The following is a 44,070-nucleotide window of genomic DNA, read 5'->3' as shown; positions in this document are numbered from 1 at the left end:
CAGATATAACGCGCCCTTCGCCCGCTGATCCCGACGCACCAACGGCGCGAACACCTCCGCCGCGAACTCCTCCACCCGGCCCCGCACCGCAGCAAGCTCCCCAGCCCTCATACAGCCAGCGAACTACCACCCACCCACCACGACAAGACCACCTAACAAAGCACTACTAGTCTCGCTCCATGGACGTGCTCAGCGATGTGATCACCGTGGCGCGGACCGGCCGGCCCCGGTCGGCGTACGTGCGGTGGCATGCCCCGTGGGGCCAGCGGTTCGCCGCCGTACCGGGCTCGGCAGGGTTCCAGGTGGTCCTGGAAGGTTCCTGCTGGCTGCTGCCCCATGACGGGGCGCCCCTCCGGCTGGACGCTGGTGACGTGCTGTTCCTCCCCCACGGGAGCGGGCACACCCTGGCCGACCATTTCGAGTCTGAGGTGGACGCCCCGACGTGCGCCCCCAACGACCTCGAGCTGACCGAGTCCTACGCGTCGGACACCGTCGACCCGACCGGCCGGAACGGACCGGTCACGGTCGTGCTCTGCGGCGCCTACCGACTCGACCCGTCCCAGGCCCACCCGTTCCTGCTGACCCTGCCGGAACTGATCCACCTCCCGGCCGACCCCACCCGCTATCCCGAACTCGACGCGGCTGTACGACTCCTGGCCGCCGAGGTCGGCAACCCACGCCTGGGCACGAGCGCGACCGTCCCCGCGCTCCTGGACACGCTTTTGATGTACATCCTCCGCATCTGGCTGGCTCGACAGCCCCAGGCCGAGCGTGCCACCGGATGGGCCGCGGCACTCAACGACCCCGCGCTCACCGCCGCCCTTCACGCCATCCACCGCGCCCCCGCGGAGCCGTGGACCGTGGCGAAGCTCGCCGCGGAAGCGGGTCTCTCCCGCGCGGCGTTCGCCCGGCGCTTCTCCGCCCTGACCGGTCAACCGCCCCTCGCCTACCTGACGTGGTGGCGGATGACCACGGCGGCCCGTCTCCTGCGTGCGACGGATGCGCCCCTGCGGGCCATCGCGACGCAGGTGGGCTACACCTCCGAGTTCGCCTTCGCCAACGCCTTCAAGCGGACCCACGGACGAGCCCCCGGCACGTACCGTCGGAAGGACTGAACGGGCGACGGGAAGGCCGAGCCCCTGCGGGCCCGTGCGCGACCGGGCACACGCAGGTGCGCGGACTGGGGAGGCATGCGTGTCGGATCACGAGCCACGGGTCGTCTACGGCGAGGCCCCTGATCAGGAGGTGCGCAGCCTGCGCGTACGCCGCTGTCTGCTGCGGACCGCACGAGACGAACCGGTCGCCGAGCTGGAGGCGGTCTCCTTCCGGATGCGGTTCGGGGCCGTGGCAGTGGCCGCGGAAGGCGTCGGCGGTGTGGAGACCCAGCCGGCGTTCCGGCGTCAGGGGCACATGGGCCGCCTCCTGCGGCGGGCCCTGGGCGGCATGGCGCGGAGGGTCGACGTGGCCTTCGTGTCCGAAGGGATCGAGGGGGTGTACGAGCGGTTCGGTTTCGTCGGGGCCGTCGCCGAGGGGCATCTGGTCGTCCCGGTGCGCAACGTCGAACGCGCGGCGGGAGCGGATCCGGACGCGGCCGACCCCGGCATCCGCAGTGCCAACCCGGCCGATCTGCCCGCGATGGTCGGCCTGTACAACACCGCGCACGCCCAGCGGCCCTGGACCCACGAGCGGCACCTGGGCTGGAACCGGCTCGTCCCCCAGACCACCTGGAAGCCGGGCTCGCACACGCTGGTCCTGCGGACCGGTCGCACGATCGCCGGATACGCCGTCCTGGAGGGCCGGGCCTTCGGCGACCCCTTGGGCACGCTGACCGTGGACGAGCTGGTGGCCGAGGACGCCCCCGCGACCCGCCGGTTACTCGCGGCTGTCGCCCGGCTGTGCTGGCAGCGTCGGCTGGGCCGCTTCACGGTTCGGGAACCGGCCGACAGCCTCACCGGACGAGTCGCCCGCCACATGGGCTGCGCCTACGAGCAGCTGTTCCCGCCGAGCGGCGGAATGATGGCGGCCGTCCTGAACCGCCCGTCCCTGGTGCGTACGGTCGAACCCGAACTGCGACGCCGGACGGGTGGACAGCGGCCGGACACGGACAGGCTCCTGGCCATCGAGGCGCTGTGCGGCGGCGACCTGTTCCCCGACGACCGCACGCTCATCCGGCTGCTTCTCGGCCACTGGTCGGCCGAGGACGCGTACGTGCACGGCGCGGTGGTCCCCGACCGGTACCGGGACCTCTGTGCGGCCTGGTTCCCCGGGGGCGGCAGCCGGGCACTGCCCGCTCCCTACGCTCACCGTCTGGACCGGTACTGAGGCGTACGTCGTACCCGGTCACCGATCGCGAGACGCCGGGCCGCCACGCGGCCAGTCGGCCAGTCGGCCCCTCAGCCCCTCAGCCCCTCAGCCCCTCAGCCACGCGACGGTGTCACACGGCTGGTCCTCCCGGCCCGTCCGGCAGCGCCGGGTGCGCGCCGACCCGGGCGATGCCCATCTCGTAGGCGAAGACGACCGCTTGGGCTCGGCTGCGGAGGTTCAGCTTGGCCATCAGCCGGTGGAGGTGGGTCTTGACGGTGGAATCGCTGACGCGCAGGTGCTCGGCGATCTCCTCGTTGGCGAGGCCCTGGGCGACGAGTCCGAGCACCTCGATCTCGCGTCCGGTGAGCAGGTTCGTGGCGTCGGTGCCGGGCCTGGTCTCTTGCCGGGGTTGCTGCTGCTCGCGGGTGACGTGCTTCTGGACGAGGCGACGGATGCGGGCCGGGGCGACCAGGAGGTCGGCGGACAGGGTGGCGTTGACGGCGCTGATGAGTTGCTCGGGTGGCATGTCCTTCAGGAGGAAGCCGCTGCAGCCGGCACGCAGGGCCGCGTACACGAACTCGTCCTCGTCGAAGGTGGTGAGGACGACGATGCGCGGGGTCGGGTCGAGGCCGAGGGCGAGGATGCGTTCGGCGGCGGCGAGGCCGTTGAGGCGGGGCATGTTGATGTCCATGAGGATCAGGTCGGGGCGGTGCTCGCGGGCCGCGGCGACGGCCTCCTCGCCGTCCGCCGCCTCCACGATCGGGCCCAGTCCGTCCACCGTGCGCAGCAGTGTGACGATGCCGGAGCGGATGAGGTGCTGGTCGTCCACCACCAGGATGCGGGCCACGGCGCTCCTCGGCCTTGGGTGTTGCTCACGTCATGGTCAGCCGCTGGTCCGATCCCGACCCAGGGTGACGTCCTCCTCCGGGGAGACATCCTGCTCCAGCGGGAGGCGGAGACACACCTGGAATCCGCCCCCTGGGCGTGGTGCGGCGGTCAGCGAGCCGTGCCAAATCTTCGCTCTTTCCCGCATTCCGATCAAGCCGTGCCCGGATCCGTGGACGTCGACGCCCCTTCTCGGGGCGCCATGCGGGGCCGCCGCCGAGGCCGGATCCGGCGTCCCCTCGTCCAGGACGGTCACACGCAGCTCCCCGTCCCGGTAGTCGACGGTGACGTCGGCGGCGTGCGCCGCGGAGTGTTTGACGACGTTGGCGAGTGCTGCCTCGACGACGCGGTAGGCGCACAGTTCGACTCCCGGGTGCAGCGGGCGTCGCCTGCCGGTGAAACGGACCGCGACGCGCAGCCCTGTCGCTTCCAGGTGTTCGGCGAGCGCGGGGATGCGGTCGATGTCGGCGCGCAGGTCGTCGGGGATCGGAGCCCACGGGTCCGTAGGGACGGACAGGCCTGTAGGGACGGACAGGCCTGTAGGGACGGACGGCTCCGTAGAGACGGATAGGCCTGCGGGGGCGGACGGGTCCGTAGGGACGGGCAGGCCTGTGGGGACGGGTGGGTCCCTTGGGGTGGACTGGTCCTCGGTGGCGCTCGGGTTCCCTGAACCTGACGGCGTGTACGGGTTTCCCGAACCGGCCCCGTACGCGCTCCCCGTACTCGTCGCGTCACCCGGATCGTACGTACGCAGGACGATCAGGAGGCGCCGCAGGTCGTCCAGGGTCTCCCGTCCGGCCGTGGCGGCGACGCCGAGGGCTTGATGGGCGGCTGCGGGGTCGGAGTGGAAGGTGTACTGGGCGAGGCCCGTCTGCAGGGTGACGATGGTCATGCGCTGGGAGATCGTGTCGTGCAGCTCGCGCGCGATCCGGAAGCGTTCTTCGAGCATGGCCCGCCGGGCCTCTTGGCGCTGCTGCTCGTCGAGGAGGAGGGTGAGTCGCCGCAACTCGGTGTTGCGCCGACCGAGTCGGCGCCACGCGAGTCCGAAGGCGCAGGCCACCGCTGGAACGAGCAACGCCTGCACGACCGTCACGGGCCAGGGCAGCCGGCCGCGCACACCGCTGAGGGCGGTGACCGCGGCGACCAGCACCACACCGCACGCGGCGATGCCGCGCCATTCCCGCGCGGCGACGATTCGGACGTGGTAGAAGACGGTCCCCAACTGGTCTTCCCTCAGGGTGAGTCGAACACGGTCACCGGCCTCCCCGGTGACAGGCCCCGCGTGTGTCGCCCGGCGGCTGCGACCACCGGCGCAGATACGCGCCGTTCGCCGCCGGTCATGGCCGGCGGCAGCGCACCCCCGTCGCCCGCTGCCGCCGGCCCCGCACCGTCGACGGCCCCCGTGCACGTCGACCCGTACCGAGCCTCAGCGCGGCGTGGCCGAGTGCGCCCCTGCCCGGTGCGCCGGCCGGCGGTTCGACCCGGGCTTCGCACCCTCGCCTACCTCGTCCGGCCGGTACGCCGACAGTAGAAGAGGGCGAACGCCGCGGGCATCCGGCAGCGGTCCGACACCTCCGTCGACTTCCGGAGTCGCAGGCCAGGCCGAGGTCAACCAGAGCGGCACCGAGACCGCGTGGCGGGCCGACGGCCGTCAACCTGGGGGTTACGGCGCGAGGTGGAGGAACCACGGGGATACGACAGAAGTCGGTGGGGAAGTTCAACCCCGTGTGGGACGTCAGGCCCCGCCGAGGACCGTATCTTCTGAGGTCACGACGTCCCGGAGGGCCACCGGCACCACGTCCGGCGGCAACCGTGGCGTGTCATCGACGCTCCGCTCGCAGCGACCTGACGGAGCGTCACCGAAGCCGGCGACGCGTTCCGCATCAGGGAGCTGCCGCCATGCATTCGTACACGGGGGAACCACCATGCGCACCACACGCGAAACCCTGAAGACCTGTGCCGTGGGAGCCGCGGCCATCGCCGCGCTGCTCTCGACCTCCGCCTGTGGCCCCGACGACGGGGCCGAAGGCGCGAAGACCCCGCCGTCCGCCGGCGCGAGCGCGAGCCCGACGACCGCGCACCCGACGACGGCGAGCCCGTCCAAGACACCCACCGGCTCGACCGCCTCCGCAACTCCGGGCAGCGGCGCCGGTGGTTCGCAGGGGGCGGGCAACGGGTCCGGGAAGTCCGGCGGTTCGGATGCCTCGGGAGGTGACGGAGGAGGCGACGTGGGAGGCGACGGTGTCCCCGGCACCCCGTGCACCGACGACACCTTCACGATCACCGCGTCGACCTCCCCGCACGACTCGCTCCAGCACGTGCTCCTCACCGCCACCAACACCGGCGACGAGCCCTGCGTCCTGGGCGGCTATCCCGCCGTGGTCTTCGAGGACGCCCGTCACGAGGCCACCGTCATGAAGTCCCAGTTGGAGGAGTTCCTGGTCCAGCCCGGCAAGAAGGCGTACGCGGGCGTCCGGCTCTTTCGGGTCGGCGCACCCACGACCGCGGTGAAGCGGATGGGTGTCAGCCTCTCCCCTGAGGGCTACGAGCAGAACGTCCCGCTGCCCGGCGGCGTCGGCTTCGTCAACATCGACGACGACCCCAAGGTCACGTACTGGACCGGCAGCGAGGACCTCGCCGTGAAGCAGTCGCTCGCCGAGTGACCTTCCCCGGCCTCGGGCGCCCGTACGACCCGAGGCCGCGAGAGACCCGCCTCGGCGGTGCTGACAGGGGCCGGTCAGGCGGACCCTTCCACGGAGCCCACCGCCGAGGCGGGCACCTCTGCCCGTGGCCGCACCCGCATGTGCAGGTCGCGGAGTTCGAGGGTCACCGCCGCGGCGAGGCGGCCTCGGTGGCCCGACACATGCTCCAGGCGCCATCGCGCGGCGATGGTCGCGAGGGCCAGAGTGGCCTCGACCATGCTGAACGAGTCACCGATGCACTTGCGCGCGCCCGCTGCGAACGGCAGGAAGGCGTGACGTGGCGGCTGGGGGTGCGCGGCCGACCAGCGATCGGGGGCGAACGTCTCGGGGTCGTGGTGGAGGTCGGACCGGTGGTGGATGAGGTAGGGGCTGTAGGCGACGCTCGTGCCGGCCGGTAGCCGGTACCCGCCGAGGTCCGTGTCGGCCGTGACCACACGGGTGAAGAACCAGCCCGGCGGTCGCAGCCGCAGGGTTTCGTTGATGACGCGCTCGGTCAGCTGCAGACGCGACAGGTCGTCGTACGTGGCCGGCGCGCCGCCCAACGCGTCGACCTCCTCGTACACCTGCCGCTCGACCTCGGGGTGGCGGGCCACCAGGTCCAGCGCCGAGGACAGCGTGGCGGCGGTGCTCTCGATACCGGCGAGGACGAAAGAGACGATCGTGTCGCTGATCTCCGCGCTGGTCATGCCGGGGCGGTCGTCCTCGGGGTCGTGCGCCGCCACCAGGGCCGAGAGCAGGTCTCCGTAGTCGGCGCCGTCAGCGCGGCGCGCGGCGATGATCCGTTCGACGGTGCCGTGCAGCCGGGCGCGGGCGGCGAGGTGGGCCCGATTGCCGGGGGTGGGCAGCCGATCCAGCGGCGGGATCAGGAACATGCGCTGGTAGAGGCTCTTGACCACCGTGGTCACGTCCTCGACCAGCCGCCCGTGCGCCGTCGCGGGCAGCGCGTCGGAGAACAACGTCGCGGTGATGATCCTGGAGCTGACCCTCATCATCTCCGCGGGCACGTCGAGCACCTGCCCGGGGCTCCAGGACTCGGCCGCCTCCTGGACGCAGGTGGTCATCGCCCGCGCGTAGTCCGGCATCCGCGCCTGGTGGAACGCGGGCTGGGACAGCCGCCTGAGCCGGCGATGCGCCTGATGCCGGCACGACACGACGCCGTCGCCGATCACCTCCCGCAAACGGTCGTACAGCGGACCGCCCTTGTCGAAGACGCGGTCGTCCAGCAGCGCTCGTCGGGTCAGTTCCGGATCGCAGATCACGATCATCGCGAGCGGGCCGAGCCGGATACGCACCAGATCACCGAAGGCGGGCAGCGCGTTCAAGAACGCCAGCGGATCCCGCAGCAGCGGCACGACGTGCCCGACAAGCGGCAGCGCACGGGGAGCGGTAGGGATCGAGCGGAAATCCTTCATGACGCGGTACGGCTCCTCTTGATGGGCCCCGTTGTCAGGCGACCCCTACCGAGAGTCCGTCCTGGTGGTGCTCCGGCAGCTGGGTAGGCCGCCAGACCGCCGAGTCGGGGCCGCCTCGGCCATGTCCCCACGCGTCGTATCTAGCGCAGCCCCACGACGCCATCCGCGTCCGGTCCGGAAAGGGGCAGGTCAGCGGCTGTCAGCCGGATGGCCTTCCGGTTGACGGCCGACGACTGACCGCTGACCGCTGACCGCTGACGACTGAGGGCTGACGGCTTCGCCGAGCGCGGCAATGGTTCGGGGTAGGTCAGGGCCGCCTACGTCGGCGTTTCGGCCACGCACCTGCCGGACGACGGCCCTCGTGCCGCAAGGGTCGGTGCACCCGGCACGAACGTGCCTTCGCTCCGTCTCGGGGTCGCACGCTCCGTCTGGGCTTCGCACGGCGTCCGAAAAACGTGTGTTCGACGGGCCTGTTCGTGTCGTTGAGCCTTCTGACACCCCGAACCAGCTCCCGCTTGGAGAACGCCGTGTACCCCCTTCCCGACCGTCTCACCTCGCCCACTCCTACGCCCGCTCCCACTCCCGCCGGGGCTCTCCGGCGGCCCCGCGCGGCTCACGTCGGCCCCGCTCCGAGGCCTCGTCGGGGCCGTCGGGGCGTCGGCGCGTTCCGTTCAGCACGTCCGGATACGGGGTGGGGGGCATGAAGGCGACCACGGAAGGCAAGACGTCGCAGCCAGCCGGAGCGGGGGCCGAATCGGCCTCCGAGCGGCTGCTGTTCGGGGGGCGGCTCGACTACGACAAGGGGTGGAGCCAGTACCGCGGGACCTGGGTGAAGCTCGGCATGTGGAGCATGGCCGTGAGCTTTCCCCGGCAGGTGGCCGTGGCCGTGCGGCTGGCGAGGCAGGCCGACCGGAGGGCCCTGTACACGGTGGCGGTCAGCGAGGTCGGCCGAGGGCTGGCGCAGGCCTTCACGCTGGTGGCGGTGAACACGCTGCTGGCCGAGCTGCTGGCGACGGGGGCTTTGGCCGACCGGTTGCGGGCGTCGATGCCGGCGCTGGTGGTCGTGTCGGTGATGTCGGTGCTTTCCTCGCTGCTGAAGTCGGCGTCGACCGCGTCGACGGGCGTACTGGAACCGAAGGTGCAGCGGGTCGCCACCGAGCGGTACCTGGGGCTTGTCGCCAAGGTGGAGATGGACGCGATCGAGGACGACGCGTTCCACAAGCTCATGGACTCGGCGCAGTGGGGCGCCGACGGGGCCCGGCGGATGGTGGGCTACTGCACGGCTGTGGTCTCCTCGGCGATCTCGCTCGTCGCGGCCGCGGGCGTACTGACGGTGCTGCACTGGGCTCTGCTGCCCCTGCTCGTGGCGATGGCGCTGCCGAGCGCGTGGGGGTCGCTGACGGTGGCGCGGGCGCGGTACACGAGCTGGCACCGGTTCGTCCAGCACGCGCGCGCCGCGCAACTGATCAGCCAGCTGCTCATCGATCAGCGGGCGGCCGGGGAGGTCAGGGTCCATGACGTGGGCCCGTTCCTGCTCGAGCACTTCCGGGGGATGGCGGAGACGAGCGAGCGGGAGCAGACACGGCTCGCGTGGGTGGCGGCCCGTACGGGTCTGCTGGCGGACGGGGCTCGTGGTGTGGCCACGGTGGCCGCGTACGGAGTGCTGGGGCTGCTGCTGTGGAACGGGCAGATGGCGCTCGCGGTCGGCGGCACCGCGGTGCTCGCGATCCGGGCCGGTTCGGCGAGCATCACGGACCTGGTGTTGCGGGTGACCGACATCCAGGAGGAGTCGCTGTTCGTCGCCGACCTGGAGCGGCTGTGCGTCGAGGCTGAGCGGCGGGCCATCCCGGAGACGGGCGTGGACGTGCCGGAGGACTTCGACGCGATCCGCTTCGAGAAGGTCGGCTTCACCTATCACGGTGCCGAAGGGCCGTCCCTGCGCGAGGTGGACCTGGTCATCCCGCGTGGCAGGACCGTCGCTCTGGTGGGCAAGAACGGATCGGGCAAATCCACTGTCTCGAAGCTCCTGTGCGGCCTGCACCTGCCGGCCGAGGGGCGCGTCATGTGGGGCGACGTCAGTGCCGCCGACGCGTGCCGGGCTCGGATCTTCACCCGGGTCGCGTTGGTCGCTCAGGACTTCCAGAGATGGCCGTTCACCGCCCGGGTCAACATCGGCATCGGCCGCAGCAGCGTCGCCATGGACGACGCGACCATCACGGCCGCCGCCGCGTACGCCGGCGCCGACGAGGTCGTCGACGGGCTCCCGCGCGGTCTGAGCACTCTCCTGGCCCGCGGCTACCGGGGCGGACAGGAGCTCTCCGGCGGACAGTGGCAGCGGATCGGCCTGGCGCGTGGGAAGGCCCGCGAGGGGCAGGTGCTGATCGTCGACGAGCCGACCAGCGCCCTCGACCCGGCCGCAGAGCAACGCGTCTTCGACCAGATCCATCGGCTGGCCGGGACCGGCCAGACCACCGTCCTGATCACCCACCGCCTCCACAGCGTGCGCCACGCCGACCTGATCTACGTACTCGACGAGGGCCGCGTCATCGAGCACGGCACGTTCGCCCAGCTCATGGACCCCGCCACGAGCCCGGGGGCGTTCAGGGAAGCGTACGAGCTGCAGGCCCGCCAGTTCACGGCCCCGTCGGTGCCGGCTCAGGGCGCCCCGGCGAAGGGCGCGTCGGTCGAGGCCGGCGGCCTCCTCGGGGAAGGGGAGGTGCCGTCATGACGCCCGTCTCCCCCGAGTCACGGATCTCCTTGGTCACGCTCCTCCTCGCCGCGGACTTCGCCGTCCTGCCCACTTCCGTCGTGGCGGGCCCGGCCGGTACCGACACACGGAACTACATCGCCAGGACCGAGTCGGGCCATCACTGGTTCGTGAAGACGTACACGCCCGACACCGACCTGGCGAAGGCGGAGGACGCCGCCGCCCTCAGCGAGCACGCGCGCGTGTGCGGGGTTCCGGTCGCCCCCGCCCTGTACACGGCGAACGGCAACCGCCTCATCGCCAGGCACCCGTGGTTGGCGATGTCCGTGACCAGGTTCATCCCCGATGCCGTCACGGCGGACGGGCGGCTCACCGGTCGCCGGTGGGAAGCGGTCGGCGAGGCCGTCGGGCGCCTGCACCGCGGCTTCGCCCGGCACGGGTTCGGCCCTCCGCTGCTCGGCCCGAGGGACAGGTCCGTCGACCTCGCCCGGAGCAAGGCCCGGCTGGAAGGACTCCTGTCCTGGTACGAGGCGGCTCCACCGGCCACCGCGTTCGAACGGTGGGCCGTTGCCACGACCCACGAGAAACTCGCGCGACTGCCGGAGGTGGAGCGGCTCCTGGAGAAGGTCCCGCGGGCGATGGTGTCGCAGCTGGTACACGGCGACCTGTCGGGCCCGAACGTGCTGCTCAAAGACGACGCCGTCGCCGCCCTCATCGACTTCCACCCGCCCGTACGACGGTCCCCCGTCTGGGAACTGGGCCGCCTGGCACTCGACCCCCGCACCGTGCTCACCCAGCCGGACTGGCCCGACGGTCTGGGCCGGCTCGCCGCCGGCTACCACCACCGCCACCCGACCGTCGGTGCGGAGGAGCTCGTGAGCCTGGTGCGGTTGACCGCCGCCGCCCTGGCGTCGTCCGTGTACCCGCTCAACACCGTCGCCTCCGGGCTCGGGCCCGACACTCCGTCCCTGGAGGCGTACGCGCGATCCCGTCACCAGGCGGCGGCAGTACTGCGCGAGCGGCTGGACGAGGCTGAGGAGACCTTGCGTGACCGCCTCGGTTAGGTGTTCCGCGCCCGCGCCACCCCTTGGTCTCCCGACGGCCGCCCCCACTGCCGGCGGTGTCGCATGCCCCTCCGCCCAGCCCTTCGACCGCCGCGCCGCCCCATGGTCTCCCGACGGCCGCCCCCACTGCCGGCGGTGTCGCATGCCCCTCCGCCCAGCCCTTCGACCGCCGCGCCGCCCCTTGGCTCTCCGACGACCGCCCCATCCGAGCGTCCACCATCGACCTTCGTGAGGTTCTGACGTGCCTCCTTCCCCCGCACCCATCCGCGACTTGGTCGCCACCTACCTCGACCGGAACCCCGGCGAACGAGACGGCCTGGCCGCTTTGGTCGCCGCCCTAGACGTTGCCTCGGACACCACCTCGGGTGCCGTCGCGGGTGCCGCCCTCGACGCCGCCGCGGGTGCGACTGTGGACGCCGCCGGCGATCCGAGCAGCCGCGCCACCCTCCCCGGACACATCACCTGTAGCGCCGTCGTGATCGACCCCGACGGGCGTGTCCTGCACGTGCGGCACAGAGGCACCGGGCTGCTGCTCGCGCCGGGCGGGCACGTCGAAGCCACCGATGAAACCCTTCTGGCCGCGTGCGTGCGGGAACTCCAAGAGGAGGCCGGGATCCCGGCCGGCGCCCTCGCCCTCACCCAGGGCTTCCGGGAGGCTCCGATCGACATCGACTTCCACACCATCGACGCCGCCCCCTCCAGAGGCGAGCCGGCGCACCAGCACTACGACTTCCGCTTCGTGTTCCAGCTCGCGGTCGACGGCGCACCGGAGCTCACGCTCCAGGCCGAGGAGGTCGACGGCGCGGCCTGGCTCCCCTTCGACCAGGTGTCCTCCCCCACCTTGCGGGCCAAACTCGTCGCCTCGGAGCTCGACGGCACCATCCGGCCGGTGAACGCCAGCGCACTCACCCACGACGGCAACGGTCGCTACCTGCTGCACCTCAGGGACGCGGCCGAACACCCCGCGCCCGCCCCCGCACCTTCACTCGCCCCCGGCCACGGCCCCGTCACACGGCCGGGTGTGGTCGCGCCGACGATGGCACCGCCCGGGACCGTGCCGCACATCGTCGGCGTCCACCTCTACCTGGAGCGCGACGGCCACGTCCTCCTGGGCCGCCGCCACCCCGATGCCGCCTACGCGGGTGGGCTCCTGCACACCCTGGCCGGCCACTGCGAGGCCGAATCAGCGACGGCCTGCCTGGTGCGTGAGGCGTACGAGGAAGCCGGGCTGGTGATCGACCCCGCCGACCTCGAACTCGTCCACACGGTCCACCTGGTGGAACCCGGAGGCGTACCGAGGCTCCAGCTCTTCTTCCGCGCCAGCCACTGGGAAGGCGTGCCGGCGATCCGCGAGCCGGACAAGTGCGTCGGCTGGCACTGGTGGAACGCCAAGGACCTGCCCGAGCCGGTCGTCCCCTACACGCGCGCCGCGATCGAAGGCATCCGGGCCGGTCGCCCCTACACCGAGCTGGGGTGGGTGCGTTGACCGACTTCGCCACCGTCGGCACCGCATACGCCGCTCACTCCCGTGCGGCGCGGGGCCGCCTCCGCCACGACCTCGTCGGCCGCCGCCTCCTGAGCGAGCTTCCCGCCGATCCCGTACGAGTCCTGGACGCCGGCTGCGGCGACGGCGAGATGACCCTCAGACTCGCCGCAGCCGGACACCACGTCACCGCTGCCGATCCGTCCGCCGACATGCTCGCCAGGACGGCCCGCCGCGTGACCGCCCGCCCCGAACTCGATCAGCGGGTACGGCTCCTCCAGGCCGGCATCGACGAACTGCCCACCACAGGTGAGCCCTTCGACGCGGTCTGCTGCCACGGCGTACTGATGTATCTGGCCGACACGCCCGGCTCGTTCGCCCGGCTGGCCGCGCTCGTAGGGGCCGGTGGCCTGCTCAGCGTCCTCACGAAGAACAGGTCCGCCATCGGCTTCCGCGAAGCCCTGCGCGGCGACTACCCTGCGGCGCGCCGTCTCATCGAACACGGCGCGGACACGAGCATCGGCAACCTCGGCCTCGTCACGCGAGGAGACACGGCCGACGAACTCGACCGGCTCGCAGCCGAGCATGACCTGACACCTCTGAGCTGGCAGGGCGTCCGGGTGTTCACCGACCACCACGACGACGACTGGGACCCCGCCCCCGGCACGTACGCGCAGGTCCTGGAGACCGAGTGGACCGCGTCGACCCGTGACCCGTACCGGCGACTCGGACGCCTCGTCCACACCCTGGCTCGCCGCGAACCAGCAGGGGCGACGCCGTGACGTGCACGACGCCGGTCACGGGTCGCCACAAGGAATGCCACACAACCAAGCAGCCGACAGGAGCTCCTCATGTCCCAGCAGCGGAACCCGCTTCCTGACCCCGTCGCCGACACCGCGATCCGGGCCGGCTGGCCCGCGGAGTTCGTCCGTCACCGCTCCGGCGACGGCTGCCCCATGTGTGCGAACGACTACACCGCCGACGACATCGGGTGGGGTGTGCTGCTCCGTCGCGGGGAGGTGGCGAACGCCTATCTGTGGCGCAGCGGGCGGGTGCGCGGCTACTGCGTACTCATCCATCGAGGTGGCCCGCACGTAGCCGAGCCCACCGACCTGTCCGAGGCCGAGGCCGCCGCGTACTGGCGCGACACCCTCGCGCTCGGCAGGGCCCTGACAGCCTTCTACGAGCCGGTGAAGATGAACTACTCCACCCTCGGCAACGTCGTCCCTCACCTGCACAGCCACGTCTGCCCCCGGTACGCGGGCGAATCCGATCCGGCTCCGGGCGGACCGCTGCCGTGGGAGTTCCTCGGCGGTGAGCGTCAGGACGAGGCGCAGCTGCTGGCTGACGCCTCCTCGCTACGGCTTCTGCTGGGGGACGCATGAGCGCCTGCGTGCGGGCCTTCCACCGGATGGCCGCGCCGGCCGGGCGTCCGGGCGGCAGCGAGTGAGCGGCGGGCGGCACACCGTACCGGTGGACGTGCACCTGATCGCCGTCCGTGAGGGCCATCAGGGCCCGGAAGTCCTGCTGTCCCGGCGGGCCGGTGACGTCTACGGGGCCGGTCTCTGGCATGCGCCGTCGGGCCACGTGGAGCGGGAGACCGTCGTCGCCGCCGTCGTGCGCGAGACCTGGGAGGAGACCGGTCTCGTCGTGGACCCGGCTGACGTACGTGCGGCCGTCACGGTGCACCACCGGCCGCCCGGCGGGCACGAACGAGTCGGCTTCTTCTTCGAGGCGCGCCACTGGCTGGGCACGCCACGGGTCGTCGAACCGGACAAGTGCGACGCGGTCGGGTGGTTCCCGCTCACCGCTCTGCCCGATCCGATGGTCGCCTACTGCCGGGCCGGACTCGATGCCTACGTGGCCGGTGCGCCGGTCGCCTTGCACTTCCAGGGCCCCGACGACGGGATCGCCTACGCCCCTGACCTCGACTGCCTCCACCTCGTCCCGGCCGCCGGGCCTGCGAAGCGGGGGGCTGAGCCGAAGGACAGGGCGGCACCGGAGCGGGCCCCAGAACGGGACCCGGAACGGGGGCAAGGGCAGGGGCAAGGGCAGGCGCGGGAACAGGAGCAGGGCTCGGAGCCGGCGCCGTACCCGGAGCCGGCGTCCTACCCGCGTCGGGAATCCGCTCCCCCGCCGGCGGTGCGCGCCTTCGCCGAGCGCGCCGTCGGCCGTATCGCCGCGTGGACGGACGTGTCCTGGGCTCGGGAGAACAGCCGTGTATGGCGGGCCGCGGGCACCGGCGGCGGCCTGTGGTTCGTCAAGGTCCACCAGAACCCCAAGTTCCACCGCAGGGAAACGGACGCCCTACGCGGATGGGTACCGGACCTGGGCGGCGCCGGGCCCCGCCTCGTGGCGGCCGACCCCGAGCTCCTGGCGGTCGTGGTGACGCCCGTCGAGGGGCGAGCCCTCCACGGTGCGCTCCTCGCCGCCGCCGAAGAGGCCGAGGTGTTGCGGTCGATCGGCGTGCTCGCCGCCCGTATCCACGCGAGTCCGCTCCCGCCGCAGCCCCGGCCCGATACGCCACCGACCGGTCCGTACGACGGGTTGGAACGCCACCTGGCAGCAGCCCGAACGCTGCTCGAACCGGGAGACGAGGAGTGCGTGCGCTCGGCCGTCGCAGCGGCTCAGGAACTGGCACCACTCGAACCGGTGGTGACCCATGGCGACTTCCAGTACCGCAACCTCCTCCTCGCCACTGACGGCACAGTGCGCTTCATCGACGTCGAGCGCAGCGAACCCCACCCGCGTGTCCGGGACTTCACTCGTCTCGCCGACCGTTTCGACGGCCGACCCGACCTCGCAGAGGTCTTCTTCGCGGGCTACGGTCGCCCGCTCACCGACGCCGAGGAAACCCATCTGGTCGCGGCCACGGCCCTGGACGCGGTCTCGGGCATTGCCTTCGGCACCCGCGTCGGCGACCCGGAGCTCGTCGAGCGCGGCCGCCGCACACTCGCCCGCCTCCGCGCGGGCATCTGCCGACCCTTCTCCAGCCGTCCACACGAGCAGGGCGGCTCCACAGGAGAACCCGACCTCGCGCGTACGACGAGATCCCCTCAGGTCACGGACAGGAGACCCCAATGACCGACACCCTCCCGCCCGACCCGATTCCCACGGGCCAAGGACAGAACTCACCGACGACCGAGTTCCTCCCGCCCGCCGAATACGCGGCGATGCTCCCGAAGGCAACCGTGTTCGGCGCGCTCTTCTTCACTGACATGGACGACTCACCCGTACAACTGCACGCGGTCTACAGCGCCGAGCACCCCTGGCAGCTGCCCGGCGGCACGGCAGAGGCCGGCGAGCGGCCGTGGGAGACCGCGGTGCGAGAGACCCGGGAGGAAACCGGGCTGCTGGTACCCGGCCCACCGCGCCTCCTCGCGGCCGTCTTCGGCCTGCCCAGCGAGTCATGGCCACTCGCGACCGCAGGTTTCGTCTTCGACGGGGGACGGCTCACCGACCGACAGATCGCGAACTTCACGCTCGCCCCCGAGGAACACGACGAGTTGCGCGTCCTCCCCCTGCCGGAGTGGCGGGCCCTCATGCCGGCGCGGGACTTCGCCCGCCTCACCGCCGCGGCCGAGGCTCGCCGAACCGGGGTGGCGGCCTACATCGGCGACTGGGACTGGCCGACCGAGCCGAGCACGCCCACGAACACGGACACGGACACGGACACCAGCGCCGCTGCCCGCACCGGCACCAGCACTGGCACCGGCACCGGCACCGGCACCGGCACCGGCAGCGAGGAGACGGCACGATGAGCACGACCGCATCGGCGGAGGACTGGAGCACGCACTACAGGTCGGGCCGCGACATCATGCCGCTGTCCGGCGCCGAGACGGCCATCGTGAGCGAACGGCTCGCCCCGGGGGCCGGTTCGGGGGAGCCGCGGGCGCTCGACGTCTGCTGCGGAACGGGCGAGGTGGCCCGGATGCTCGCTGACCTGGGTTACGCCGTCGACGCGGTCGACTACGCCCAGGGCGCCATCGACCGAGCGTCAGCCAAGCAGAGCGAGACGACCAGGACGACCGGACCGGCCGGGGCGGCTGGCGCGGCGGCGGCGACCGGACCGGCAGGACTGATCGGGGCGGCCGGACGGGCGGAGCTGACCGGAACGACCGAGCCGACTGGACGCCCCGGACCGTCCGGGCCGACCGGGCCCACCGACGCCACCGACGCCACTGAGGCCACTGAGGCCACTGAGGCCACTGAGGCCACGGTCACGTACCACTGCATCGACGTCGCCTCGGGCGACCTCGGCGCACTCGCGCCCGCTGATGGCTTCGACTTGATCACCATCCGGCGGTCGCTCGCGCACCTGGGCGACCGTACGAGGATCGTCGCGGAGCTCGCGTGCCTGTTGCGGCCCGGTGGGACCCTGTGCGTGATCACTCCCCATGCCGACCGGTTCCCGGACAGCCTCCGCGACATCTGCCTCGACGACTCCGAGATCTCGCTGCTCACCGACGGATGGGAGTACGTGGAACGGCTGGAGGCGGAGGACTGCACGGTCGTGCTGCTGCGGGGGCCCAGCGCGGTCCGGCCGACGGCGTACACGGAGAAGCCGCGGCCGAAGGCAGCGGCGATGGTCGGCGTCGCGGTCGTCGTGACGAACGCGCACGGCGACGTGCTGCTGGGCTGGAACCCCTCCCACGGCTGCTGGGAGCTGCCGGCCGGGAAGGTCGACCCCGGGGACGCCTTCGAGGCGACTGCCGTCCGTGAGCTGGCCGCGGAGACGGGCCTACGCGCCGTCGCTGAGAAGGTGGTGCTGCTGGGGACCCTGTGCGACGACACCCATGGCATGACACGGGTCACGGAGGTTGCGCGGCTCACCGACTTCGAGAGCGAACCACAGCCTCTGGAAGCCCAGTTGATCGCCCGATGGGAGTGGCATACGCCAAGCCACCTACCGGCTCTCCCCCAGCCGCTCTTCACCGCATCCGCACAGGCGCTGAACACCGTGTGGCCCGGTCTGTTGCCCGACCTCCCGCCCGCGCACTTCACTCCACGGCCCGACCCGACCGACCGCGAGCGGCCGCACTTCGGGGAGCCCCCGGCAGCGGTACGGCTGCGTCATCGGCTGGTCGAAGATCTCACCAAGGCCGGCTGGACGAGCTCCCCCACTCTGCGGGCGGCGTTCCGGAACGTACCGCGCCACGCCTTCCTGCCCGAGCACCCCCTGAACCGTGCCTACGCCAACGAAGCCGTCGTGACCGTGACCACCGACGAGGGCACATCCACGAGTTCCGTGTCCCAGCCCGAGATGCAGGCCCTCATGCTCGACCTCGGAGGCCTCCGCACCGGCGCCCACGCCCTGGAGATCGGCGGCGGCGGCTACAACGCCGCCCTCATGGCCGAACTCGTCGGCCCCACCGGCACCGTGACCTGTATCGAGTACGACCCGTACGTCTACCGGCGCACACTCCGCTTCCTCCAGGAAACGGGTTACGCGCACCGCCTCCGGGTCGTGCTCGGTGACGGCGCGCACGGCGCACCCTCCGATCTGGTCCCGTGCGGCGGCTTCGATACGATCCTGGTCACCGTCGCCTCCATCGACCTGCCCCCACCGTGGACCGCACAACTGGCCTCCCACGGACGCCTCGTGGTCCCCCTGCGCCTCGGCGGATACACCCGCTGCGTCGCCTTCGAGAAGCAAGGCCCTCTCCTCCGCTCCGTGCACGTCAGCCCATGCGGGTTCGTGCCGATGCAGGGCCTCGGCCGCTGGGACCACACCCCGGTCCCCCTCGGGCAGAGCGGTTACGGGATCCACTGGGAGGACACTCCTCCCACCCCGGTCGACGCCCTGGAACGCGCGCTCGCAGCCGATCCAGTGGAGCTGTGGACAGGAGTCACCGTGGCCGGAGACGAGCCGTACGACACACTCCAGCTGTGGCTGACCGTCACTCTCCCCGGGTTCTGCCGCCTGACAGGCCATCGCGATACCGGCCCCGTCCGCCTGCCGAAGCACCAGGACGCCGCAGCCATGGTGTCGGGCCGCTCCCTCGCCTGCATGACCCTCCGCCGCATCCAGCACGGCGAGACCGCCGACGAGTCCCTATGGGAATTCGGGGCCCAGGGCTTCGGCCCCGAGGCCAAAGCCCTCGCGGAAACCGTGGCCGCCGCCGTCCACGCCTGGGATCACTACTGCCGTGGCGAGGCCGCTGGACTCCGGGCCGGGGGCCCTGCCTTCCCCCGCCAGGACCCTTACCTACGCTCCGGAAACCACGACGCCCCCACCGAGGGCCATGACGCCCGCCCCCACGTCATGCCCGTGCTGACCGTCCTGCCGGCCGCGCTGCGCGACGACGATGACCATTCCCCTCACGGCTTCATCGACAAAGAACACTCCCGCATCGTCGTCACGTTCCCGAAGACGTCGCCCTGAGCCAGGCGCCGGGGACGGCCGAGTGCAAGGCTCGCAGCCGGCAAGCCAGCACCCACGCCGTCCACGGCCGGATCCCAGCCCCCCTGGCGCACCACGCTCCCGTGAGGGACCACGCGACGCGACCAGGCCACCGCACCACGCGGGAGATGATGGGCACGGAAAGACGAACGACGAGGTCAGGAGCATTCATGGCGAAGCGGGTCCACCAACCCCGTGAGGACGCCGAGTTCGATTTCATCCTGAGGATGAGCGGATCCCCGGTTCTCGCGTACTTCACCGGCACATGGCCCAAGGCCATCGAGCCCAGCCGCACGATGGACCTCGTCGTGGGGGGCATCGCCGACGAGTACGCGGACCGGCTGACGGCCGTCCGCATCGACATCACGCGCTGTCCGGACGCGACCCAGCGATACGGGATCACCGGGGCCCCCTCCTATGTACTGCTGAAGGAAGGCAAGCCGGTGGCCAGTGGGACGGGGCCCGCGAGCACGTCCGAGATCCGGGAACTCCTTGAATCACATCTCTGAGCTTTTCCAGCGCTCCACGTCAGGCGCCCCGAGGAGCAGGGCCCGCATGCCTCGCCCAGCAAACTCATAGCGCGCGTACACGTTCGGTCGCGGGTGGCGCCCTCAAACGTCGGCGTGCCTCGCCTCGGGACGGGCGCGTCACCCGTTCGGCGGACTGGCCGCGCGGGGGGCAGGTGGCGCTCGTAGCGTCGGCACCGGATGAGATACGCCATAGCACCTGGGAGAAGCCGATGACGGATGAGTCGATGGAGAAGCTGGCCACGGAGGCATGGCTCTACGGGTATCCGCTGGTCACGGCGGCCGTGACGAAACGCTCCATGACGGCCGTACCGGCGCGGGACGACGGGCGTCGGAAAGCCCCGGTCAACCAGTTCTGCTACATGCGCTCCACCCCGGATGCCTCCTTCACCGAGGTTGTCTCGCCGAACGCCGACACCCTGTACTCCAGTGCCTGGCTCGATCTGTCCGACCAGCCCCTGGTGCTGGCCCTGCCCGAGTTCGGTGACCGGTTCTGGATGGTCCCCGTCCTGGACGCCTGGTCCGATGTCTGTGCCGTCGTCGGTCGGCGCAAGAACGGCCCGTCCGCCGGCCCGTTCCTGATCGTCGGGCCGTCCTGGTCAGGGGCGACTCCGCCCGGCCTGACCCTGTTGAAGTCGCCCACCGCCGTGAACTGGATCATCGCCCGGTACGCGACCAGCGGCCCGTCGGACTTCCCGGCCGTCAACCGGCTTCAGGACGCCACGCGGCTGATTCCATTGTCGGAATGGACCGGCGACCCCGACGACTACACCCCTCCCACCGACGTCCCCGTCCCCGCCGGGGCCGCCACCACGACGCCGCCGGTCGACCAGGTCCACGCGCTCAGCGGCCGCGACTACTTCACCCTCCTCAACCAGATGATGGTCGACAACCCGCCCGACCCCGCCGACGCACCGATCCTGGGCCGCCTCGGCAAACTCGGCATCGCACCCGGCGCGCGCCTGGACGACCTGTCCGCCGAGGAGCTCGCCGCTCTGGACGCGGGCGCGCGGCGCGGTCCGGAGGCCCTGCGCGATCTGCTCGCCCGTGCGGAGTCCGCGAACGCCGGTGGTTGGACCGTGCACCGCGGCTTGGGGGATTACGGCACCGACTACACCAAGCGCGCGGTCATCACCCGGTACGGGTACGGAGCGAACCTGGACGCCGACGCCCTGTACCCGCACGCCACCACCGACGCCGACGGCCGGACCCTCGACGGTGCCCACACCTACGTGCTGCACTTCGACGCCGGTCAGACCCCGCCCGTCGACGGCTTCTGGTCCCTCACGATGATGAACGAGCGCCAGTTCTTCGCCGACAACCCGCTGAACCGGTACGCGATCGGGGACCGCAGCGGTATGCGGACCAACCCGGACGGCTCCCTGGACATCCACGTGCAGCACGAGAACCCGGGGCCCGACCGCGAACGCAACTGGCTCCCCTCACCCGCGGGCAGCTTCAACGTCTTCCTGCGCCTGTACTGGCCCCAGCCGCCCGCCCTCACCGGCGACTGGACCCCGCCGACGCTGCAGCGCACCAGCTGATTCCTCCAGGCCCTCCCAGGATGCGGCCCTGTGGCAGCGCCGCAGCAGTCCTCCTCCGTCACCCGGTAGAGTCAGGGCGACACAAGAGAAGAGCTCGCATGGACTTCCGCATCCCGCGGCTGCGACGCAAGCTGGCACGCATCCCGTACACGCCCGACCGAAGCCACTCCTTCGGCGAGGAACGGCACCGCTTCCGCCTCGGCCCCCGCCTGCCCGAGGCTCGGGTGGACACCTTTGAAGCCGAGCATGACGTAGAGCTCCCCCGGGCTTATCGAGACTTCCTCACCCACATGGGCGGCAGCGGCGCGTCTCCGTTCTACGGGCTGCTCCCGCTGGAAGACTGCGCCCTCTTCACGATGAAGCCCGCAGTTCCCGGCACAGGAACGAGGTCATTCAGTCGAGCCCATCGACACACGCGTGCCGGTGATCTCTTCCTGCACGTCATCGAACCCGGCTGCACCGATCTCGTCCTCGTGGGCGTGACCGGCCCTCTCACCGGGCGCGTGATCACCGGCAACGTCGACGGCTTCTGGGGCCCGAACGTCTCCTCGGCGCCCGACTTCCTCTCCTGGTACGAACGCTGGCTCGACCACATGGCCGCCGGGCGCGACAACCGAGCCCTGCACCTCACCTCACCGCAGCTCCACGCTCATCCGCGGCAGTACCGTCTCGCTCCGAAGCTCTGACGCTCCGGAGTTCTGCGGACTCACCGGACCTGGCGCAGCGGTGCGAGAGCACCCGAGAAACGTGCCCGAGAGACCGATCGGCCGAGTCCGATTCCGTCTCCCCGACGTCTCCCGACACCTCCCCGTGCCTGTCTCACCCGCGCATCCCCGACGGTGCGGAGCGGCGCAGAACTATCTTGCGCCCGGGAGGCACCTGCACTGGGGTGTCCCCCATGAAGAAGCGAAGTGTTGCGGCATTGACTGCGGCTCTGGCCGTGGCACCCCTTCTGGCGGCGGGTGTGCCGGGGCAGCGTGCGGTGGCGGCTGAACCCGGTACCGGTGGTTCCTCGTCCCGGGTCGAGGCGGGGCTCCTGGAGCGAGTGGACCTGGATACGGTGACGATCCCGGAGTTGCAGGCACGGATGAGGCGCGGGGATCTGACCTCGTCGCAGCTGACCATGGCGTACCTCCAGCGGATCAAGGCTGTCGACCCGACGATCAACGCGGTGCTGCGCACCAGCCCGACGGCCATGAGCCAGGCGGTGGCGAGTGATGTCAGGCATCGCCTCGGGAAGGTGCGTGGCCCGCTCGATGGCATCCCGGTCCTGCTGAAGGACAACGTGAACACGCGTGACATGCCGACGACGGCCGGGTCGCTGGCGTTGGCCGGAAGTCCGCCGGACGCGGACGCGGTGCTGGTGGGGAGATTGCGTGCGGCGGGGGCGGTGATCCTCGGCAAGGCCAACATGTCCGAGTGGGCCAACTTCCGCGCGGCGAAGCCGACGTCGGGTTGGTCGGCGGTGGGTGGTCAGACGCGTAACCCGTATGTTCTGGACCGTAATCCGTGCGGATCGTCCTCCGGTTCGGCTGCGGCGCTCGCGGCGTCGTTGGCGCAGGTCGCGATCGGCACCGAGACGGACGGCTCCATCGTGTGCCCGGCCGGAATGAACGGGGTCGTCGGCCACAAGCCCAGCCTCGGACTGGTCAGCCAGTACGGCGTCGTCCCGATCTCCGCCGATCAGGACACGGCCGGCCCCATGGCACGGAACGTCGTCGACACCGCGATCACCCTCTCCGTGATCAGCGGTCAGGACGCCACGGGCACCGGCGGCACGTTCGCTCTCCCGGAAGCGGTCACGCGCCCCTCCGGTCTCCGGGGCAAGCGGATCGGCCTGTGGCGGCTGCCCTCGCTCGGCGCCGACGTCGACGCCCTGATGACCCGTACCGCCGCACGCCTTCGTGCCGCCGGTGCCGAGGTCGTCGAGGTGACGCCGCCGTACCAGGCGAGGCTCGCCGAACTCGAGTTCCCGGCCCTCCTGAGCGAGTTCCACCGCGACATCGACACCTACCTCTCCTCCCGTAACGGGCCTCGCGACCTCGCCGAGCTGATCGAGTTCAACCGCACGCACTCGGTCGAACAGACCTGCTTCGCCGGCCAGGAGCTGTTCGAACTCGCCCTGGCCGCACCGTCGACCACGGACCCGGGCTACCAAGCCATGCGCGCCGAACTGAACGACCTCTCCAAGCGCTCCATCGACGAGACCATGGCCGCCCACCGCCTGGACGCCATCGCCTCCCCCGCCAACCCGCCCGCCTGGACCACCGACTGCGCTCGCGGCGACAACGACGTGATCCCCTCCTCCACCCCTGCCGCCGTCGCCGGCTACCCCTCCCTCTCCGTCCCCGCCGGCTTCGTAGGCGAACTGCCGGTCGGCCTCCTCCTCATGGCCGGCAACCACCAAGACGCCAAGCTCCTCTCCCTGGGCGCGGCAGTGGAACAGCGCCTGAACGCCTGGCGCGCCCCGAAGTACCTGCCCTCTTTGACGCCCTCCACGACTGACTGACCGGACAGCGTGCGAACGGGGCCGGGCCGCGTCCTCGGTCCGGTCCCGAGCGTGGGACCTGACGCTTGATGGCCCTCTACGCGCTGCCCGTCGCATCCGCCGGCCATGCAGGGCGTCGATGCCCAACGACATCCATGAGCTTTCCGCACCCGCGAGCGGGCACGGATGTGCTCGCGACGCGTGAACTCCCGGTAGGGGTTTCACGCCAGGCACGGCTCACGTCGACGGCCCGGCGGCCGACCTCAGGTCGGCTTGCGCCACACGGAGATGTGCTTCGCGGAGTCCTGGGTGAACGGCGCCCCGTCCCAGTCCGCGACGCGGCGCTCCCTCTCGAGACCGGCGATCCGTGCCATCAGGTCGAGCTCTGCCGGCCAGGCGTAGCGGTGCCGGGAGTCGTCGCGGCGGTAGCGGCCGTCGTCGCCGTCACGGGTGAGGTGGTGCGAGACGAGAATCTGCTCGACCAGGTCGAAGGTGTCGAAGCCGAGATGCTGCTCGGAGACGTCGAACGGCACCGCGACCTGGCCGGGTGGCAGGAACCGCAGCGGCGGCACGCCCAGCTCGATGACGAATCGGCCGCCGGGCGCCAGGTGGCGTGCGGCATTGCGGAAGCACTCGACCTGTTCGTCCTGCGTGAGCAGGTTCGTGATGGTGTTGTAGACGAGATAGACCAGGGAGAACTCGCCGGGGACGACGGTCGTGGCCATGTCCCCGATGACCACCGGAAGTGTGTCCTCGTCGACCTTGCGCCGCAGCACCGCTGCCATGTGCTCGGACAGTTCGATGCCCACGACCGGCACGCCGCGTTGCCGGAGCGGGACGCCCACTCGCCCAGTCCCGATGGCGAACTCCAGCGCCCGGCCGTCTCCGGCGAGCTCCGCGAGGAAGGCGAGTGTCGGTCCGAGAACGGCGTCCGACGAATTCTCGGTCTCCTCGGCGTCGTAGCGATCGGCGGTCTCACGGGTCCACAGCTCACTGCTCGTCACGGCTGGCACTTTGCCGGGTACCGAGCGGCTCTGTCGACGCATTTACCTTCCACGCACGCACTTACTTCCAGTGTGGCGAGATCGACCCGATGTACATCGACGACCCAGGATCGGCACTGGTTCGACCTGGGTGTCGGGCTGGAGTGGGCCGGTGAACGGCTTCAAGAGCGGATCTACGAGATCGACGGTGACGGCGGCGATGGTGACCGGGTCGACGGGCGTGAGGTCGACGGTGAGGATGGCACTGCGGCGCGGCTGACATCCTGAGGTCATGAGATCTGAAGACCAGCCCGTACGTCCCCTGCTGGTAGTCGACGGAGCGAATGTCGTGGGATCGGTGCCCGACGGCTGGTGGCGAGACCGGCGTGGGGCGGCCGAGCGCCTGCGTGACCGGCTTGCCGCAACGGGAGGTCCGGCCACGGGACCGTTCCCGGGACCGTACGAAGTGGTGCTCGTCGTCGAGGGCGGGGCCCGAGGTGTGGCCTCCGTGCCCGGCGTTCGGGTGGAGGAGGCTCCCGGCAGTGGTGACGACACGATCGCCGAGCTGGCTCGGAGCGCGAGCGGCCGCCCTTGTCTCGTCATCACGGCCGACCGCGAGCTTCGCCGGCGGGTGGAGGAGACGGGCGCTCGGTGCATGGGGCCCCGTAGTCTCCCCCAGGCCCCCGCATAGGTCTCGCGGCGCTCAGTGCCGGAACGAGGCGTGCGCTGTCGATCCGTGTGAGCGGAGATCATTCGTTCGTCCCCCGTCTTGAATGGAGAAGCCGCATGCATACCCGCACCACAACCGGGCCGGGCCTTCCCGATGCCGGCGTTCGGCTGCGCCCGGCGACGGCACAGGACGCCGACTTCCTGACTGCGATGCTGCTGGAGGCGTTCAACTGGGATGGGCCGCGATTCACCCGGGACGAGGTCTTGCGGAGCCCGCATCTCGCGCACTACATCACCGGGTGGCCCCGGCCCGGGGACTTCGGCGTGGTGGCCGAGGACGGCGCGGGCACGGCGGTCGGCGCCGTCTGGGCGAGGCGGTTTCCGGCGGACGATCCGGGTTACGGGCACGTGGACCCGGAGGTACCGGAGCTGACGGTGGGGGTCCTGCCGGGGCACCGGGGGCGCGGTGTGGGGAGCGCTCTGTTGGACGCGGTGGTGGACATGGCGTCGCGGCTGGGTGTCGAGCGGCTGAGTCTGAGTGTCGAGGATGGCAGCCGGGCCGTGGGGCTCTACCGCTCGCGAGGGTTCGTCAAGGTCGGGCGGGAGGGGCAGTCGGACACGTTGCTGCTCCGGGTCGGAGGAGAGAGCGGTCCGTAGTCGTCGGGAAGGTGCGGTGCGCCGTTGCCGGCCCCGCCGCCCTGGTGGGCGGCGGGGCCGGATGGGTCGCAGGGCCGGGGGCCGGTGGGTGGCGGGGCCCGGTGGGTCAGCCCGCCGCGCGGAAGGCCACGGTGAGCTTGCCGACGGCGCCGGCCGGGTCACCGCTGAGTAGCAGGTGGTCCGCTTCGGCGAAGGGCTTCGCGACGGGTTCCGAGAGGTTCTGGCCGATGTGCTTCTGGACGATCAGGCGGGCTCGGGCGACGAGGTGGCGGGCGGCGGCGGAGTCCCCGTGTCCGGCGGCCTGGAGGGCTCGGGCGGCGAGGCCGAGGGCCCGTAGGGCCGGCTCTCCGCCCTGTGGGGTGCTGCGGAGGGTGGTGAGGCCCCAGCCGTACGGGAACTGGGGGTCGTAGCGGGTGTCGCCGACGTTCAGCGGGAGTTGGTTCTCCGACTTGGGCCAGGTGACCGGGAGTTGTCCGGTGAAGGGGCGGCGGCCGTAGAGGACGTCGGCCACGCCGTCGCCTTCCGTCCCGGGCAGCCACGACGCCACGAGGGCGTCGATCGCGGGAAGGCGGTCGCCGATGAGCTGGGGCCGGCCGGAGACGACGAGTACCGCGCAGGGCATGGCGGCGCAGACCCGGTCGACGGCGGCCTTGTCGGCCGCGTCGAGTTCCAGGTCGTGGCCGTTGCCGACGTCGCCCATGCCTTCGGCGTAGGGCTTCTCGCCGACCACGACGACGCCGACGTCGTGTCCCGTGGTGGGGGCGGTGGCGTCCTTGGAGTAGGTGAGGGTGGTGGCGGGGTCGGCGGACTTCCGCATGGCCTCCAGGATGGTGGTGCCGGTGGTGGTCCGGCCCGAGGCGCCCTGCCAGGTGACGGTCCATCCGCCGGCCTGGTTGCCGAGGTCGTCCGCGTTGGAGCCGGCCACGTAGACGTTCTGGGTCGGCTTGAGGGGCAGTACGCCGCCGTCGTTCTTCAGGAGCACCTGGGAGGCGGCGGCGGCTTCCCGCGCCACCGCGCGGTGTTCGGCGGATCCGACGGATGCCAGGTGGGTGGTGTCCGCGTAGGGCTTCTCGAAGAGGCCGAGGCGGAACTTCTGGGTGAGGATGCGGGTGACGGCGTCGTCGATGCGGGCGGTGGGGATGCGGCCGGCTTCGGTCTCGGCGACCAGGGTGCGGGTGAAGTCCTGGTAGTTCGTCGGCACCATGATCATGTCCAGGCCGGCGTTGGCCGAGGTCCGGACGTCGCTCGGGTAGTCGCCGGGGATCTGGTCGATGGCCTGCCAGTCGCTGATGACGAAGCCGTCGAAGCCCATGCGGTCCTTGAGCACGCCGTTGATCATCTCGGCGTTGGCGTGCATCTTCACGGGGCCCTGCTCGTCGCCGAGGATGTCGAGTGAGGAGTACGAGGGCATGACCGTGCCCACGCCGTGCTTCACGGCCTCGGTGAACGGGGCGAGGTGGACGGCTTCCAGTTCCTCGCGGGTGACGCGGGTGACGCCCTGGTCGATCGTGTACGAGCCGGTCGTCGACGACCCGAAGGCGGTGCCGCCGTCGCCCACGAAGTGCTTGGCGGTGGCCAGGACCTTGTCGTTGCGGTCGAGGTCCCGTCCGTCGGGCGCGCCCTGCATCCCGTCGATCACGGTCTCCATGGCGGTGACGAGTGCCGGGTCCTCGCCGAAGGCCTCGTAGGAGCGCCCCCAGCGTTCGTCGCGGGTCACGCACAGGCAGGGCGCGAAGTCCCAGGGGACTCCGGTGGCCCGGACCTCCTTGGCGGTGACGGCTCCGGTGCGGGCGGCGAGGTCGGGGTCGCGTCCGGCGCCGATGCCGATGTTGTGCGGCATGATCGTCGATCCGGCGACGTTGTTGTGGCCGTGGACGGCGTCCACGCCGTAGATCAGCGGGATCTGCAGCCGGGTGGCCTGGGCGCGCAGCTGGTACGCGTCGACCATGCGGGCCCATGCCTCGGGCGTGTTGGGGGTGGGGACGGAGCCGCCGCCGGAGAGCAGGGAGCCCAGGCCGTAGCCGGCGATGTCGCCGGGCGAGCGGAGCGCGTTGCGTTCGGCTTGGGTCATCTGGCCGGCCTTCTCCTGGAGCGTCATCCGGGAGAGGAGGTCCGCGACGCGCTTCTTCACCGGCAGGCGCTTGTCGAGGTAGGGCAGTCCGTGGGCGTTGATGACGACGGCCGGGGTCTCGGCGGGCGCCTTCGCGCCGTCGACGGTCAGCTTGAGCGGGATCGTCTCCGCCATCTCGCCGGCCCGGTCCTTCAGGGTCTGCACGGTGATCGAGCGGGTCGTCCCGGACGGCGTTCCGGCGGGGAACTCCAGGGTCCCGGAGACCGGGGCGTAGTCCTTCCCCGGTTCGGCGGGGCCGCTGTCGTCCGTCGTGTACGCGACGGTGACGGGCTCGCCGGTCGGCGCGGAGCCGGTGGTCGCCACCGAGACGTCGATGCGGGCGGTGCCTCCCTCGGTGACGGGGTGGACCACGGCGCCGGTGACGACCCGGGTGTTCTGGGCGGGGTCGGCCTTCCCGTACAGCTCGACGCCGTCGAGGGCGAAGCGGCCTGGTGCGCCGGTCGGCAGCGTGAGCGCGTACCCCCACATGCGGTCGAGGCCGAGGACCTGGTCGATGCCGCCGACCGGCTGGTAGTCGGCGCGGTACTGGAATGCGGAGAAGGGGATCTCGACGAGGTGCCAGCCCTCCCAGTCGTCGGTGAAGGACGTCGTCCACAGCTCGGACGCCTCGCCGTTCGCTCCCCCGTCCTTGATCTCGAAGTTGATCCGCTTTCCGGAGCCCGGCGGCAGCGGGGCGGTGTTCTGGCCGTACCACCAGAAGCGGATGCCCTGGTGGGCGGTCCAGTCCTGGGCGGGCCGGTCGAAGGCGAAGTCGTGGGTGAATCCGCCCCAGCCGCTGATGTCGTAGCGGCCTTCGAGGACCTTCGCGCCCTCGGGGGCGTCGGCCCGCTCGGCGAGGGTGAGTGCGGGGTGGTCGTCGGTGTCGCTGCCCCAGGTGAACAGGCCTTCGGCGGGTGGTCCTTCGAAGGGAACCTCCCCTTCGAAGCGGTCGACGGCCTGGGGTGCCGGGTCTCCGTCCGCGCCGGGCGCGGCGGCGCTGGGCACGGCTCCGGCGAGCAGTCCGGCGAGGACTGCGGTGGCGGCGAGCGCGGCGGCGCTCGCCCTTCTGCGGTGGCGCTGGTGCGGCATGCGGGCTCCTCGGAAGTGCGGTTCGGGAGGCGGTGGCTGGTTCAGGACGGCTGGTGGGTCCACTTCTGGTTGGCGCCGCCGGTGCAGGTCCAGATCTGGGCGCGGGTGCCGTCGGCGGAGGAGTTGCCCGTGACGTCGAGGCACTTGTTCGCCGCCGTGTTGACGACGTCATGCGTCCCGGGGTCGTACGTCCAGCGTTGTGCGCCGGTCCCGTTGCAGGTGTAGAGCTGCACCTTGGTGCCGTCGGCGGTTCCGGCGGCGGAGACGTCGAGGCACTTCCCGAGGGCCCGGACGGTGCCGTCGGTGGCGAGGGTCCAGCGCTGGGCCGCGGTGCCGTTGCAGGTGTAGAGCTGGACCGGGGTGCCGTCCGCACTGGCCGCGCCGGCCACGTCGAGGCACTTGCCGGCCAGGCCGGCCATCGGGCCGGTGGGCGCGGTGCCGCCGGTCGTGCCCGCCCAGGTGAAGGTGGCGGTGGTACGGGCGGGCAGGGTGTACGTGAAGGACTGGCCGCCCCAGTCGACGCGCAGGGACTGGGCCGACGCGCCGCCGTTGTGGGCGATGAGCGCCTTCGAGCCGTCGGGGTTGCGCCAGGCCACGTTCGGGAGGCCGGCGTCGTCGGTCGACGCGATCCGGTAGGCGCCCGGCCGGACGAACTTCGTCAGGTGGCCGGTCGTGTAGTACTCGATCGTGTAGTCGACCTGCCCGGCGCGCGCGCCGCCGTTCTGGACGGTGATCAGGCCGGTACAGGTGCCGCAGCCGCCGTTGTGCGGGCCCATGTTCTGGTCGACGGCCAGGCTCCACTTCACCAGGCTGCTGCTCCAGTTGCGGGCGTAACCGACGATGTCCTTCAGGTCCTCGTTGTGCTGGTTCGTGATCCACGTACCGCCTGAGTGCTCGGTGCTGAACTGCCGGACCGACGGGTACTGGGTGTGGACCTGGCTGCCGACGGCCGGATCACCGGCGTAGCCGTGCCAGGCGATCCCTCCGAACAGAGGATCGTTCCGCACGCCGGCGTCGTCGAGGACCGCCGCGCCGAAGTTCGCGTAGTCGCCGTAGTTCCAGTCGTGCACGAGGACCTTCGTCGTGATGCCCGCGGCCCTGAAGGCCGGGTAGACGTGGTTCTTCGTGAACTCGACCAGCCCAGCCGGGTTCCAGCTCATGCCCGGATAGTTCATGGCCGTGGGATTGCCCGCCTGGCAGCAGTTCGGCTCGTTCTGGACGGACAGGTAGTCCACCTTGACCCCGGCCGCCTGGTAGCTCTGGACGTACTTGACCAGGTACTGGGCGTACAGCGGGTAGTACTCCCACTTCAGCCAGCCCATCTGGTCCATCCGACCGTTGTCCTTCATCCACCCGGGGGCGCTCCACGGCACCCCCTTCACCCGCAGGGCCGGGTTGAGCTGCTTCGCCTGCGTCGTGAGCAGCCGCACGTTCGTGTCGTACCCGTTCACTCCGAAGTCGGAGAGGTCGCAACAGGTGTCGTCGAGCGACACGTTCCCCGGCCTGGAGAGGTCCGATGCGCCGATCGGGTTACGGACGAAGGACAGCCCGATGCCCTCCGTCGGCGAGAACAGCTTGCGCATCACCTCGTCGCGCGTGGCGGCGCTGACCGCCCCACCCCGCAGGAGGTGCGCGGTCGTATCCGTCAGCGACGCCCCACCGCCCTCGAACTGCTGGTACGTGATGCCCTCGTCGACGCTGATGGTGTGGCTCGCGCTGCCACCGGCCGGCCCGAAAGCGGTCGCCGGCTGCGGGGCGAGCCCCCGGGTCACCGTACGGCCTCCAGCATCGGACGTACTGGTCAACCAGACGTCGACCCGCTCCCCCGCCGCCCGCGCGACACCGGGACCGCTCATGACCAGACCACTCGCAAGGAGCGCACCGCTCACCAGCGCGGCAAGTCGCCGGCGCCGCGCCCCGCCGCGCCGCTCGAACAACCAAGAACTGTAATGCACCTGACAGCCCCTTCGCTGTAGACCGCCCCACGTCGACGCCGCGGTCCGGCGGACCCGGACCTCTTCACGCACTGCGAGGTGGCAAGGCTTGCATCAAGGTGTGAAGTTATGGAGACGGGAGACGCCAGTCAACCCCTCATGCGCTCAAGTCCTGAACATTGGCGGCGGGTTCGGGGTGGGGATGGGGGGTGGGGATGGGGGGTGGGGGGATGGGGTGGGGGGGGTGGGGTGGGGAGCGGGGCGAGGGTGCGTCGATCCGGCGTGGGGGTGGGCCGACCCGGCGTGGGGGGGGTGGACCGATCCGGGACGGGGTGGACCGATCCGGGACGGGGTGGACCGATCCGGGACGGGGCGGGCCGAGATCCTCGCCGATACGTTCACCTGACTCGAGAAGATCTTTTCTTCATGCCACGCCCACTGTCACGATGTGCCCCATGACGCACCTCACCAAAGGCGCCAACGTCCCCGTCCCGACGGCCCCCCTCCGGATCGCCGTGGGCCGCCAGCAGGCACCCGGCGTACCGGCCGTGGAAGCCTCCGCCGTACTGCTCGACGCGACCGGCGCGGTGCGCGGCGACGCCGACATCGTCTTCCACGGGCAGCCCGCGCACCCGTCCGGCGCCGCGCGCCACGTCGGCACCGGTGAGGGCGCCGGCCAGTTGGCCGAATGGCTGGAACTGGACCTCCCGCGCATCGAACCGGCCGTCCAGCGCATCCTCATCGCCGGCTCCTGCGACGACGGCGTGTTCGGGCAGGTCCCCGGCCTCTACGCGCAGGTCACCTCCACCGACGGCACCATCCTGACCCACTACGACATCACGGACGCCTCCAGCGAGACCGCCTTCGTCCTCGGGGAGTTCTACCGACGCAACGGGGCCTGGAAGTTCCGCGCGGTCGGCCAGGGCTACGACTCCGGCCTGGCCGGACTGGCGACGGACTTCGGGGTCGTGGTGGCAGAGGCCCCGCCGGTGGCGGCACCGCAGCCCGCAACCCCGGCAGTGGTGACACCACCGATGGAGGGACCTGCGGCGCTGCTGGGGGTGAGCAAGTCGGGCGCGGCGACGGGAGGGGGGCCGGTGCCCCCGATGCCGATGCCGATGCCGGTACCCGTATCTGCGACAGCGCCTGCGCCTGCGCCCGCTGGGGCGATCCCTCTCCTGCCTGGGCCGGGCGTACCCGTACCCGGTGCGGTGCCCGTACAGCAGCCTTCACCCTTCGCCGTCCCGCCCGCCGCCCTCGCCACCCCAGCTGCCACGCCCTCCTGGGGAGCCGGCCTGTTCCACTTCGAACCGCTCGTCTTCAGCGGGAAGGGCGAGAAGACGGTCACGGTGGACCTGCCGTTCCCACAGGACTCGGCGCCGGTGATCCTCGAAGCCCGGGTCACGCAGTACCACTTCCTCAGCGTCCAGATCGTCGGCCGCTCCACGGACGTCTTCTGCACCGACCTGCCCGACTACTACGGCCGCGCCCTGCTCACTCCCCCGCGCAAGGGCGGCCCGCTCAAGCTGAAGGTGCGCCAGTCCGGCACCTGGCAACTCACACTCCTCCCCTTGACCGCCGCCCGCCCCATCGGCCCCGGAACCATCGAGGGCAGCGGCCGCGAGGTCTTCGTCCACACAGGCACCGCCGCCGACCTGAAAGTCCGCGCGAAGGACCCCCACAGCGGCTGGTTCCAACTGAACCAATACCAGGGCGACACCCCCGACGACCTACGACGCCCCGCCGAACAACTCGTCCACGCCTGGAACGGCCGCCGCGTCAAGGAGAACGTCCGCATCCCCGACGGCCCCCTCTTCCTCGCCATCGACAAGGGCCGCCACCACTGGGAACTCACCCTCGACCCACTGCCCCTCGCCTAGCGCTCACAGAGCGAGGACGGCAGCTACGCGAAAGCCGCCCCGCCGTGGTGGGTTCACTTCCTGAACCCACCACGAGCAGCCGTGCCTTGTTGCGGAAGTGGCGGCAGAGGAGATCCCGCAGTTCGTACAAACCTCCCGGTGTCCATGGGATCTCCCTCTCTGCTCGTACCGTCTCCGCGTGGACTCCGGGAAGGTGCCTATCCCGTGTGCTGCGCTGCGCTGTTCCTGGAGTGACGGGTGCTCGCTACCGGAACCCCCGCCATACCGCGGTCCCCTAGAGTCCCCGCATGCGACGAAGGACCGGAGTGATGGTGGTGGCTGGGGCAGCGGCGGTCCTGGGCTGGAGTGAGTGGCTGAACTGGCGTTGGTCCCGATCTCTCCTGGGGAAGGGTGCGGGTGAAAGTGAGGGCGATGTCGAGGCTGTCGTCGTACTCGGATATCGGAACCCTCAGGCGACGGTGAACTTCGTCAACCGTTGGCGTGTTCGTGCCGGACTTCGCTCCGCCGCCGCTGGAAGGTCGTGTGGGACTCGTGTGGTCTTCAGCGGTGGTGCGATCGGCGGTGCAGCGGCGGAGGCCCGCCTGATGGCCGACTACGCGACCTCGGTGCTCGCGTTCGACGGCACCGTCGCTCTCGAAGATCGGAGCGAGACGACGTGGGAGAACATCACGAACGTCATCCCACTCCTCGAAGACGCCGACCGCATCAAGATCGTCTCCCAGCCGGCCCACGCACTGAAGGCCCGCGCGTACTTGCGACGCCAGCGCCCTGATCTTGCCGAGCGGCTCGTACGAGCGGACGACTACCGCCTCGGCGAGTGGATCGCCGCCAAACCGCTACTCGCCCTGTACGGCCTCCGGACGCTCCGCGGTCTCACAGCAGACGAGCGGAGGATCTTGCTCTAGGGGGTTCTGGTGGGCCGTGGCGCGGGTGATGAGCCCGAGGTCAGTGCAGGTCCACCTGGAAGGCGTGACGGTGGTCGGCGGGGCAGGTGAAGATACGCAAGTCTCCCCACCGGCCGACGACAACCCCCGTCTCGTCATCGCTGGCCACGGTGAACAGGAGCGTCATGTCCGTGCCACAGTCACCGCAGGGAAAGATCGTGGGCTGGGTCAGGTGCCAGGTCGGCCAGCCGCCGAGTTTCCAGCCGGCAACGCGCGTGATGACGTCACCACCGTCGCCGGTCTCGCGGACCAGTTCCTCCAGCCGCGGACGGAGTCCTGCGGGCAGTTCCTCACGGAATGGGAAGTCGATCACGTGCTCAGCGGTGATGGCGCACGTCTGAGGCAGGTAGCAGTCCTCGTCATACCGCGAGGGAGACGGCGGGGTCCTCAAGTGGCTGATCACGTCATCGGCCCGACGCCATCGAACCTCGACCACAGGACTGCCGTCGGCCTGCTGCGCCGGAGGATCCCAGTGCTCATGGGGACACCAAAGGATCTGCAAGAGGTCGATGCCCGCAGGCCACCAGGGTCCCGGTGCGTCCCGCCGGAAGATCTGCGCGACCGGCACCATGGCCGTGGCAGGCACGCCGGCAGCGCTGCCCTCATCGGGAATCGAGCACGCGGGCCACGGCTCATCGATCGGCCACAGCAGCGGCCCGCCGATCGAACTGTCCCAGCAGTCCGGCTCTGCACGCTCGGGATGAAGCACGGCCGCGTCGCGCGCGTGAGGGGCGAGTTCGGGAAGCACAGCGAATATCGCATCGATCGACGGTCTGGGGGTGCGCGTCATCGTGCCTTCCGATCAGCTGGTCGTAGATCGCTCGCAGCGTATAGGCCCGTTGTGACAGCGGCCACCACTCGCGGATCAGCGAATCGCAATGAACGCGAGCAGATGCCCTGTCTCGGCTTCCTCGCCGAGCTCCTCCTTGCCGAGTGGGACGACCGGGCCCACCGCCGCTCAGAGGGCCGCGTCAAGCAGCCGGGTTCCCCCGCGACAAGTCGGTCGCTGCGCAATTTCTACTTCGACGCCAACTCGAACCTCGACCCGCCCGTGATCCACGCCCTCGCCAAAGCGAATGGATCAAGAACGCCTGCCCCTTTGCCTCATCGGGACTTCGGCACCGGCAAGTCCCACTTGCTGATCGCGCTGGGCACCGAGGCCGCGATGGCCGGCTACCGGGTCAAGTACGTCCTGGCGACGAAGCTCGCAAACGAGCTCGCCGAAGCCGCCGACGAGAACAGCTGACCAAGACCGTCGCCCACTACAGCCGCGTCGACCTGCTCTACATCCTCTACATCGACGAGCTCGGCTACATGGAAATCGACCGCCACGGCTCCGAACTCCTCCTCCCGGTCCTGACCCACCGCGAAGAGAAGAACAAGGTCCGCCATCGCCTCCAACGAGTCCCTTTCCGGCTGGACCAAAACCTTCCCCGACCCCCGCCTCTGCGCGAGCATCGTCGACTGCCTCACGTTCGGCGGCAACATCATCGAGACCGGCACGGACTCCTACCACCTCGCGACCCGCGCCCGAGCCGAACAGCAGGCAGCCGGCTGACGAACACGCCCAGCAGCACCGCGCAGGACGGTCAGCCAGAGAGCAACCGCCGCACCTCTTCGAGACGCGCACGCTGATCGTCGATCCAGCCAGTCGCCGGAATGAGGGGCACGCTGACCGTCACCTGTGAGGACGGACCGTCATGGACTGACACCACGATCACACCAGGTCTCACCGGCTTGATCTTGAACTGCACCGTTCGTCCCGAGTTCAGCCACGACACGAACCCATTCCCCGCGAGCACCCCCAAAGCCTCTTCCCAGGCATCGAGGTCATCGGACGTCACATAGACGGGGAAGCTGCCCTTGACTGTCTCGGTCTCCACGACGAACTCGCAGTCCAAGCCATCCCCGCCGGGGGAAGGCAACTCCAGCACCCGCAGGGAAACAACGTGACCGCTCGTTCCTGGCGGATCGGCCAAATAAATCAGCTCGCCCAGATCCTCTTCCACCACCGCACCTCTCTACCGGCCTCGAACGGAAGCATCATTCCTTAGCCCGCTGACACACACAGCGCCGAGGTGGACGTTACTGATTCTCGCCAACACTCCGCAGCCAGTTGATCACCTTCTGCTGCCGAAACTCCACGACCAACGTCCTGGCCGTCGAGCAGGTCTCACACATGATCGCGCGGCCGCGGAGCTGGGATGTAAGGTTGCGCCGCTTCGCCTGCCTTGAGGCCGATGGTGGCTCAATCACGAAGTAGCAACTGATGGAGAAGCGAGGATTGCTGGTGTCGGGTCAACGCACAGAGGTGGCGGACGCGCCGGTTTCGTTCGAACGGCCTCTGAGCCTGTTTCCCTACATCATCGGCCACAGTCAGGTCCTCTTCCGTGGCGAGCGGAACCCCGCCGCCGGACTGTCCACCACGGTGGAAGTCCTCTTCAAGGATGTGGGCTCACTCTCGGTACGTGATCACTACCGACGGCTGACCATTCGGCTGGCCTCCCAGATTGAAGAAGACCAGATCCGGGCCGCGGATGCTCGCCCCTGGCTCGACCGGCGTGCGTTCATCCTGGAGACCGACTCGGGCAGCAACGGCCACGTCGTGGCCGGCGCGATGTACTGGGGGAAGCGCTCCAAGCCCATCGGGTACAGCAGCTTCCTGATCCCCGACTACGACCTTCCGCGGCTTCATCACGACCGACCAGGCCCGTCTCAACTGGGCACCGTGTATGACCCGTTCCCCCGGCGCTGAGCTGGTACCGAGGCCTTGAGCTCGTCATAAGCCGGGGCGAAGTCACGGATGCGGCCTGGGAGCGGATGCCTCCCCTCCTGCCGCAGGTGCATGGCCGTGGGCGTCTGTGGTGGGATCGCCGCCAGGTGGTGAGCACGGGGTGTTGTGGCGGTTCGAGCCGACCGCACCGCGTCAAGGCCTGCCGCAGCGGTACGGCCCCTGACAGACCGTGTACGAGCGGTTTGCAACCCGGTGGGAGACGGACGGAACTTGGGTGAGGCTGCTGAAGCACGTCCAGGTCCGCGACGACGCGGTAGGCCGTGTGGGGTGGCCTGTGCCGTTGACTCCACGATTAACCGGGGTCACCAACATGCCGCCGGTGACCGCAAAACAGGGGCCGCGGGCGGGGCGCCCAGGAGGCCCCACCGACAGCCGCAGCCGGGGCGCGGGGCTGCGCCGCGAAGGAGTAGCGCTTCGGTGCGGAGTCAGTGAGCGTTTTCAGCTTCGCCACCCCAGGGTGACGCCGTGGCCCTCGCTTGAGTCCTGGAAACTCTTCGGCTGGGCCCGCCGGGCACAGTGGGTTGTCTGTGAAAAGTCGCGGGCGGGCACTTCGCTGAGGGGCCGACCTTGTGCTTCGGGGCGGAAGACGATCGTGGGGAGGGATGGAACACACGCTCGAAGTACCATCCCTGCAAGATTCTCCGGCCCTTACTTCCCAACCTCCGCAGTGGCGTAGTCGGACGGAGACATCCCTGTAGAGAGGACAGAGGGCAGAGGGCGATGAGTGTGACTGAGAGTTGGTCGCGTGTGATGAGTCTTCTTCGGGAGCACGCGCCGGCCGATCACGCGGATCTGCCGGGGCCCGCTACGGAGCAGATGCTCGCGGCAGCCGAAGAGCGGATGAGGATCTCCCTGCATGGGGACCTGCGGGCGTGGCTGCTGCAGAACAACCTGGATCTGCCGGAAGGAGATTTCGACGACGACGTGATGTGCTGTGGCTTCGATGGGTTCCCCGACGAGGGAAGCTTCTTTCTGGGTATCCGGGCGATGGAGAGGCTGTACGCGAACCGCTCCACATCCTGCGGATTCGACCCCCCGGACCAGCCGGACTACCCGTTCTGGCGTAACGAGTGGATCCCGTTCCTGTCGGACCAGGACGGCTGGAGGGGAAAGTTCATCGATGTGCGGGACGGGCGCGTCGGCAGCTGGTTCGTGGGTGAGATCACGGTCACGGGCGAGTACGAGTCGATGGCCCAGTACTTCGACTCCGTGGCGGAGACGCTGACGAGGATCGCCGATGGAAACTCCCCGGTCTGTCGGTTCACCGAAGGTCGGCTTGTCTGGTCGTGAGACGGTTCTCAACTGGATGACGGCCATTGCCAAGCCGCCCTCACCCTGGAACGGCAATGCGCCTCGTCAGCGTTGACGTTCCAGGGTGAGGGCGGCTGCGGCGATGGCCGTCATCCGGTTGGGGCTGCCGCGGGCCCGGCGGAGGGTCTGCCAGGGCTTGAGCCGCGCGATGCTTCGTTCGACCGTCTGATGGGTGTGGTGGCCCAGGGCCGGCACCGATGTAGGCGCGGTCGGCGAGCACGGGGACGCCCTGGCGTTCGCAGATCCGGATGACGCGGTGGGCGCGGGCCGCGGTCAGGTCGTGAGTGCGGCCGGGCAGCGCGGGTGAGATCCACAGCAGGCTGCCGGTGGGATCGGCCACGACCTGCACGTTCACGCCGTGACGGCGGTGCTTCTGGAAGAGGTCGGCCCGGCTGTCGCCGACCCGGTCGCACTCGGCGAGCGTCCCGTCCAGCAGGACGTGATCGGGATCCGTCTCGCGCAGGACCCGCAGCAGGCCGGGGGCTCGGCGGGACACGTCCTCGACGACGGCCTTGGCGTAGGCGTGGCGGTCCCGACGGATATGCCGAAGCCGGCGGCGATCTGCGCGAGCGTCTCGTGGCGGCGAAGGTAGACCAGGCCGACGAGAGCACGCTGGTGAGGCGGCAGCTTGCGGCGTCGGTCACCCTCACGGGTGACGATGAGCATGGATACCCACTCGACCAGAGCGTGCGGCAGGTCGAGTGCGGCAGGACGGGGAACCAACGAGGCACCTGCGCTGATGAATTGAGACATCGAGCACATCTCTCAACGGCACGGGAGCCTCGTGAGTTGCCGGACGCTGGCCCGTCACCCGATCAGTGGCCACTCTGAAAGAGCTCAGTGTCGGCCGTTACGTACGATTGGCACAGGGCCCGCGCGGCCGAGCCCTCCGAGCAGCCCTCGACGCGCAGCCAACGCTTCCTCCACTGGCCCTGCGTTGTCGTCCGCGCCGGTCGCTGTGCCCGACGACTCCGGCCTGGAGCTGATCGTGCTGTCCGCCGTCCTCGACAGTCCTGTCGGGGACGGGCTGCTGCGCGTAGTGGCAGCGGCTTCCGATCCTGAGGGGGCGGAGGCGATCGGATCGCGGGAGGGGGGTCAGGCGCTGATGCCGATGGCGGAGACGTAGGCGTAGGCGGCGTAGTCGGAGTCGAGGTCGGAGATGACGTCGTCCCAGATCTCGTCGATCAGGTGCTGGTTGCGGGTGGCCCAGGCGTCGACGAGGTCGCTCCAGATGTAGCGGACGGTGATGGACCGCTGGCTGATGTTGGGGCGCTGGTATTTGGCTTCGACGTGGCTCTGGTCGACGGGGTAGATCTCCATGCGGCTGCCGCGGCCGTCGTTGTCCAGGTGGCGTGTCAGCCAGCCGGATTTGATCAGGTTCTCGCGGCGGCGGGCCCAGTAGGCGGCGTCGATCCGCTCCCGGCTGGCGGTGGAGGGAGTGGCCTTGCCGCGGGCCCAGGAGCGCAGGGTGCGGGACGTGACTCCCTGATCGGACAGTGCGGAGCGGCCGGCTGGGCTGTCGAGGTAGCGCAGGCGGGCGGCGAGGCCGCGCTTCGAGGTGACAGGCGAGACGATGCCCGAGGCATGGACGACTCGGTTGAGTTCCAGGATCAGGGCCTCGCCGCCCTTCAGTCCACGGGCGTCGGCCTTTTGCCACTCGCCCCAGCGGGACCACAGGTCAGGAGATCCGGTCATCAGCGCTTACCTCCGAGCACGTAAGTCGACTTCTCCTTGACCTCGTTCAGGTCCCGGCCCTCCGGAAACACCGCGCGCCAGTCGCCCACGACGTGGAGTTCGTCCGTACCGGAGATCTCGACGACCTGGAGTCCGGCCTTGCGGGCCTTGTTGGCCTTCATCCAGAGATTGGCGAACGCCTTCGCCCGGATGATGTGCATCCAGTCAGGGCGGCGAATTTCACGGTTCGCACTGGATTCGCCGATGGTTGACACGAATTTAGAGTACATGGCCTTCACATAGGCCACGGTCAATTCGTCGTTCTCTGCGAGAGCGGTCTTCCGCGTTTCCGCCAGGGCGCGGCGCAGCTTCTCCAACAGCGCTTCCGAAGCGCCCGAGACGAGCGAGCGGTGCATCACGGGAGCCTCGGCCAGGCCCTGTCGGGCGCAGTCCAGCAACAGTCGGAGCGTGGACTCGCTCACCCACAACTCGCCCGGCTCCATACGGTTCCCCAGCGGGTTCGGCAGGTCCGCGTGCTCCCACGCGGCCGGGGTGACCAGGTGCACGCCGGCCTTCTTCGGGTCGTGCACACCGCTGGTGTCCTCCCGGAGCTGACCGATCGGCAACCACGCCTTGAGCGCCGACAAATAGGCGGCGTTCATGTCGAGCGCCGTCACCTCGATCCGCTCACCCCGCTTCGCCGCCGCGAGAAGCTCGGCATTGCGCCACTTCGGGCGGCCCTCCCAGATCTCGTCCGCACCCTTCTGCGACTTCTTCCTGAGGATTTCCTGCGTCGGCGGGAATTCGGAATGCTCGTAGCGCCCGCCGACCCTCGAAACCTTCAGCAGAGCCATCACGTCCGGGATCGCGGACTTGATCAGCGCGGCCTGCGCCGCGTCGACGTCACCTGCGTGCTCGTCGAGGACTTCTTGGACCCGTTCGGTGATCTGTTCCACCAGCGTGCCGGAGGCGTATCCGGGGGTGGTGGTCCGGCGGGACGTCGGGGTGGGGGCAGGCGTGGGGGTCGAGGTGGGTGTGGGGGCGGGGGCAGGCGTGGGGGTGGGGGTGTGGAGGGGGGTGGGCTGTGGCGTGCTCGCCGCGGCGATGGCGGCCGCACACTCGGCGGGGTCGAGGTGTTGGGGGTAGCCGTCGACGTCGTCCAAGGCGGGCTGGCCGCAGAGCACACACGGCTGGGGCTGGGGTTGAGGCTCAGGCTCGGGTTGGGGCTGAAGCTGAAGTTCAGGTTGAGGCTCCGGCTCCGGCTCCGGCTCCGGCTCCGGCTCCGGCTCCGGGGCATGCTCCTCCGTCGGCTGGGGCAGTGGGTGGCTGTCCCTCTGCTCGTCGGGAGGATACGGAGCGGCCGGCCTGGGCAGCTGCTCCGCGGGCGCGGAGGGCGACGGCACCGCCGCCGCCATGACCGCCGGTTCGCTGGACGGGCGCAGACTCGGCACCGCCCCGTGGAGAACGCCGACCGCGTGCGTGGGCCCGGCCAGGAGGTCGAGTACCTGTAGGCGGTAGTGGGCGGCGAGCAGGTCGATGTCCTCCAGCGACCAGTGCTGCTGGCCGCGCTGCTTGCGCGACACCTGCGCTTGGGACTGCCCGATCCCTGCGGCAAGGTCCTGCTGCCGCTCCCCCGTCCGCGACATCAGCGCGGACACCGTGAGCCTGAGGAGCTCCTCCGTACCCATCATGATGCAAACCTAGCAAGCCGCATACGGATATCGCATACGGCATGTAGGGATCGCTCGGTGAGTCCCTGGGTGCCTGCCCATCGGGCAGCCGGCGGGCGCGGGGTGGTGAGTAGGGTCGGGGTGCAGCGCCAGGGTTGAGCAGAGGAGAGTGAAAGTGTTCGTCAAGGTGTGCGGGCTCGGGACCACCGACGACATCGACGTGGCGGTCGAGGCGGGCGCGGACGCCGTCGGTCTGGTGATCAGCCGGACCAGCGTGCGCGGGCTCGAACGGGGTCGGGCGGTGCGGCTCGCCGCTCACGTGCCGCTGGCGGTTCTATCCGTTCTCGTGGTCAACGACACGCCTGCCGCCGAGGCGGCCCGTATCGCCGGTGAACTGGGTTTCGGGGCACTTCAGTTGCACGGCGCGGCGTACCGCGAGGAGGACTTCGCCGCAGCGGCCCGGGTCTTTCCGCAGCTGTGGCGGGCCACGTCGCTGAACGACCGGCCCGACACCCGCGTCGGTGCCTACGGCGAGGAAGTCCTCCTCCTCGACTCCCCCGACGCGGGTTCCGGCAAGCCGTGGGACCTGTCACTCCTCGAGACAGGCCGCCCCGAGGGCAAGTGGCTCCTCGCCGGCGGGCTCGCCCCGGAGAACGTCGGCGAGGCCATCGGCCGGGCCCGCCCGTGGGGAGTCGACGTCTCCAGCGGTGTCGAGTCCTCTCGGGGCGTCAAGGACCACCAGCGGATTCGAGCGTTCGTCGCCGCCGCGAAGCAGGCCGCCTCGCTGGAGGCCTGACCCCGGCCAGGGACGGCCGAGCCGCCCCAACGGGCCGGACCGCCCCTGCGTTACCGGCCCACCGGCGGCAGGCACCACGCAGCAGGAGACTGGCCGGCCTCACTGCTCCCGGCGTTTGGCCGGTCCGGGCCATCAGTTCCGTACGTGAGCGGGATCCCGTACGGAAGGGGTGGCACCTGGCTCGTCACTCTTGCCAGGCGACTGGCGCCTCTTGCCCGGTGCCTCGCGGCTCGCACCTCGTGGCTCGTGCCTCCCGGCTCGCGGCGTCCGCGGCGCGCGCCTCGCGGCACGGATCAAGCCGTCCGGACAGGCCAGGGGACGTCGGTTTCCACGGCGGCGGTGTAGTCGATGCCGGGGACGGAGAACCCGTAGAGGCGGCGGACTTCGTCGCTGAACCATTCGAGGTCGGCGAGTTCGGCGATGGTGCCGCTGGTGGAGGTGGACCAGCGTTCGGCGACGGCGTTCTGGACGGTGGGGTCGAGTTCCCACGTGTCGAGACGGACGCGGCCCTCGTCGTCGAGGTCGAGGGGGCGGGCGCCGGTCAGCTGGTCCCACAGCTGTACCAGCTGGCCGATCGGAGCGACCATCGCATCACCGAGGACGCCGCGCAACAGTCCGACGTAGAGGGCGATGCCGGGGATGGCGGTGGACGACTGGGTGACGGCGGCGGCGTTCACCGACGTGACGGCCCGGCCGCCCAGGGTCTTGCCGAGCCGCTCGTCCAGCGTGCGCGCGGTGGCTTCCAGGTGGGACTTCGCGGCGCCGATGGTGCCCTGGCGGTAGATCGCCGCGGTGAGCGGCGAGCCGATGTACGACAGGGCCGCGGTAGTGAAGCCGTCGGCCAGCAGGGAGCGGTCCGCCAGGAAGGTGATCCACCGCTCCCAGTCGGCACCGCCCATCACCGCCACGGTCTGCTCGATGTCGTCGCCCTCGGCCGGCTCGGTGGTGACCTCCTTCACCTCCGGGGCGCCGTCCTGGTCGAAGACGAGCGTCTTGGTGGTGTACGGCGCGCCGACCGGCTTGAGAACCGAGGCGTACACATCACCGGTTTCCGGATCGGTACGGCGCGGTGCGGCCACCGAGTAGATCAGGTAGTCGAGTCGTCCCCCGAACCGCTCGACGAGCAGCTCGGCAACCTCCTCCTTCATCGCGTCGCTGAACGCGTCCCCATTCAGGAAGATCATGTCCCGCCCGTGCTCCTCCGCTAGCCGAGCGGTCGCGGCGGTGCGATACCACCCGGCCGTGCCGGTCCGCCGCGCGGGCGCCTTCTCGAAGCACACGCCGATGCCCCGGATGCCGACACGCGCCAGACCCGCGATCGTCGCCGCCAGGCCGTACCCGGCAGACGACCCGATGACCAGCGCCACGGGCCCCTCCCGGTCGGCCTCACCCGACGCCGGGACGGCCTGCCACATGTCGTCCACCACCTTCCGGCAGCCGCCGGGATGGGAGTCGAGGAACAGGAATCCCCTGCTCTTGGGCTCGATGACGCGTTCGTTCACGGTGAGGTGTCCCCAGTGTTGTCGCAACGGCGAGTGCACGGCGACTGCTCCAGCCACCGCGTCCTGCCAGTCTGCGGTCGTACGGATGAACGTAGTGATCTTGACCGGCACAACGATGCCCTACCGCGCTTGGAGGGTTTCCACTAGGACGTCAACTCATTTGGTCGGTCTGTGCGACGATTCGTCGGCCACTGGGAGGCCATGAGCGGGGGCGAGGGCCGATGGAGTACGTCAGTCTCGATGCGCAGGTCGGCGACCCGTCAGGGGTCTTGGACCCAGCTCGCTACTTGAGCCACCTACCCTCGATCCGACTACGACGACCGGGCGGGTGTCGGCGTCGATGACGACCTGGTGGTGGGTGGAGTACCGATAGCTCTTCGACCGCTCGGCAATGTAGTGGTCACGAGGGGACCACAGAGCCGTCCACGTTGAGCACGGCATCCTTGGCAATCCGCTTGCGGGACTGGAGCGCCACGATCGGCCCGAGGTGGTCGATGATGCGGTCCGCCGCCGACTCCTACACCCCGAGCAGCGGCGC

Annotated in this window: 34 protein-coding genes and 4 pseudogenes (1 of these 38 running past the window's edge); 25 read left to right on the top strand and 13 right to left on the bottom strand. The window is 70.4% G+C overall.

Features of this window, described 5'->3' with window-relative positions:
* Positions 1 to 179 precede the first annotated feature (179 nt).
* Together MRBLMG1_RS21345 and MRBLMG1_RS21340 are read left to right on the top strand one after the other, a co-directional pair.
* Positions 180 to 1,115 carry an AraC family transcriptional regulator gene (locus MRBLMG1_RS21345; RefSeq protein ID WP_367825690.1) on the top strand — a complete coding sequence of 312 codons (936 nt, stop codon included), beginning with the start codon at positions 180 to 182 and terminating at the stop codon, positions 1,113 to 1,115.
* A gap of 79 nt (positions 1,116 to 1,194) precedes the next feature.
* Positions 1,195 to 2,322 carry a GNAT family N-acetyltransferase gene (locus MRBLMG1_RS21340; protein ID WP_367825689.1) on the top strand — a complete coding sequence of 376 codons (1,128 nt, stop codon included), beginning with the start codon at positions 1,195 to 1,197 and terminating at the stop codon, positions 2,320 to 2,322.
* Positions 2,323 to 2,434: 112 nt separating this feature from the next.
* On the opposite strand, the gene MRBLMG1_RS21335 is transcribed toward MRBLMG1_RS21340, so the two are convergent.
* Positions 2,435 to 3,151: a response regulator gene (locus MRBLMG1_RS21335; protein WP_367825688.1), complete on the bottom strand. Its 717-nt coding sequence runs from the start codon at positions 3,149 to 3,151 to the stop codon at positions 2,435 to 2,437.
* A 36-nt stretch (positions 3,152 to 3,187) separates the two neighbouring features.
* The gene (locus MRBLMG1_RS21330) at positions 3,188 to 4,411 is read right to left on the bottom strand and encodes a sensor histidine kinase (protein ID WP_367825687.1); all 1,224 of its coding nucleotides are present in this window, start codon (positions 4,409 to 4,411) and stop codon (positions 3,188 to 3,190) included.
* 703 nt (positions 4,412 to 5,114) lie between these two features.
* Between MRBLMG1_RS21330 and MRBLMG1_RS21325 the strand changes: the two genes are divergently transcribed.
* Positions 5,115 to 5,852 (top strand): DUF4232 domain-containing protein, encoded by a 738-nt coding sequence (locus tag MRBLMG1_RS21325; protein WP_367825686.1) that lies wholly within the window; start codon positions 5,115 to 5,117, stop codon positions 5,850 to 5,852.
* Between the two features lie 74 nt (positions 5,853 to 5,926).
* Here the strand turns inward: MRBLMG1_RS21325 and MRBLMG1_RS21320 are convergent, their stop codons facing one another.
* Positions 5,927 to 7,303 (bottom strand): cytochrome P450, encoded by a 1,377-nt coding sequence (locus MRBLMG1_RS21320; RefSeq protein ID WP_367825685.1) that lies wholly within the window; start codon positions 7,301 to 7,303, stop codon positions 5,927 to 5,929.
* 700 nt (positions 7,304 to 8,003) lie between these two features.
* Here MRBLMG1_RS21320 and MRBLMG1_RS21315 point away from each other — a divergent pair.
* From MRBLMG1_RS21315 to MRBLMG1_RS21260, 12 genes are all read left to right on the top strand, one after another.
* On the top strand, positions 8,004 to 10,031 hold the full coding sequence (locus MRBLMG1_RS21315) for an ATP-binding cassette domain-containing protein (protein WP_367825684.1): 2,028 nt from the start codon (positions 8,004 to 8,006) through the stop codon (positions 10,029 to 10,031).
* Entirely contained in the window at positions 10,028 to 11,074 is a 1,047-nt protein-coding gene (locus tag MRBLMG1_RS21310; protein WP_367825683.1) for a phosphotransferase, read from the top strand. The genes MRBLMG1_RS21315 and MRBLMG1_RS21310 overlap by 4 nt, the downstream gene beginning before the upstream one ends.
* Before the next feature lie 241 nt (positions 11,075 to 11,315).
* A complete protein-coding gene (locus tag MRBLMG1_RS21305; RefSeq protein WP_367825682.1) occupies positions 11,316 to 12,560 on the top strand; it encodes an NUDIX domain-containing protein in 1,245 nt (414 codons plus the stop codon).
* Complete coding sequence (locus MRBLMG1_RS21300) at positions 12,548 to 13,339, top strand: class I SAM-dependent methyltransferase (protein ID WP_414721620.1); 792 nt, start codon at positions 12,548 to 12,550, stop codon at positions 13,337 to 13,339. The genes MRBLMG1_RS21305 and MRBLMG1_RS21300 overlap by 13 nt, the downstream gene beginning before the upstream one ends.
* Positions 13,340 to 13,408: 69 nt before the next feature.
* The gene (locus tag MRBLMG1_RS21295) at positions 13,409 to 13,942 is read left to right on the top strand and encodes an HIT family protein (protein ID WP_367825680.1); all 534 of its coding nucleotides are present in this window, start codon (positions 13,409 to 13,411) and stop codon (positions 13,940 to 13,942) included.
* An 88-nt stretch (positions 13,943 to 14,030) separates the two neighbouring features.
* The gene (locus tag MRBLMG1_RS21290; RefSeq protein ID WP_367825679.1) at positions 14,031 to 15,641 is read left to right on the top strand and encodes an NUDIX domain-containing protein; all 1,611 of its coding nucleotides are present in this window, start codon (positions 14,031 to 14,033) and stop codon (positions 15,639 to 15,641) included.
* The gene (locus MRBLMG1_RS21285) at positions 15,638 to 16,318 is read left to right on the top strand and encodes an NUDIX domain-containing protein (RefSeq protein WP_367825678.1); all 681 of its coding nucleotides are present in this window, start codon (positions 15,638 to 15,640) and stop codon (positions 16,316 to 16,318) included. The genes MRBLMG1_RS21290 and MRBLMG1_RS21285 overlap by 4 nt, the downstream gene beginning before the upstream one ends.
* On the top strand, positions 16,315 to 18,942 hold the full coding sequence (gene fxlM, locus MRBLMG1_RS21280; RefSeq protein ID WP_367825677.1) for a methyltransferase, FxLD system: 2,628 nt from the start codon (positions 16,315 to 16,317) through the stop codon (positions 18,940 to 18,942). The genes MRBLMG1_RS21285 and fxlM overlap by 4 nt, the downstream gene beginning before the upstream one ends.
* A gap of 188 nt (positions 18,943 to 19,130) precedes the next feature.
* Positions 19,131 to 19,469 carry a thioredoxin family protein gene (locus tag MRBLMG1_RS21275; RefSeq protein WP_367825676.1) on the top strand — a complete coding sequence of 113 codons (339 nt, stop codon included), beginning with the start codon at positions 19,131 to 19,133 and terminating at the stop codon, positions 19,467 to 19,469.
* A 230-nt stretch (positions 19,470 to 19,699) separates the two neighbouring features.
* Positions 19,700 to 21,031: a DUF1254 domain-containing protein gene (locus MRBLMG1_RS21270; protein ID WP_367825675.1), complete on the top strand. Its 1,332-nt coding sequence runs from the start codon at positions 19,700 to 19,702 to the stop codon at positions 21,029 to 21,031.
* Positions 21,032 to 21,129: 98 nt separating this feature from the next.
* Positions 21,130 to 21,717, top strand: a complete 588-nt coding sequence (locus MRBLMG1_RS21265) for an SMI1/KNR4 family protein (protein WP_367825674.1) — start codon at positions 21,130 to 21,132, stop codon at positions 21,715 to 21,717.
* Between the two features lie 212 nt (positions 21,718 to 21,929).
* Positions 21,930 to 23,540 (top strand): amidase, encoded by a 1,611-nt coding sequence (locus MRBLMG1_RS21260; RefSeq protein WP_367825673.1) that lies wholly within the window; start codon positions 21,930 to 21,932, stop codon positions 23,538 to 23,540.
* Between the two features lie 242 nt (positions 23,541 to 23,782).
* Here MRBLMG1_RS21260 and MRBLMG1_RS21255 read toward each other — a convergent pair whose 3' ends face one another.
* Entirely contained in the window at positions 23,783 to 24,523 is a 741-nt protein-coding gene (locus MRBLMG1_RS21255) for a class I SAM-dependent DNA methyltransferase (RefSeq protein WP_367825672.1), read from the bottom strand.
* 72 nt (positions 24,524 to 24,595) lie between these two features.
* Here MRBLMG1_RS21255 and MRBLMG1_RS21250 point away from each other — a divergent pair, with 72 nt between their 5' ends.
* From MRBLMG1_RS21250 to MRBLMG1_RS21240, 3 genes are all read left to right on the top strand, one after another.
* Positions 24,596 to 24,790, top strand: a complete 195-nt coding sequence (locus tag MRBLMG1_RS21250) for a hypothetical protein (protein ID WP_367825671.1) — start codon at positions 24,596 to 24,598, stop codon at positions 24,788 to 24,790.
* 4 nt (positions 24,791 to 24,794) lie between these two features.
* The gene (locus tag MRBLMG1_RS21245; protein WP_367825670.1) at positions 24,795 to 25,193 is read left to right on the top strand and encodes an NTP pyrophosphohydrolase; all 399 of its coding nucleotides are present in this window, start codon (positions 24,795 to 24,797) and stop codon (positions 25,191 to 25,193) included.
* Positions 25,194 to 25,288: 95 nt separating this feature from the next.
* Positions 25,289 to 25,828, top strand: coding sequence for a GNAT family N-acetyltransferase (locus MRBLMG1_RS21240; RefSeq protein WP_367825669.1), 540 nt, complete (start codon positions 25,289 to 25,291; stop codon positions 25,826 to 25,828).
* Positions 25,829 to 25,934: 106 nt separating this feature from the next.
* On the opposite strand, the gene MRBLMG1_RS21235 is transcribed toward MRBLMG1_RS21240, so the two are convergent.
* Positions 25,935 to 29,027, bottom strand: coding sequence for a glycoside hydrolase family 3 protein (locus MRBLMG1_RS21235; RefSeq protein WP_367825668.1), 3,093 nt, complete (start codon positions 29,025 to 29,027; stop codon positions 25,935 to 25,937).
* Between the two features lie 41 nt (positions 29,028 to 29,068).
* Entirely contained in the window at positions 29,069 to 30,964 is a 1,896-nt protein-coding gene (locus MRBLMG1_RS21230) for a ricin-type beta-trefoil lectin domain protein (protein WP_367825667.1), read from the bottom strand.
* 452 nt (positions 30,965 to 31,416) lie between these two features.
* On the opposite strand from MRBLMG1_RS21230, the gene MRBLMG1_RS21225 reads away from it, so the two are divergent.
* The gene (locus tag MRBLMG1_RS21225; protein ID WP_367825666.1) at positions 31,417 to 32,841 is read left to right on the top strand and encodes a TerD family protein; all 1,425 of its coding nucleotides are present in this window, start codon (positions 31,417 to 31,419) and stop codon (positions 32,839 to 32,841) included.
* A gap of 287 nt (positions 32,842 to 33,128) precedes the next feature.
* Positions 33,129 to 33,746: a YdcF family protein gene (locus tag MRBLMG1_RS21220; RefSeq protein ID WP_367825665.1), complete on the top strand. Its 618-nt coding sequence runs from the start codon at positions 33,129 to 33,131 to the stop codon at positions 33,744 to 33,746.
* A gap of 40 nt (positions 33,747 to 33,786) precedes the next feature.
* Here MRBLMG1_RS21220 and MRBLMG1_RS21215 read toward each other — a convergent pair whose 3' ends face one another.
* A complete protein-coding gene (locus MRBLMG1_RS21215; protein WP_367825693.1) occupies positions 33,787 to 34,575 on the bottom strand; it encodes a hypothetical protein in 789 nt (262 codons plus the stop codon).
* On the opposite strand from MRBLMG1_RS21215, the pseudogene MRBLMG1_RS21210 reads away from it, so the two are divergent.
* A pseudogene (locus MRBLMG1_RS21210) lies at positions 34,486 to 35,343 on the top strand (ATP-binding protein). The gene MRBLMG1_RS21215 and the pseudogene MRBLMG1_RS21210 overlap by 90 nt on opposite strands.
* A gap of 31 nt (positions 35,344 to 35,374) precedes the next feature.
* Here MRBLMG1_RS21210 and MRBLMG1_RS21205 read toward each other — a convergent pair.
* Positions 35,375 to 35,794: a DUF5959 family protein gene (locus MRBLMG1_RS21205; protein WP_367825664.1), complete on the bottom strand. Its 420-nt coding sequence runs from the start codon at positions 35,792 to 35,794 to the stop codon at positions 35,375 to 35,377.
* 260 nt (positions 35,795 to 36,054) lie between these two features.
* On the opposite strand from MRBLMG1_RS21205, the gene MRBLMG1_RS21200 reads away from it, so the two are divergent.
* From MRBLMG1_RS21200 to MRBLMG1_RS21190, 3 genes and pseudogenes are all read left to right on the top strand, one after another.
* Complete coding sequence (locus MRBLMG1_RS21200; protein ID WP_367825663.1) at positions 36,055 to 36,540, top strand: hypothetical protein; 486 nt, start codon at positions 36,055 to 36,057, stop codon at positions 36,538 to 36,540.
* Positions 36,541 to 36,605: 65 nt separating this feature from the next.
* Positions 36,606 to 36,927 (top strand): annotated as a pseudogene (locus MRBLMG1_RS21195) (transposase); the annotation flags it as partial.
* Between the two features lie 372 nt (positions 36,928 to 37,299).
* On the top strand, positions 37,300 to 37,869 hold the full coding sequence (locus tag MRBLMG1_RS21190) for an SMI1/KNR4 family protein (RefSeq protein WP_367825662.1): 570 nt from the start codon (positions 37,300 to 37,302) through the stop codon (positions 37,867 to 37,869).
* Between the two features lie 66 nt (positions 37,870 to 37,935).
* Here the strand turns inward: MRBLMG1_RS21190 and MRBLMG1_RS21185 are convergent.
* From MRBLMG1_RS21185 to MRBLMG1_RS21175, 3 genes and pseudogenes are all read right to left on the bottom strand, one after another.
* Positions 37,936 to 38,613, bottom strand: a pseudogene (locus MRBLMG1_RS21185) (transposase family protein).
* Between the two features lie 372 nt (positions 38,614 to 38,985).
* Complete coding sequence (locus MRBLMG1_RS21180; protein WP_367825661.1) at positions 38,986 to 39,585, bottom strand: hypothetical protein; 600 nt, start codon at positions 39,583 to 39,585, stop codon at positions 38,986 to 38,988.
* Positions 39,585 to 41,255 carry an acyltransferase gene (locus MRBLMG1_RS21175; protein ID WP_367825660.1) on the bottom strand — a complete coding sequence of 557 codons (1,671 nt, stop codon included), beginning with the start codon at positions 41,253 to 41,255 and terminating at the stop codon, positions 39,585 to 39,587. The genes MRBLMG1_RS21180 and MRBLMG1_RS21175 overlap by 1 nt, the downstream gene beginning before the upstream one ends.
* A gap of 154 nt (positions 41,256 to 41,409) precedes the next feature.
* Between MRBLMG1_RS21175 and MRBLMG1_RS21170 the strand changes: the two genes are divergently transcribed.
* The gene (locus MRBLMG1_RS21170; RefSeq protein WP_367825659.1) at positions 41,410 to 42,030 is read left to right on the top strand and encodes a phosphoribosylanthranilate isomerase; all 621 of its coding nucleotides are present in this window, start codon (positions 41,410 to 41,412) and stop codon (positions 42,028 to 42,030) included.
* Positions 42,031 to 42,323: 293 nt separating this feature from the next.
* Here MRBLMG1_RS21170 and fabV read toward each other — a convergent pair whose 3' ends face one another.
* Both fabV and MRBLMG1_RS21160 read right to left on the bottom strand, forming a co-directional pair.
* Positions 42,324 to 43,532, bottom strand: a complete 1,209-nt coding sequence (fabV, locus tag MRBLMG1_RS21165) for an enoyl-[acyl-carrier-protein] reductase FabV (RefSeq protein WP_367825658.1) — start codon at positions 43,530 to 43,532, stop codon at positions 42,324 to 42,326.
* A gap of 279 nt (positions 43,533 to 43,811) precedes the next feature.
* A pseudogene (locus MRBLMG1_RS21160) lies at positions 43,812 to 44,070 on the bottom strand (helix-turn-helix domain-containing protein); its annotated part runs 159 nt beyond the window's last position; the annotation flags it as partial.

It is taken from the genome of Streptomyces sp. LMG1-1-1.1 (genome assembly GCF_040815545.1).
In the GTDB taxonomy this organism is placed as follows: Bacteria; Actinomycetota; Actinomycetes; order Streptomycetales; family Streptomycetaceae; genus Streptomyces.
The sequence above is the reverse complement of the archived record's forward strand: the minus strand, read 5'-3'. Positions and strand labels throughout refer to the sequence as shown.

Coding starts and splice junctions, on each gene's coding strand:
- MRBLMG1_RS21175 (WP_367825660.1), bottom strand. CDS start 41,255: ATGATGGGTACGGAGGAGCTCCTCAGGCTCACGGTGTCCGCGCTGATG.
- MRBLMG1_RS21325 (WP_367825686.1), top strand. CDS start 5,115: ATGCGCACCACACGCGAAACCCTGAAGACCTGTGCCGTGGGAGCCGCG.
- MRBLMG1_RS21240 (WP_367825669.1), top strand. CDS start 25,289: ATGCATACCCGCACCACAACCGGGCCGGGCCTTCCCGATGCCGGCGTT.
- MRBLMG1_RS21270 (WP_367825675.1), top strand. CDS start 19,700: ATGACGGATGAGTCGATGGAGAAGCTGGCCACGGAGGCATGGCTCTAC.
- MRBLMG1_RS21265 (WP_367825674.1), top strand. CDS start 21,130: ATGGACTTCCGCATCCCGCGGCTGCGACGCAAGCTGGCACGCATCCCG.
- MRBLMG1_RS21310 (WP_367825683.1), top strand. CDS start 10,028: ATGACGCCCGTCTCCCCCGAGTCACGGATCTCCTTGGTCACGCTCCTC.
- MRBLMG1_RS21245 (WP_367825670.1), top strand. CDS start 24,795: ATGAGATCTGAAGACCAGCCCGTACGTCCCCTGCTGGTAGTCGACGGA.
- MRBLMG1_RS21320 (WP_367825685.1), bottom strand. CDS start 7,303: ATGAAGGATTTCCGCTCGATCCCTACCGCTCCCCGTGCGCTGCCGCTT.
- MRBLMG1_RS21220 (WP_367825665.1), top strand. CDS start 33,129: ATGCGACGAAGGACCGGAGTGATGGTGGTGGCTGGGGCAGCGGCGGTC.
- fxlM (WP_367825677.1), top strand. CDS start 16,315: ATGAGCACGACCGCATCGGCGGAGGACTGGAGCACGCACTACAGGTCG.
- MRBLMG1_RS21200 (WP_367825663.1), top strand. CDS start 36,055: ATGGAGAAGCGAGGATTGCTGGTGTCGGGTCAACGCACAGAGGTGGCG.
- MRBLMG1_RS21275 (WP_367825676.1), top strand. CDS start 19,131: ATGGCGAAGCGGGTCCACCAACCCCGTGAGGACGCCGAGTTCGATTTC.
- MRBLMG1_RS21295 (WP_367825680.1), top strand. CDS start 13,409: ATGTCCCAGCAGCGGAACCCGCTTCCTGACCCCGTCGCCGACACCGCG.
- MRBLMG1_RS21260 (WP_367825673.1), top strand. CDS start 21,930: ATGAAGAAGCGAAGTGTTGCGGCATTGACTGCGGCTCTGGCCGTGGCA.
- MRBLMG1_RS21235 (WP_367825668.1), bottom strand. CDS start 29,027: ATGCCGCACCAGCGCCACCGCAGAAGGGCGAGCGCCGCCGCGCTCGCC.
- MRBLMG1_RS21345 (WP_367825690.1), top strand. CDS start 180: ATGGACGTGCTCAGCGATGTGATCACCGTGGCGCGGACCGGCCGGCCC.
- MRBLMG1_RS21190 (WP_367825662.1), top strand. CDS start 37,300: ATGAGTGTGACTGAGAGTTGGTCGCGTGTGATGAGTCTTCTTCGGGAG.
- MRBLMG1_RS21215 (WP_367825693.1), bottom strand. CDS start 34,575: ATGACGCGCACCCCCAGACCGTCGATCGATGCGATATTCGCTGTGCTT.
- MRBLMG1_RS21285 (WP_367825678.1), top strand. CDS start 15,638: ATGACCGACACCCTCCCGCCCGACCCGATTCCCACGGGCCAAGGACAG.
- MRBLMG1_RS21225 (WP_367825666.1), top strand. CDS start 31,417: ATGACGCACCTCACCAAAGGCGCCAACGTCCCCGTCCCGACGGCCCCC.
- MRBLMG1_RS21180 (WP_367825661.1), bottom strand. CDS start 39,585: ATGACCGGATCTCCTGACCTGTGGTCCCGCTGGGGCGAGTGGCAAAAG.
- MRBLMG1_RS21315 (WP_367825684.1), top strand. CDS start 8,004: ATGAAGGCGACCACGGAAGGCAAGACGTCGCAGCCAGCCGGAGCGGGG.